The following is a 55865-nucleotide window of genomic DNA, read 5'->3' on the forward strand; positions in this document are numbered from 1 at the left end:
CTCACTTCGGAAACGCCTAATGTATTTAGAGCCAAGATCTGGGACCTGGCCACCCGGGAATGCAAGATGTCGCCAACGATCGCGACTTTCAGACCTTCAAACCGTTTTTTATGTTGGCGTATCGTGAACATGTCCAGCATGGCTTGAGTGGGATGGGCGTGTTGTCCGTCACCGGCGTTGATGACGCTGATATGCGGTGCGGTATGTTCAGCGATGAAATGCGCCGCCCCGCTTAAAGCGTGGCGTACGACGAACATGTCGACGTGCATGGCCTCCAAGTTGCATATGGTATCCAGCAGGCTTTCGCCCTTGGAAGTCGCCGACGTGGAAATATTGATATTCAAAACATCGGCGGATAAACGTGTCGCGGCCAGCTCGAATGTCGTTCGAGTGCGGGTACTGTTTTCAAAAAACAAATTGACGATAGTTTTGCCGCGCAGCAGCGGGACCTTTTTGACTTGCTGTTCCGACATGCCGGCAAAAGATTCAGCGGTGTCAAGAATATCGGTTAACAACGACTTATTAAGACCTTCAATCGTCAGAAAGTGCTTGAGGTTGCCGTTTTCGGTCAGTTGTATATGCCGACTCATGATTAAGCACTGCAAACTAGCGTTTTAATGTCGATTCCCAATGGTTCCGGGCCGGTCAGTTTAACGCGCTGGCCTTCCGGCAAATCGATATGAGCGCCGCGGCAGTCCGGCTGCAACGGAATCTGCCTGCCGTTTCTCTCGATTAAGACCGCTAACAAGACCTGATTGGGCCTGCCGTAGTCGAATATTTCATTCAAAGCGGCGCGTATCGTACGCCCGGTATAGAACACGTCGTCGATTAGAATGATGTCGCGCCCCTCAAGATGGCGCGGCAACTGACTCGATTTCACATTGGGATGCATACCGATTTGGGAAAAATCGTCTCGGTAAAACGTGATATCCAACAAGCCTAGCGGTTCTTTGACGCCCAAACGCCGGTGCATATGCTGAGCTATCCATGCTCCGCCGCTGTGTATCCCGATCAATATCGGGTCGTTGAGCTTACGATCTTTGATTTGTTTACGGATTTCGGCTTCGAGCGTATCAAGCAGTTCGGCTATATTTAATTTGGATAACGGCATGGCATTTAAGTTTGATTGAACCAGCTTTGTAATATCAATTGCGCGGCGAGTTGGTCTTGGACTTCCCATAGTTTACCAGCATTCACTTTGAGCTCGTCATAGAGTAATTGCTTGGCCGCAAAGGTCGTTAGCGTTTCGTCGATTTGATGCACCGGCAGGCAATAACGGCCGTTAAGCTGGCGACAAAATTTCTGCATGCGCGGGGTAATCATATTGTCGCTTCCATCCTGCCGTTTGGATATGCCGACGACTAAGCCTTTCGGCTGCCATTCCGTTATCAATTTGCTGATTTCATTCCAATCGGGGACCTGGTTTAGCGAGCGTATAGTCGTCAACGGACTAGCGATACCGGTTTCGGCATGGCCTACCGCCACGCCGATTTTCTTGTTGCCGAAATCGAAACCGAGAAAGGCGTCGCTGCTTACCCGCCGGGCCAGCGGGTCATGCTTAACCATGGCCGGCCGCGGTAGTAAGGCGGTTGATATCGATGCCGAGCTGGCCGGCGGCGGCATTCCACCTCTGATTGATAGGGGTTTCGAACAAAATGGCTTCGCCGCAGGGCGTGTTAAGCCAAGCATTTTCGACAATTTCCTTTTCCAATTGCCCTTTTCCCCAACCGGCATAGCCCAACGCGATCAAGAAATTCTGCGGTCCTTTGCCGGTGGCGATGGCCTCGAGCACATCGCGCGAGCTGGTCAGAATGATTTTGTCGGAAGTGGCGATGCTGGAATCCCATTGTTGCGGGCATGGGCTATGAATGACGAAACCGCGTTCTTGCTGTACCGGCCCGCCGGCGAATATCGGCGTGTTCGCGATCTGTTCCAGATCGGTCTTGATTTCCATTTGCTCGAAAATATCCTTTAACTTCATGTCGGTGGGTCTATTGATGACGATGCCTAAAGCACCTTCCTGGTTATGCTGGCATAAATAGGTCACCGTATGAAAAAAATGCGGATCCAGCAGACCCGGCATCGCAATCAAAAACTGGTTGTTGAGATAAATACTGTCTGTCATAAACAATGCTAAGTAGGCTAGCGGGTGGTCATGCCGGTCTCATCTGAAAATTTCCAAACGCGGGTTATCACTAGAACATTCACTTCTTTCAATAGTTCCGCCGGTAAGGCTGCGAATGGCGCACTCATTTTAACGATACGTTTAGCGGCCTCATCTAAGGCAGGGTTACCGGAGGAGCGCGCAATCCGTATGGTATAAACACTGCCATCGGCATTGATGCCGACATCCATGGTCAGCGTTTGGGGGGTTTTGCGATTCCGCGCCGCCGCAGGATAATTAAGATTCCCGGTCCGTTCAATTTTGTCCTCCCAGTCTTTAACGTATTGCGCTGCCAGATACTTATGCGTACTGACCGAATTGACGAATTTGATTTTGCTGTCCTGTGTGCTTTCGCGACTGTTGCGGATTTTTTCGCCGAGTTGCGCGATTTGCTGTTGCAAGGCTTCAGCCGTCAATGTCGGTTGTTCTTCGCTTGGTTCTTTTGTTGATTCGTCTATCGTTTCGGCGGGAGTGGCGGTCTTCACCGGCGCTCTTTCTTGTGTGGCAACCTTCTGCGGGGTCGGCCTTTTAGTTTCCGGCCGAGGTGGTTTTTGCGTTTCGGACTTTACCGGGGGAGCAGCTTCGCTTTGCGGTGAAGGCAACAACTGGGTTAACGGTTCGGGTTTTTGATTGCTGTCCCCTGCGCCGAGCTGGTGATCGGATGCTAAATATTTTGCTTGTTTCGGCGCTTTTTTTAACGGCGCATGTGAAATCGTAATCTCGATTGACTTATTGATTTTTTGCGGACGCGGAGCTTTGAAGTTAATACCCAACAATATGCCGGCGTGCAATACCGTGGCGACGAATAGCGCCAAAAGCATGGTGTCGTTGTTGGATAACGGGGATGACGTCAAATACGCGTCTTGCATGGTCAATTTCGTTGCTTGGACTGGAGATGGTTTTCGATGTGATCCATTAATTGTGCGCTAATATTGATGCCGAATTGCTTGTCGAGTTCCTGTACACAGGTAGGGCTGGTGACGTTGACTTCGGTCAGATAGTCACCAATGACATCCAAGCCGACGAAGACCAAGCCTTTTTCGCGCAAAGTCGGTCCGACTTGTTCGGCAATCCAAAGGTCGCGTTCACTCAATTCACGGCCTTCGCCGCGTCCGCCGGCCGCTAAATTACCGCGTGTTTCGCCGCTGGCCGGAATTCGGGCCAGGCAGTAGGGCACGGCTTCACCGTTGACCATCAGTATGCGCTTATCACCGTTTTTGACGTCCGCCAGATATCTTTGCGCCATGATATAACGCGAAGCATGTGCCGTCATGGTTTCCAGAATGACACTGAGGTTAGGGTCGTTTTCTCGCACGTGAAAAATCGATGCGCCGCCCATGCCGTCAAGCGGTTTCAGGATGATTTCGCCATGCTGTTCCAAGAAGTCGCGAATCTTTTGCGGATCGCGTGCAACCAAGGTGTCGGTACAGCACTGCGGAAACCAAGCCGTATACATTTTTTCGTTGGCATCCCGTAACGACTGGGGTTTGTTGACTACATACACGCCTTGACGCTCCGCCTGTTCGAGCATATAGGTGGCGTAAATGTATTCCTGGTTGAAAGGCGGGTCCTTGCGCATCAATATCACGTCCAGATCGGCCAAATGGATTTCCTGCTCTCCCAGAAAGCGATGCCATTGCTGTTGATTGCGTTCGACCTGTAAAACCCGGGTACGGGCATAGGTTTGGCCGTTTTGTAGAAATAAGTCGCCGAGCTCCATGTAATGCAATTCCCAATCGCGGGCTTGTGCTTCCAGCAGCATGGCAAAACTTGTATCCTTTTTGATATTGATTTGGCCGATGGGATCCATGACCATGCCGAATTTGAGCGTCATTAATATCCTGCTTTATAAAGAATCGGGCGGTAAAAGCCGAATTCTATCAAATTTAATTTTAGGGTGGTGGTTTACCGGAAAAAGTTTTTTTGGTATAAAGCTCGGCTATTTTGAATTAAAAACTCGCATTGAGGTAGTCATGTCCAGAGTATGTCAAGTAACAGGTAAACGCCCCGTAACCGGGCACAATGTTTCGCACGCAATGAACCGAACCAAAAGACGTTTTACGCCCAACCTGCATTACCACAGATTTTGGGTGGAAAGCGAAAATCGTTGGGTTCGCCTGAGAGTGTCGTCGAAAGGCATGCGTATCATCGATAAAGTAGGCATCGACGCCGTATTAACCGACATTCGTAGCCGCGGCGAACAAGTTTAAGGAGATTCATCATGCGTGACAAAATCAAATTGGTTTCTAGCGAAGGCACCGGCCATTTCTATACCACCACTAAAAACAAGAAAACGATGCCCGAAAAGATGGAGATCAAAAAATATGATCCCGTCGTTCGTAAGCACGTTATTTACAAGGAAGCCAAAATCAAATAAGTAGTGCTCGACTACTTTTTTGCGCGAACGGTTAGGGCTAGCCGCGCCGACACTTAGGCTAGCCTCCGCCTTTCATTTTCAATATACCTAGTTCGGCCTTCACAGTGTCCAATTGACGGGACAAAGAATTGCATTTCAGTTCTAAGGTCGTTTTTTCGGCTTCGAGGATTTTGCATCTTGCTTTGAGTTGTTCCACGAGCTGGTTTATATCGTCGACGACTTCAACCTGTTCCTGCTGAAAGTCGTTTTCTTCCGGTAAAGTTTTAGATGTCAGCCTGGTGGATGACTCCTGTAGGTTGGCGGTTTCGGTACCATCATCAATTGTAAAGATCGCCGGCTCGGCCTTCGTTTCGGCTTGTTCGATTCCGGCCATCCCGCCCTTGAGAACCGAGGCGTTGAATTTAAAGCGATGCAGAACAAACGCGGCGGATTCGCTGGTCCGACCGTCCTTGCAGACCACAATAATCGGGCGATGCCGATCGAGCGACTTCATCTGCATGCGCAGCGAAAAAAAGGGGATATTGGTGCTACGGGGCAATTTGTGATTTTTGAATTCGTCCGGCCCTCTAACATCAATCAATTGGGCGCCATTTCTAAGCTGTTCATCCAATTTATCGAACTCGACATATTTCAGCGTCGGCTTCTTTATCAAATTGATAAATTGATCTTTGCTCAGCCGCAGTAAGGTGATGTCCGTCTCCGCGGTGACGGAAACATTTCTTGGTTCGCCGGATATTAAAGAATCTTCACCAAAACTATCCAGGTCGCCGAGTTGAGCCAGTTTTATCTCTTTGGCATTGGGGGACGGTTTACGGCTGATCAAAGCCTTGCCTTTCTTGATGACGTAATAATAATCTCCCGGGTCGCCTTGCCGAATAATAGTTTCACCCGCATGAAAGCTGATTTCTTCCAGACTGATCAGTATGCGTTGCAAGTTCGCTGGGGGCAGCATTCTAAAAATTGGCGACTTTAATAAAGTCGTCATCCAATCTTCATCGCCTCCCGAATCTTCGACCATCATAGTACTATCATTTTCTTCATACGCCGTTTCCCGGTCTATTTGCATCATATTAGCATTTAGACGTAAAAACTGAATTCTGCTCTTGGCGATTGCATCTATTTTTCGCGGAATTTGGTGAGCGATCGCAAATCGGGCGGATTCGCTTCCCGCAGTAATGGTTTCAACGGTAAACGCTTCTGTTTGCAAATTGACCGAACCGTCTATCAAATAATACAAATCACTGTCGTTGTCTCCGCGTCTGAATAAGACTTGGCCTGCTTCGGCGGACTCAACGTTTATCTGCGCACATAATTCGGCAAAGCGGTTGGACGGCAGGGTAGCTAACGGAATCATTTGTCGGATGATGCGGGCTTCCTCAGAATCGATATCGACGGTCATGTGCTGCGTTGCAAGATAGAGACTAAATTACTTCGGCGGATAGCGCGTATCATAGTCGATTATGCGCTACTATGTTTTCAATGAAACGTTTTTCGGGCATTTTTGTCCATACCGGCAACTAAACCGTTGGATAGGCTAATTATGATCAAAAAGACGAAAGTACTGATGATTTTTGTTTTAGGGTTGACTTGCTTGAACGCAAATGCGGTTTTGCCGACGCAGGTTGACGGTGAAAATTTACCTTCGCTGGCGCCAATGTTGGAGCGTAGCATGCCCGCGGTTGTAAACATATCCACCTCTACGAATGTGCGGATGCAAGACAATCCCTTGTTGAACGACCCGGTGTTTCGTTATTTTTTTGGTATTCCCAACCAGCCACGGCAACAACAGCGCAATAGCTTGGGCTCCGGCGTCATCATCGACGCCGAAGAAGGCTTCGTGCTGACCAACAATCATGTGATAGACAAAGCCGATAAAATTACCGTCACGCTGAGCGACGGCCGCCAGCTCAATGCGAAGCTGATCGGAACCGATCCCGAAGCCGACGTCGCGGTAATTCAAGTCCCGGCCGACAACCTGACCGCACTGACGATTGCGGATTCGAGTCAGCTCAAAGTGGGTGATTTTGTTGTCGCGATCGGCAACCCGTTCGGCTTGGGGCAAACCGTGACTTCAGGTATCGTCAGCGCCCTGGGACGTTCAGGTTTGGGTATAGAAGGTTATGAGGACTTTATTCAAACCGATGCCTCGATCAATCCCGGTAACTCCGGTGGCGCATTGGTTAATCTGCGCGGAGAATTCGTCGGTATGAACACCGCCATCCTGGCGCCTAGCGGCGGTAACGTGGGTATTGGTTTCGCGATACCGTCGAATATGGCCATTATCATTAAGGATTCTTTGGTAAAACACGGCGAAGTTCGCAGGGGCATGCTAGGCGTGACTACCCAGGATCTGACTCAGGATTTAGCCAAGGCCTTTAATTTGCGAAGCCAGCATGGGGCCGTGGTCGCTCGAGTCGAAGCCGGGTCTCCGGCGGAAAAAGCCGGTATCGAACCGGGCGATATCGTTGTCGCCGTGAACGGCCAGGAAATAAGAAACGGTAGCAGTCAAATCCGAACCGTTATCGGTTTAATGCAAATCGGCGACACCGTCGACATCGACTTGATGCGGGACGGCGAGCGCATCAGCGTGAAAGCCGTCATCGGCAAGCCGAAACGTCCGGAAATCGCCGGCGATAAAATCCATCCGACACTGAAAGGCGTCATCCTCAGCGTGCCGACCAAAGGCCAGATCGAAGGCATTGTTTTAGACAAAATCGACACTCGATCCTATGCCTGGAAAGCCGGTTTGCGTCCGGGCGACATCATCGTCAGTGCTAACCGTTACCGGGTTAGAAATATCGAAGAATTAAAGCAAGTGGCCAATCCGCGTTCGCCGTTGTTGATTAATTTGCAGCGCGGCGGCGAAGCCTTTTTCGTGGTGTTGCAGTAGGTCGAATCGATGCTGGCCCGCCTCAGGCCAGCATCGATTTCAATTGGGCTAAACTGGCTTTGCCGCGTTGTTTTATTTCTTCCGGCGCCAATTGTTTTTTGTTGGCCCATTCCAAATCTTCTTCCGGCAGCTCGTTTAGGAAGCGGCTGGGTTCCGATTCGCTGATTTCGCCGTAGCGTTTGCGATGCGTGCAGTAGCTGAAGGTCAAGGTTTTTTGGGCGCGGGTGATGCCGACATAAGCCAGACGCCGCTCTTCGTCGATATTGTCGGTTTCGATGCTGTTTTGATGAGGCAACAGATTTTCTTCCATGCCGATCAAAAACACATGCGGAAACTCCAGGCCTTTGGCGGCATGCAAGGTCATTAGCGAAACCTGGTCACCGGCTTCCTCTTCCTGATGGCGCTCCAAAATATCCAGCAGCATGACTTTCGTAATCACTTCGGACAAGGATTTCCGCGCCTCTTGCTCGCCGCCCGCGATGCGCTGCAGCCATTCGATCAGTTCCAGAACGTTGTTCATCCGACGTTCAGCCGCGGCCGGCGTCTTGCTGTTTTCCTGCAACCATTGCTGGTAATTGATTTGTTCCAGCATTTGGTGAACGGCGTTGAAATCGTTGTCGCCTTCGATTTTTTGCCCGGTTTGGATGATCCAGTCGCAAAATGCGCGGAGACGGTGCAAGGATTTTTCCGGGAGGCGTTGCTCCAAGCCGAATTCCGAACAGGCATCGAATAGACTGATATGCCGGTTATTGGCATAGGCGCCCAGCTTTTCCAGCGTGGTCGGCCCTATTTCCCGCCTGGGCGTGTTGATGATGCGTAAAAATGCCGCATCGTCGCCCGGATTAACCATTAGGCGCAAATAAGCCAGAATGTCCTTGATTTCAGCGTAGGCAAAAAACGAGGTGCTGCCGCTGATGAAATACGGTACGTTGTTTTCCCGCAATTCCTTTTCGAACAAGCGAGATTGATGATTGCCCCGGTACAGGATTGCATAATCGGAATAGCGGCCGCCATGCTTGAATCGGTGATGCACGATTTCCGCGACGGTTTGTTTAGCTTCGGCCTGGTCGGACTTGTGACTCAGCACGCGCAGCGGATCGCCATATCCCAGTTCGCTCCACAGTTTCTTTTCGAAAGTGTGGGGATTGTTGGCAATTAATTGGTTGGCGACTTTCAAGATGCGCCCGGCCGAACGGTAATTTTGCTCCAGCTTGATGACCTGAAGCCGGCCGTAGTCCTTTTGCAACTGGCTCAAATTCTCCGGATGCGCGCCGCGCCATGCGTAGATGGACTGATCGTCGTCGCCCACTACGGTGAAACGACCTAGATTGCCCGCTAACAGGCGGACTAGCTGGTATTGGGTAATATTGGTGTCCTGGTATTCGTCCACCAACAGGTAGCGGATTTTGTTCTGCCATTTTTCCAGGACTTGCGCATGTTGTTGAAACAGTAGTACCGGCAGCAAAATCAGGTCGTCGAAGTCGACCGCGTTATAGGCTTTGAGGCTGCGCGCATAGGCATCGTAAAGTTTGGCCGGCACCAAATTGGTGGCATCGGCGTGGGCGGCCGCCTGTTCCGGCGTGATAAAGGCATTTTTCCATTGGCCGATTTGCCAATTGTACCGATCGACTTGGTCTATGTCGTATTCTGTTACGCCCTGATTGATCAAGTTGCGCAACAAGGTCAATCTATCCTGTTCGTCGAACAGGGTAATAGACGCTTTATAACCAAGCGCTTTGTGTTCCGCGCGTAAGATATCGAGCCCAAGCGAATGAAAAGTTGATACTCTAAGTCCGCGGCTTTGCTTATCGTCCAGTAAACGGCTCACCCGGCTCCGCATTTCCCGCGCGGCCTTGTTGGTAAAGGTAATCGCGGCGATATGGCGAGCGGGAATGCCTTGTTGCGTCAGGTAGGCGATTTTCTCGGTAATCACCCGCGTCTTGCCGCTCCCGGCGCCCGCGAGTACCAACAAAGGACGATCGATAATCTTGACTGCGGCTTGCTGTTGGGAATTGAGTTTAGGCGACATTGAATGGCGATTTTGCGGATTATTGAGTTTAGTCGGTGAGCCGCCTATTTTAATTGATCGCGCGAACAAGTGCTTGATCGTCCGAGAGCGTTTATTGTTGCCGAGTTAGCGTCTTAGTGATCCGTTATTTGAACCGGAGCTTTTAGCCGACATGACAATTATTGTTTCCCGATTCGAACGATTTGCCAGCATAGCAGCATTGGTGTTGCTGATTCTTGTCTGCTATCAGGTGATCAAGCCGTTTTTGTTCGATATTCTGTGGGCCGCCATACTGTGCTTCGTCACCTGGCCGCTGTACCTGAGCTTGCGCCGTTGGGGGCTTTCGAGCAATCAGGCGGCTTTCGGTATGATAGTGCCGATAGGCGTTTTCTCGTTAAGTCCTCTTATTACGGCCGCCTTGACCATTCCCGACGATGTCGACCGTATTCTGCAATGGTTGACCGATACTGGGCGAGTCTGGCCGGAAGCGCCGATTTGGTTGAAAAGTTTGCCGCTGGTTGGCGATAGTATCGCTTCTAGCTGGCAAAGCATCGGTGAAGATTCCACTCGGCTCATCGATTTCGCCCGGAAATATGCCTTAACGGCCAGCAAATGGATAGTCCGGCAAGGTTTGAGTCTGGCCGGTGAACTGATGCACATGGGCTTGAGCATTCTAGTGTTGTTTTTTCTATACCGGGACGGAGAGCAAATCACAAAACACATCGTCATGGCGACACAACGTTTGGCCGGCGAACAGACCGAGCGTATTCTGCATATTGTCCGTTCCAGTATACGCGCCGTGGTATACGGCATACTCGGGACGGCATTGGCTCAAGCGATTGCGTCCATCGTGGGTTTTTTGATCGCCGGCGTACCTTATGCTTTTGTGCTGGGCGTCGTCGCGTTTTTTCTAATGATTATTCCGGCAATGGGCACCGTCGTATGGTTGCCGGTTTCCACGTGGTTGCTGATGAGCGGCGAAACCGGCAAAGCGATTTTCATTGCACTCTGGTTTTTGCTGTTTGTTGGCACCATAGACAATTGGTTGCGGCCGATCTTGATTAGCCGCGAAGTCGAATTGCCGTTTGTGTTGATTCTGTTTGGAATATTCGGGGGCTTGCTGGCTTTCGGCTTTATAGGCGTCTTTATCGGGCCGACTTTGTTGGCGACCAGTTATGCATTGATGTTGGATTGGCTAATACGCAAGGAACAAGAGGCAATCAAAGCCGATTGAGACGTTCAGACAAGCAATTCCGCGATGGCAATCAACGATAACCATAAAACCAAGGTCTGAAAAACCAAACGAAGGGCGAGGAGGATGTGCCTATCTTCGGGTTGTTTGTTGCCGCCGAAGCAAATTTTATTTTTCAGAATGCCGTGATAGATGGCCGCCCCCCCTAAACGAATATCCAACGCGCCGGCTCCGGATGCCATGACGGGGCCCGCGTTAGGACTTTCCATTTGCGGGGCTTGATGGCGCCACGCATACACGGCTTGTTGTGTGTCGCCGAGCACGGCATAGCTTACGGCGGTTAGTCTGGCGGGAAGCCAATTCATGGTGTCATCGAGGCGCGCCGCCGCCCAACCGAAGTGTAAATAGCGATGATTTTTATAAGCCCACATTGCATCCAAGGTGTTGGCCAAGCGGTAAAGCAATGCGCCAAATGAGCCCAGTGCAACAAACCAAAACAACGGCGCAAACACGGCATCGGCTCCGTTTTCCAAGACCGATTCGATGCTCGCACGGCGAACCTCCGCTCTAGTCATATTGTCCGTTTGGCGGCTGACCATTAAGCCGACCCGCCGGCGCGAAGCGGCCAAATCGTCTTGCTGCAAAGCCTGATAAACCGCGAAAGCGTGTTGTTGCAGGCTGCGGGCACCAACACAGAAATACAAAATCCCGATGCTCGTCAAGGTCTGTAATATTGGCGGCAGCCAATAGACGATAACGGCTAAGCAGCACGGTAACAGCGCGCATAATACAGCCAATGAACCAAAGGCTTTTTGTCGGATCGGCGAGTGCTCGGGATTAAGATAGGTTTTTTCTAAACGGCGAACCCAGTGGCCGAACGCGACCAAGGGATGATAGGCATTGCGAGGCTCGCCGACGCAGTAATCGACTGCGAATGCTATTAGCAAGGTTAAAATCAAATTCATGGGGATGCGGAGGGCTGCGCCGGCCCTCCGCAGAAGGCGGTTTAGATGCTCGGTTGAGAGGATTTGTCGGCCAACAAGGCTTTGGCCGCATTGACGGCGGCATAAATGACGATCACGTAAAGCACCGCGCCGGTCAGATACGGCGGATAATACTGCGCAAAACGCTCGATGTATTGATCCCATTGAGTTGCTTCATAGCGGCCCGACAACCAGTAGAAACTGCCATTGGAAATTAAAAATGCGGCGGACGTGGCGGCGACTAACACACCGAATTGCCGCAACAAGCCATCAATCGTCGATTCGCCGTTACGTCGGCACCATTTTCCGCCCAGCCACATTGCGGCGTAGGTCGGAATCAAGAAAACATAAGCCTGAGTGACGCAGAAATCGCTGACGCCGAATTGGGTGATCGCCAAATAATCGATGATGCCGGCTTCCACCAATAGCGCGGCGAACAGGTAGCGCCCGCCCAGCCATAAACCCGCCAGAAAAAATACCGCCAACGAGGCGTCGGGCAATGCGAACGGCGTGCCGAAATGGTGGAAGCGGGTGCTGGCCATCAGCGCCATTAAGGCGACAGCGCCGGGTTTGACGGCCAAACTTGCTTTAGTAATCATCAGAAAACCTCCGTTGAGTTAGTTATTGTAATGGATGGAAAAAAAGAAATTCCGGCCGGGATTATTGTAAGTATCGGCGGTTTGGTACTGTTTATCCAGTAGATTATTCAATTTGGCGCTTAGCATCCAGTTTTTGTCGATGTGATAAGCAGTCCGTATGTCGACTGTAACGAAACCTGCGAGCTTTATGGTGTTTGCCGGGTTGTCGTATCGATTGCCCTCCGCTAAGACTTGAGCGCTAAGATCGAAATCGCCCAGGGTTTTCGACACAGCGTAAGACAGTTTTTTCTCGGTGCGGCGCGCTAAACGCAGATTGGTGTTTGCATCTCTGGGATCCAATAAGCCCATATATAGATTTTGCTGTACGCCGAAAACTTGGGTCGAAAGCTCAAATTCCAGTCCTTCGATTCGGGCTTTGTCGATATTTTCGACCGGGTATATCGCAATCAGATTATCGATATCGGTGTGGTAAGCACGGAGTTGCCAATCTGCCCAATCATGACTGCCGGCGATGCCGGTCTCGAAGCTAGCGGATGTTTCCGCCGTTAAATTCGGGTTGCCGTAATTAGGGAAATACAACTGATTGAAAGTAGGAGCCTTAAAGGCATTGCCAAAACTGGCAAAAGCGCTGAGGCCGTAATTCCAGTTATAGCGCCAACCGAAATTGCCGGTGACATAATCGCCGAAAGCTTGGTTCTCGTCCCAACGCACGGAGGCAGTGACGAAATGCTTGTCGAATAGGCGGCTATGCAGTTCGCCGAAAACGCCGACATCGTAACGCGAGGTTTCGGCGTAGGCTACGTTACTTTGCACTTCATCGACTCGATAATCGGTACCCAGCGTTAACTGATGATCCGGTGCGACCGAAATTTGATTCAACCATGTCGCGTTCCAGCGGGTGGTGTCGAATTGGCTGAAATAGTTGCCGTCCCGGTCGAAATTGTCGTTGTTATCCTGAGTTTGACCGAAGCGCAAGGTGGAACGCCAGTTCTTCAGAATATCGAAAGCCGCGCTGGTTCCTATCGTCTGGTTGACGAAGTCGGTCTTATTAGGAATGCCGTCGAATTCGGTTTTGCCCTGGGCACGCATGAAGAAGGCTTCGATTTCGGCATTGTTTTCGAAACGGTGGCCGGCACGCGCGTTGATGCCGGTATTGTAATAACCGTCCCGGTCGGGTTCATTGACGCCGAAAAGGCCTGTTGTGGGCTGTCTTGCGTCAAAGCCTTGGCTGTTCAGATGCGATACGCCCAAACTGTACCAATTATTTTTCCAGTTGCCGGAGACTGTTCCTGAAACATTGAAGGTATCGTAGGAACCGGCGCCTGTATCCAGAGTTGCTTTGGGTACGTCTTGCTGGGCTGCTTTGCGGGTAAAAATCTGGATGACCCCGCCGATCGCTTCGGAACCATACAAGCTCGATTGCGGACCGCGTATGATTTCGATCCGTTCTATTTGCTCAATGGGAATAAACTGATACGGGAATGTGCCTGTAGTGGCGGAGCCGGCTTTAATGCCGTCGATCAAAACCAAAACGTGATCGGAATTGGTGCCGCGCATAAAGATGCTGGTATTTTTACCGTAGCCGCCCTGTTCGACTAGATCAAGCCCCGGCGCCGTTTTTAACAATTCCGGTAAGGTTCTGGCCTGGCGTTTTTCTATATCCTCGCGAGTGAAAACCGTCATGGCCGTGGCGAGTTCTTCGCTCGCGGTTCCGGCTCGGGTCGCCGTAACGACCATTTCGGGCAGGTTGGTTGAATCGCCACCGGTCGCAGACGACACGGCAGTACTCGTACTCGCCAGAATTAACGAGCTAACTATCGATTTTTGCATATATTCCTCTGCGCCCACCGCGCAACGGGGTAACTGATTGACAGAGGAAAAACGGCGGACGAAAAAGGCAGACTGAGACTGACCATTTCGCAAACAGCCCTCCGCTGTCTCGAATGATCTTTCGGGCCAGTCTCCGGGCTCATAAGTGGCTTAGCCTGAGTTGCGGCCTTCCCATGCGATGCACAGTGGCGTTAAATGCAGCTCTTTTACTTATCTACCGTTGCGGGGGCAGCGTCGGCATAGGGACATCAGGTTTGATGTTCCGCACCGACTTCCTGTTTAAGCCGAGTCGTCGTTCGGACTCGGGCACCTGAAAGAGGGAACGAAATTCTATATAGTTACAGCAAATCTGACAAGCCGAAATCGATATTTTGTATGGGGCGTATTGGGCCAAACATTGCAAAAGCCGGGTTCCATGCTATAAGTGGCTTACCAATAAAAATGTTTTATATCGATAATAACGAGAGCTCTTATGGAAATTCAATCTAAGCAGTTAGGTCCGCAGCAGGTCGGTTCCGATACGATCATCACTTTCCCACGCGGAATTCCCGGGTTTGAGGATCAAGTCCGCTTTAGGCTGGTGCAGCAAGATGACAATAAAATCGTGTATTGGCTGCAATCGGTTGATAACCAAGATTTAGTGTTTTCGGTCGCGCATCCCGCTCATTTCAATATCAACTACAGCTTTGTGTTGACCGATGACGAAGAACAGTTGTTGCAGCTTGATAATATCGACGATTTAGTGATTCTGATCATGCTCCATAAAGACAGTGAATCCGATCCCGGCAAACCGACCATTAAAGGATCAATCAAATCGCCGCTTTTAATCAACAGCGAAAAGCGTATTGGTTTTCAGAAATTGCTGGTAAACATTGAGCAAAGCATAACCTTGACCGAACAGGCCAGTGAAATCGATGTAGCGGAAGCTTGATTGGGAAACGTAACCGCCGTGTCCTGCGGCGGTTGATTAAAACTCAGGCGGCTTGAACGGGGACGGAGTGGCTGGAATGGGTGATCTTATTATTACCGTCGAAATAAACCAAGGTTGGTTTGTAGGTTTTCAATTCCTTTTCGTCTAAGCTGGCGTAAGCGGCGACGATAATCAAATCGCCCGGGCATGCCAAACGAGCCGCTGCTCCGTTGATCGAAAACACCCCGGATCCCTCTTCCGCCCGAATCGCGTATGTAGTAAAACGTTGGCCGTTGTTGATGTTGTAAATATGGATTTGCTCGTATTCCCGTATCCCTGAAAAATCGAGGATCTTGCCGTCAATGGCGCACGAACCCTCGTAATCGAGCTCGGAATGCGTTACACGCGCGCGGTGTAACTTGGCTTTAAGCATGTTTAAGTGCATAGCAAACATCTTCAAATAACAGGGGATATTAAATTATGCCCGAAATGGCACCGGCTATCAAATGGAGGCGATGTTTCAATCGGTTTAAAAACTATCCTAATTGCGTGGTTTCTCGAGAAAAATAAATATTATCTATCAATCGAGTTGTGCCGAGTTTTGCCGCTATTAGAATCACCAATTTAGTATCGTCGGGTGTTGCCGGTAACAAGTCGGTACTGCGGCAGACTTCAAAATAATCGAGTGTAAAACCCGCTTCCTGCAGCATTTCGGTTTTTTGCCGAATCAACGCGCGTACGTCGATGTCGCCTGCAACCATCGCATCTCGGACTGCTGAAATGGATTGATACAGCAAAGGCGCTTGTTGTCTTTCGGCCTCCGAAAGATAGCTATTACGGGAACTCATCGCCAAGCCGTCGGCTTCTCGGACGGTTGGAACGCTCTGAACTTCAACCGGGATGTTCAAATCGGCCACCATTTGCCGAATGACGCAAAGCTGCTGAAAGTCTTTGTCGCCCAGAAATAACAAATCCGGCTGCACTATATTCAGTAGTTTGCAGACGATCAAAGCGACGCCATCGAAGTGTCCCGGGCGGCTGGCGCCGCAGTGCATAGCCGATAAACCGTCAACCGACACTCGCGTTTTCAGAGGCTGCGCGTAGATTTCTTCTACCGCGGGCAGAAACAACAGATCGGTGCCGCAAGCGAGCAGTTTTTCCTGGTCTTGCTGTTCGGTACGAGGATAGCTGGCGAAGTCTTCGTTGGGTCCGAACTGTGTTGGGTTGACGAAAATACTGACAACCAATTTATCGGCTTGCTGCCGCGCCGTTTCAACCAATTTGATGTGCCCGCCATGCAAATTGCCCATGGTCGGAACAAAAGCGATGCTCTGGTGATCTTGTCGCCATTGCTTTATCGCGGCTCTTAATGCTCTGATGGTTTTTATGGTTTGCATATCTAATAGGAATGCTCGGCCGCCGGAAAGGTTTCGGCTTTTACAGCTTGATGATAACACTTGATTGCATTTTCAATGCTGCCCGCTTCCGCCATAAAATTTTTGGAAAAGCGCGGGCGATTGCCGATACTGATGTTTAACATGTCATATAACACCAAAACTTGTCCGTCGCATTCGGCACCGGCGCCTATGCCGATCACGGGAATGTTCAGTTTATCTGTTATTTCGGCCCCAAGCGAAGCGGGTATGCACTCCAGGATTAACAGTCCCGCGCCGGCTTGTTCGACGGCGATGGCGTCTTTCAGTATTTTCTGTGCATCAGCTTGCTCTCGGCCTTGCACTCTATAACCGCCGAGCCGGTTTACCGATTGAGGCAATAAACCCAGATGACCGCATACCGGAATGCCTTGATCAATCAAAAACTCGATGACGTCGATTTTAGCGCCTTCTAATTTGATCATCTGAGCGCCGCCGTTTTGCATCAAACAAGCAGCGCTTTTTAATGCCTGTTGCGGCGTTGCGTAGCTGGCAAAAGGCAGATCCGAGATCACGAAAGCCCGCTTTCTAGTGCGAGTAACGCAGCGAGTATGGTATGTCATATCTTCAACGCTTACCGGTATCGTGCTGCTGTTTCCTTGAATCACCATCCCTAACGAATCACCAACCAAGATAACGTCTATGCCGGCCTGGTCCAGTAACGCTGCAAAACTGGCGTCATAGGCCGTTAAGCAGCTAATTTTTTCGCCCGATTGTTTCATCGCCGTCAAGTCGCCGATCGAAAGCGTTTCGGGTGCATTTGCGTAGGGCGTCATGCTTCTATCTTATACAGGCCGTTGGCCGGGCAAGCCGCGAGCAAACTAGCCAGGCTACCGTTGCCGGGCACCGTTAGGTTGGTTGGCGCGACGTCCGCCAACGGATACAGTACAAACGCCCGGTTGGGCAATTCGGGATGTGGAATTTTCAGCTCCGACAGATCGATCACGTTATCGTGATATAGCAGTATATCGACATCAAGCGTCCGGGCGCCCCATCGAACCAAACGTTCCCGGCCGTGAGTGTTTTCCAATGTTTGACATTTTTTCAACAGATCCATCGGCGTCAGACGGGTTCGGATTCGGATCACCGCATTGATATAGTCGGGCTGGTTTTGCGGGCCTACCGGCCGACTGCGATAGAGCGGAGACATAGCAATTTGCTCAACATGCTCAAGAGCCCGGAGTTCTTGTGCCGCCGATAAAATGTGATTCATTGGATTGTCCAGATTACTGCCCAGGCCGATGTAGGCTTCAACCCAATTTGACAAAACGCTCATTGCTGCGGGTGCTGGTTGGATTTGGGACGAGAATGATAGCGGCGGGTTTTTCCGCGCGATTTCGCCGATTTGCCTTTGGGTGGAGCGGTCATTTTCCTGCGAGTTTCTTCGTCGGCATCTTGAAATCGGGTCCACCAATCGACTAATTTCTGATCCGCCCCGCCCGTTTCCGCCCTTAATTGCAAAAAATCATAAGCCGCACGGAATTTGGGTTGTTCCAGTAGCCGATAAGGTCGTGCGCCAACCGTTCTGCCGAACTTGTTCTGTAAGAACCAGACATCCCTCATGGATTGAGTGATATGGCGCGGCATCGCGGTTATTTTGATTTGTTTGCTTAATATCTCGTTAGCGGCAGTTTGGTAAGCGACCGTTTCGTTTTCGCCGCGTCGAATCAGCTTATTTGCCGTCAGCTGTAGGGGCTCCCACATTAAAGCCGCTAACAGGAAATAGGGCGTCAGACTTTTCCCGTCCGCGTATCGCTGGTCCGAGTTTTCTAATGCTCGAATCAAAAACAAACGGGGGAAGTCGTGATCTTGGGTTTCCAGGCATTTCTCGGTAGCGGGGAACAGAATCGCGAATAAGCCGTAATGTCTGAGCATCTCAAAGGTTTGTAAGCCGTACCCGACCAAAAATAGTTTGAGTACCTCGTCGTAAAGGCGAGCGGCGGGAATACTTTGTAATAATTCGGCGTGCGTGTAAATCGGGTTTTCAGTATCCGGATGTAAGGAGAAGCCTAGCTTTACCGCAAAGCGGATAGCCCGTAGCATTCTGACCGGATCTTCGCGATAACGTATTTCCGGATCGCCAATCAGGCGCAAAATTGCGTTGGCATGGTCCTGCATGCCGCCGGTGTAATCGACTACCGAAAAGTCTCTGATATTGTAATAAAGCGCGTTTACAGTGAAATCGCGGCGCCAGACATCTTCTTCCAGCGTACCGAACACATTGTCGCGCAACAAACGCCCGTCCTCGTGAATGAGCTGCTGGTCCGATGAATCCGGCTCGGATCCACGGAAGGTTGCCACCTCGATAATTTCTCTTCCAAAAAATACATGAGCCAGTCGGAAGCGCCGTCCGATGATGCGGCAATTACGAAAAACCTGTTTTACTTGCTCCGGACTCGCATTGGTTGCGACGTCAAAATCTTTCGGCTCCCGTCCTAGTAGCAGGTCTCTTACGCAGCCTCCGACCAGATAGGCTTCATAGTCGGCTTTTTTTAGTCTTTGTAATACTTTCAGCGCGTTTTCGCTGATTTGAGAACGTGATATGCAATGTTCGCCCCTAGCATAGGTTCTAGGCTGCAGGATGCACGCAGTACTCGAATCGCTAATAGATGTTTCGTTAGCCGTAAATATTTTTTTGAAGAAATTAAAAATGGCAGTGATCCTAATGTTTTTGAGTTTTTATGCTTGTCATTGTCGTTCATGCCGCACAAGCCCAATCTATCGACTTGCCTATCATAACATTCGAAAAGATTACTGCTCAATCTCGCGCCGTCTTTTACAATGGAAGCTAATATAGTAGAATCAAGCGGTTGTTTGTGTCATGTTCAGGTGGCACTAATACTTGAAAGGGTTCATCTATTTATCTGATGCGATCGGCAATTAATCAGGAGCGAGGGGAAATGTTTAAAAAAATTTTGATGGGCTTTGTTGATCAGCCTTTGTTTACCAGTTTGTTTGTGGCTGATTTTGCGCTTTTGCTGTTTCATAGACCGCCGTTTTTATTTTCGTTACTCATGGTTGGCGCATTGGTCGTGATGAGCATGTATATGGGGCAAAAACTCGAGCTGTTTCGCAAGTAATTGCGTATTTCCGAGAGCAAAAATAAGCAAAAGCCCGGTGCCGAAAATTGTTCGGCACCGGGCTTTTTTCGTAGGATGGCAGCTGTAATTTATGATGCCTTGTTGCTTTTTGCGGTGTTGTTTTTTGCCACCGTCATTGCGCTACCGTTCAATTCGGGCCAAGCTTTCTCATCCGGTCAATATTATTTTTCCTGGTATTTATTCGGGGTAAGTTATTTTTTTTATACCTGGTTTTGGACTCACGGCGGCCAGACTTTGGGCTTGCGCGCATGGAAAATGATGCTGGTAAATACGGAAGGTACCGGCGTTAATTGGCGACAAGCCACATTACGTTATTTTGCCGCGTTATTGTCGTGGGCTTGCTTCGGTTTTGGTTTCTTCTGGTCGCTATTCGATAAAAACCGGCTGTGCTGGCATGATCGCTTATCGAAAACCTATCTGTGCCGGAGCGCAGCAGAAAAAAATGGCCGTCCAAAATGAATATGCTATATTCCCGGCTTGATTTTATCTTTTCGCTTAATTGGGAGAATTAAATGAAAACAATAACAATAGTACTATCCCTGTACGCGACACTAGCCGCTTTTTCGGCCCATGCCGAGACCATCAAGCTGGAAGACAATTCCAAAATCCTGGGTAAATGGCAGGTTACTGCCGAGGCTGCGGCCTTGGATAAAGAAAAAAAAGAACTGAATGCGACTTGGGAGTTTCGAAAAGATGGCACATTAGAAACCATCGCGGAAGATACTCGCGGCAGAACCAAGTCGATGGACATAACGATCAAATATAGCGTGGAGGACGGTGTGATCAAAAAGCAGGCAGCGCCCGGCCGCGAGAAATACGAGAATTGTGCCGTGGTAAAAATGGAAGGCAAAGATATGATTTTGAAATGCAAATATTTGTATTTCTTTATGACCCGGAAATAATTCGCGGACCATGACAGGCGGTAATTTATCCGCCTGTTGAACCTTTCGTTTATCGTTTTTTATCTGCCGGGTAAGCGAATGGTTTCGCTAGAGGCTCGCCGACGAAAATTCCTTGTCCGGGCTGAACGACACTCTTCCAATATGCTTCGATCAACGAGTTTCCCCTCAAGTAGTAATACATCGCGATACCGGGATTAGGAAATTTGGCTGGAAAATTACATGGCTCGACCACCGCACCGTAGCTGCCTGTGGCGCCGGCTTTTATCCACTCCATGATATTCATTTGCCCGCTTCCCGACATAACACCACCAGCTGAAGTCAGGTGGTCGGCGATTGCACCCGGTAGAAAACGGTTTTCCGCTATGTGCGGCACATGCACCATCCCGGTAAAGTAGAACATCACGTCGTCGCGCCCGGCTATGTAATCCTGCTCCAGATAACTGACGTTCCAAAACGGCTTAAATTTTTCGGCGGTGTTTTTAAAGGCTAATGCCCGCGAGCTGCGCGGCCGATCCGAGGTTTTTAATAAATACGCGGTACCTGCCGGACGCGAAAAATCGGAGGACACCCCTCTATCGATCAGCACTTTTGCTTCGGCAAAATCATTGCCCGCTACGACCATGGTCGGGCGCCAACCATATTTGTCGTAGGGGTGCTCCGCTTCCGATGCGAAATAAGGGCTAGGCCGCGTGGTGTTGCAGCCGTCCGAGCAAAAGGCCTTGTCGAAACCGATTGCGAACGCCGTGGTGATCGACATGCATTCAACCCGAAACGGCTGTAGCCAGGTCAAAGCGTACGCCTGTATATGCTTAGGCGTATTTTTATCGACCTGCTGTTTAAGCCGCTTGAATTCGCTTTCGGTCAAGATTGCCCGACGACCGGGCAAGCGAATATGAATGACTTGATCAAGAGGGATATTGCGTTTTTTCCGGTAATAATCGCCAATCTGCTTGCTTACGGCGTCATTGTCGTTGACGATGATCGCCAGATCGCGCGGGGTCAACGCGGCGATAGGCCTGTATAGCGGCGACACTTGAGCCGAGGAAGGTACCGTAGTGCATAAACCTATGGCTAAAACGGACCAGCGACAAAAATTGGCAAGTTTATTTACAACTGACATATTTTGAAAATTGCATAATACTTTTCAAGATAGCGCTAAATCGGGTGTAAAAGCCAGGCTAGTGCCAGTGTAACTTAATGGGGTCGATTCAAAAGTTTGTCGACATATGATGCCCGGTTCGTGCGACAACCGACTGAATGCTTAGTTAGCTGGCTTGAAACGCTACCGGGTAAATTCCGGTCGGATATGCTTCAGAAGCAGCGGCCTCCCGGTATTATAGGGCAACATTCAGCCATCCCCTGTTAATGCGGCGAAGAGGATGGCCGCCAACCGTATTTATTCCGCTGATCTGGCTGCCCGTTTGCGTTCGTTTTCGGTCAGCAGTTTTTTACGCAAGCGTATAGATTGAGGAGTGACTTCGACCAGTTCATCGTCATCAATGAATTCGAGGGCTTGTTCCAAACTCATTTTGATCGGCGGTGTCAGCAGAATATTTTCATCGGAACCCGCTGCGCGAATGTTGGTTAACTGTTTGGCCTTGGTCGGGTTGACCACCAAATCGTTGTCGCGCGAATGGATGCCGACGATCATGCCTTCATACACTTCGGTGCCGTGTTCGATGAATAAGCGGCCGCGCTCCTGCAGATTGAACAGCGCATAGCCCAGGGACTTGCCTTGGACCATTGAAACCAGAACGCCGTTGACACGGCCGCCGACGCTACCCTTCTTCATGGGGCCATAATGGTCGAATACATGATAAAACAGTCCTGAGCCCGAGGTTGCTGTCAAAAATTCGGTTTGGAAGCCGATCAGGCCGCGAGAAGGGACCATATACTCCAAACGCGTGCGGCCTTTGCCGTCCGGTACCATGTTCAGCAGATCGCCCTTGCGCTCGCCCAATTTTTCCATGATCGCGCCTTGATGCTCGTCTTCCAATTCGATGGTGACCATTTCGTAGGGTTCGTGCATTTCGCCGTCGACTTCTTTTAGTATGACTTCCGGACGAGATACGCCGAGTTCAAAACCTTCTCGGCGCATGTTTTCGATCAGAATCGACAAATGCAGTTCGCCCCGGCCGGATACCTTGAATTTGTCCGGATCGGAAGTGTCTTCCACGCGTAAGGCCACGTTATGTTGTAATTCCTTATGCAAACGGTCCCGAATCTGCCGTGAGGTAACGAATTTGCCCTCCTTGCCGGCGAACGGTGAGCTGTTGACCTGGAAGGTCATGCTGACCGTGGGTTCATCCACCTTGAGAGGCGTTAGGGCCTCAACGGCATCCTGTTGGCATAGCGTGTCCGAGATTTCCAATTTGTCGATGCCGGTAAAGGCGATAATATCGCCGGCGCGTGCTTGCGGTACTTCCACTCTTTCCAATCCGTGGAAGCCGAAAATTTGCAACATCCGGCAACTACGGGTGACGCCTTCGCGGCTGATAAGCGTTAAGGCTTGATTACTTTTAACGCTGCCGCGCTGGATGCGGCCGATGCCGATCACGCCGACGTAAGAGTTATAGTCCAGACTGGTAACCTGCATCTGGAACGGACCATCCAGATCGACTTGCGGTGAGCTGACTTTTTCGACTATGGTTTCGAATAGCGGCGTCATATCTCCACTGTCGATGTTGCTATCCAAGCCCGCGTAGCCTTTTAAAGCGGAGGCGTAAACGATAGGAAAGTCCAATTGCTCATCGGTGGCGCCGAGGCGATCGAATAGATCGAAAGTTTGATCGATAACCCAGTCGGGACGGGCGCCGGGGCGGTCGATTTTGTTGATGACCACGATGGGCTTCAGTCCTAACGCAAACGCTTTTTGGGTGACGAAGCGCGTTTGCGGCATCGGGCCATCGACGGCGTCCACCAGTAGCAAGACCGAATCGACCATAGACAATACACGCTCGACTTCACCTCCGAAATCGGCATGGCCCGGTGTGTCGACGATATTGATTCGATAGCCGTTCCATTCTATGGCAGTGTTTTTGGCCAGAATCGTGATGCCCCGTTCCTTTTCCAACGCGTTGGAATCCATGACCCGTTCATCGATTTTTTCGTGGGCGCCGAAAGTGCCGGATTGTTGCAATAGTTGATCGACCAAGGTGGTTTTGCCGTGGTCAACATGGGCGATGATTGCGATGTTTCTGAGTTTTTCTATCACAGGATAAATAAAAAGCTAAATTGAAAACGGATAATTTCGTGCTGTTCCGAAGAAGACTGGCTCTAGGATAATTGGCGTATGTAATCGGCGATTAGCTTTGCTCCCACGGCAATCCATGAAAACGCCAGCCTCCCGATGTGCCGCGATGCTTTTGACTGTCCAACGGTCCCTCGAAGCCTTCCAAGATGTTGATCAAACGTCGATAACCAGCCGCTTCCAGCGCTTTTGCCGCGTCAACCGAGCGCACTCCGCTGCGACATAGTAAGAGCACGGGAACATTTTTGTCCGGTGCGTGCCGTTCCACCTGCCGTACGAACGCATCATTCAATTGCATATCCGGAAACTCTTTCCAGGCCACATGGATTGCCTCGGGCGGATGGCCGACAAAGCTGTGTTCGATGGCGGTTCTCACATCGATTAATACGGCTGATGGGTCGTCTTGCAACAATGCCCATGCATGCTTGGGGTCGAGATTTTCTATCATTAAGTTAATCCGGTTTGATTTTTTGTCCGATGTAGCAAGCTTCGTTTCGATTTCCTTGTCGCAAGTCGCCGATTAGAGCGTATTCTTGATAATAGACAAGGTTTAACGGCGAAAATAATGCCAACAACTCGTTGCGCTCCAATAAATAGTCTGGATTGCTGGGGCCCTGTCGATCAAGTTTGTTGCGGGTAAATGTTTGATAAAACAGCAGCCCTTCGCGCTTTAAGGCGCTCATTATCGCATTACACAGAGATCGGTCAAGAAACCGGCTGATTACAATCACGTCGTAGTGATCAACGGGTAGGCTAGCCGGTGTAATCGAGCACTGCCGAGTGCTAATTGCCAAGCGCAGATGGTCGGCGCGCTGCTGGAGTTTACTCAGAGCGATCGCCGAAATATCCCAGGCATCAACCGATAATCCATACGTAGCCAATAATAAGGCATTGCCGCCTAAGCCACAGGCTAAATCCAGCGAAATACCGGCCTCGGGCAGCAGATGGGCATTCTTCCGCAGCACCTCGGCAGGCGCGACGAAGCCGTCTTGACCCGAATAAATCGCATCCCATTTATTCCGCGTAGCCGTCATGGCGGATCGATGCCGATCCGATGCGGTAGCCAACCTTGAATAAACTCTAAAAATGAACGGACTTTGGCCGACAGATATTTGCGATGCGGATACACGGCATATATCTCCAACGGGCGAATCGCGTATTGTTCCATGACCACTTGCAGCCGACCGAGCTCGATATCGCGGCCGACGATATACCGCGGCAACATTATCAGGCCTAAGCCATTGATGGCGGCGTTGCGGATCGGATCGGCCATGTTGGCTTGCATGCGTCCGGTTACCGTAATAGCGCGTTCACCCAATATACCTTTGAATCGCCATTTATTACGGGGAGGAATCGCCCAATTGATCAAACAACTGTGATCGTCCAGGTCTTCCGGGTCTTGCGGAGCGCCGTGAATCTTTAGATATTCCGGAGATGCGCAGACTACCAACGAAGACCGGCCTAACTTTCGAGCCACCAGACTCGTATCATTCAACTGTCCGAGATAAATAGCCATGTCGACGCCTTCATCGATCAAATCGACTTGGCCGCCTTTCAAAACCATTTCAACCGATAGGTCGGGATACGTTTTCAAATATTCGGTTAATCCGGGAGCGATGTGGGTAGCGCCAATGACGGGAGGGGCACAGATTTTCAACACGCCGCGCGGTTCGGTTTGAAGTTTGGTGACCGCGGCTTCCATTTCCTCGACATCGAGCAAGACCTGCTGGCAGCGCTCGAGATATTCCTCGCCGGCTTCAGTTAGGCTTAAGCTTCGGGTTGTACGATTAAATAAACGGGTATTCAATTCGCTTTCAAGTTGCATGATATGTTTGGTAGCCATTGCTCTGGAGATATCCAGATCCTTAGCTGCGCCGGCAAAACTACCAACTTTGGCGACGCGGACGAACACGTTCATGCTAGTTAATTTGTCCATAGGCGTTCCCTTGAATGAAGTCGAATCAGAGTGTTTGATTAGCCAATTATTTCTTTTATGTGTACAATTTATTTTATAAACACCCAATTGTAAACATTTTTTTATACTGTATAGTGTGCAGCAACTGACGGGCAGCGCGTAATTGTGTTGTCAAAATTGACTTTTTATAGATAGGTATTTGAAACTGAATGAATGACTTAAGCAAAGATGTCCTGATTGGCTCCCTGTATATGTTAGGTATTTGGAGCTTCGTTTCAGGTTTGTTTGTGATTTCAACCGTGTTGTTTGCATCCGCCGCCATGTTCGGCAACATGATTGCGAAAGCGCATCTTAACGGCTAAACCTTTTTAAGAATTTGTAACTACCTCCTGGTGTTGTAATTTCAAGCGGATCCTCCTCATAGCACTCTGCTTGGTTTTTTACCTCCCTTTGCGCAAGCACTGGGAGGTTTTTTTTGCCCGGCGTTTTGACAAACACTGCAACGTGGTATGATTTTTTCGTATTCCTACTTCAAAGTAAACGTTAATGAGCGATGTATTACAACAGTTGGCCGACGTATTGGAACAGCGCAAACAACAATCGCCCGACCAATCCTACGTGGCCGGGTTATATGCAAAGGGCCTAGACCATATTCTGAAAAAGATCGGTGAGGAGGCTACCGAAACCGTGCTGGCCGCGAAAGACGGCGACAAAGATAAAATCATCTACGAAACCGCCGACTTGTGGTTTCATTCTATGGTGATGTTGTCCTACCAGGGTTTAGGGCCGCAGCATGTTATTAACGAATTGCAGCGTCGCTTCGGCTTATCCGGTTTGCAGGAAAAGGCGCAACGTAATTCTTCCTAAACAGATATGGAGGTAAAGATGGGCGTTAGCATGACTCAACTATTAATCGTATTGGTGATTGTCATTTTGGTATTCGGCACTAAACGGCTAAAGAATGTCGGTGGCGATCTCGGCGATGCTATCAGGAGTTTCCGTAATGCGATGAAGGAAGGTGGTGAAGAAAAAGCCCTCACCGATAAACAGGGAGAAACCCTCGAAGGCGAAGTTACCGAAAAAGATAAAGATCAGGCATAAACATCCATGTTTGATGTTGGTTTCTCGGAGTTAGTCATGGTGGGTCTGATTGCTTTGTTGGTGATCGGTCCGGAGCGCCTACCGAAAGCAGCGCGGATTGCCGGTTTTTGGATGGGCAAGGCGCGCAGCACCATCGCCAGTGTTAAGGCTGAAATTAAGCAAGAGTTACACGCGGAAGAAATGCGGCAATTACTGATGCAACAGCAACAATCTGTAGCGGATGACGTTAAGCAAGTAGCTAAAGAAGCGCAAGAAGCGTCTGACGATATCAAGGCGAATCTATCGGCGGACAGCCAAAATCCGCGACCTAATGACAAATCAGTTTGATTCAGAGGCTGAACAGCCTTTCATCAGCCATTTGATTGAGCTGCGCGACCGTTTATTGCGCGTCGTTCTGTGCGTATTGGTGATTTTCATCGGCACTGCCAGTTATGCTAACGAAATCTATCATTATTTGAGCGATCCTTTGCTAAGGCATATGCCGGCAAATAGCACGATGATCGCCATAGACGTGGCCTCCCCGTTTTTTACGCCGATCAAATTGGCTTTGGTGGTCGCGATATTTATTTCCGTCCCTTATATTTTGTTTCAGTTCTGGGGCTTTGTCGCGCCCGGATTGTATCGGCATGAAAAGTTGATGATATTGCCGCTGTTATTGGCTAGTACGGTGTTGTTTTACGCCGGTGTAGCCTTTGCATATTACGTGGTATTTCCCTTGGTTTTCGGATATTTGACCGCGGCAGCACCCGCTGGCGTGGCCGTGATGACCGATATAGCGACCTATTTGGATTTCGTGCTGACCATGTTTTTCGCGTTCGGTATTTCGTTCGAGGTGCCGATTTTTACTATAGTCTTGGTTTGGGCCGGTATCACTACGCCAAGTAGTCTTGCCGATAAGCGTCCCTATGTTATTGTCGGCGTCTTCGTAATCGCGATGTTTTTGACGCCACCGGACGCCCTGTCGCAGACTTTATTGGCGTTGCCGATGTGGATGCTATTCGAATCGGGTCTGTTATTTTCCCGGTTATTTGTCGGGAAGAGGACCGAAGATTAATGATGGAAGCGATCATCGAGCGCTATCAACATGTTCGCAGCCAAATTCGTCACGCTTGCAGTATTGCCGGCAGAGCAAACGACAGCGTGCAATTGTTGGCGGTTAGCAAAACCAAGCCGGCCTCCGAGATCGCCGTATTATATAGGTTGGGCCAGCGTCATTTCGCCGAGAGTTATTTGCAGGAAGCCATTGTGAAACAAAACGAATTGGCCGCATTTAACATTACATGGCATTTTATCGGGCCGATTCAGTCCAATAAGACCAAGCCGATTGCGAACCGTTTTGCCTGGGTACACAGTGTCGACCGTATCAAAATCGCCCGGCGGCTAAGCGAGCAACGAGCAGCAGATCTGCCTCCATTGAATATTTGCCTCCAAGTGAACGTAAGTGAGGAAGCCAGCAAGTCGGGTGTCGGCATGGAAGAACTGCCGGAATTGGCCGAAGCGGTACTGAGCTTGCCTCGACTGCGCTTGCGGGGCGTGATGGCTATCCCGCAGCCGGAACAAAACTATTCCAAACAGCGCCTGCCTTACCGACAGTTGTATCAGGCCGTGCAAGGGCTCAATCTGCCGGAACTGGATAGTTTTTCCTTCGGCATGAGCGGCGACTTGAAAGCGGCGATCATGGAAGGCGCAACCCTGGTTCGAATCGGCACCGCATTGTTTGGCGAACGCGGCTAGGAATCAGGCGGAATCCGCTAGTTTGGTAGCCATTAAGCGCGTTTTAATAGATAATAAACCTCATTTTTTCCACACTTTTTGCACCGAAAATGAAACACAAACTCGAATACCTGTTGCAACACGCTGTTGAAGCCCTGAAAAAGCAAGGTATTCTTGATCGTGAATTAGCCGTGCAAATCAACTTGGAACGCGCTCGCGACGCGCAACATGGCGATTTCGCGACCAACTTGGCAATGTCGCTGGCCAAAGTCGCCAAGACCGCGCCGCGGCAACTGGCGGAAAAAATCGCCGCCGAAATCCCGGAGGATAATCTGGTCAGTAAGGTTGAGATTGCCGGTCCCGGTTTTATCAATTTCTTTATCAACCCGGACAACCAATTCCAGATCGTCAAGCAAATCCACGATGCCGGTCCGGAATTCGGTTTGAGCACGATCGGTGCCGGTCAACGCATTCAGGTCGAATTCGTATCGGCTAATCCAACCGGACCTTTGCACGTGGGGCATGGCCGAGGTGCGGCATACGGTTCGGCAGTTGCGGATTTGTTGGAAGCCGTGGGTTTCGAAGTCGAACGCGAATATTATGTCAACGATGCCGGACGGCAGATGGACATTTTAGCGACCAGTGTCTGGTTACGTTATTTGGAAGAATGCGGTGAAGTATTGCCCTTCCCCAGCAACGCTTACCGTGGCGAATACGTGCGCGAGATCGCCTTTAACCTGCACAAAAACGCGGGTAAAGAGTATCACCGCTCGGCCGAACTGGTTTTAGCGAATGTTCCGCCCGACGAACATCAAGGCGGCGATAAGGAAAAGCATATCGACGCACTGATTGAAAGAACCAAAGCGTTATTGGGACCTTCGCACTATAACGAGGTATTCGCCGCCGGACTGGACCAAATTCTGGCGGACATTAAGGACGATCTTCAAGAGTTTGGTGTCGATTATCAAAATTGGTTTTCCGAACGCTTGTTGATGGACGATGGCTCGATAAGACAAGCGTTGCAACGCTTAGAGCAGGCCGGTTATTTGTATCAGCGCGATGGTGCGACTTGGTTTGCCTCCAGCCGATTGGGCGATGAAAAAGACCGGGTGGTGGTGCGCGACAATGGGCAAACCACTTATTTCGCGTCCGATATCGCCTATCATATGAATAAGCTGGACCGCGGCTTCGATCAAATCGTAAATATCTGGGGAGCGGACCACCACGGCTATATTCCGAGGGTAAAAGCGGCCATGCAAGCCTTGGGTGCCGACGAGGCTAAATTAAAAGTCTTATTGGTCCAGTTTGCAGTGTTGTACCGGGGAGACGAAAAAGTGCAAATGTCTACCCGTTCCGGCGAGTTTGTAACGTTGAGGCAATTACGCAACGAAGTCGGCAAAGATGCTTGCCGATTCTTTTATGTGATGCGCAAGTCCGAGCAACATATGGATTTCGACCTGAAACTGGCGACATCCCGCACCAATGAAAATCCGGTCTACTACGTGCAATACGCGCATGCCCGGGTTTGCAGCGTATTGCGCCAGTTGGACGAGAAAGGCCGGGCGCGCGATATCAACTTGGGCATGAAGCATTCGAATTTGCTGACGGAGTCGCATGAACTCGAGTTATTGACTTCGCTATCCAAATATCCCGAAATTGTTGAACGTGCGGCAGTCAATCACGAGCCGCATCAGCTGATTCATTATTTGCGCGATTTGGCCAACCAGTTTCACTGTTATTACAACGCCCATCAATTTTTGGTGGATGAAGAAGCGTTGTGCAATGCTCGCCTTAATCTGATCTGCGCGGTCAGACAGGTACTGGCCAATGCGCTAAATTTGTTGAAAATTCATGCTCCAGAATCGATGTAATGGCCAGAGACTATAAACATCGCGCCCAAAACAGCCGATACGGCGGAAAACGAAGCGTAGACCGGAAAGCGCAAACCGTGTGGTGGCGCTGGCTTTTAGTTATTGCACTGATCGTCGCTTTCGTGGTTTTCCTAAATATGGTGCGTAGTATGGTGGCCGAACTGGTTACCGGTAAACCGGGCGCCGAGGTGACAAGTCAGCCGGATCAAACCGTTAAGCAGGCGCTACCGATCGAGAGCCAAATGTCGGTCCAATCTACGCCGGATCATAAAATCGGACCGCAGTCCGAGTCCGAGCCGGAGCAGTTAAAAGAACCGCGATACGATTTTTATACGATTCTGCCGCAGGCCGAGACGGTAATACCGGACTATGAAATTCAAAGCAGAGTGCGCGAGGAATTCGTAGGAAAAACCAAAGTGGCAAAATATGTCATGCAGGCCGGATCCTTTCGCGAAGAAGCCGAAGCCGAGCGGCATAAAGCTAAGCTGGCATTATTGGGCATAGAATCCTGGATCGAAAAGGCCAAGGTGGGCAATGTGATATGGCACCGGGTCAAAATAGGCCCTTATGACAACCCGTCCAGCGTTTCCACCATCAAAGAGTTGCTGCAAAAGAACGGTATCGGCGTGATAGTCACGGAGCAAGGCAAGTGATCTTGCCGATCGCTTAATCGCTTCAGATAAGCCGGATAGGTTTGATCCATTTATATAATATGGAATACAAAGTTGCCGGTAGAATCGGTTTGCTGATGTAATCGACCATACCCGCATTAAGGCATTGATTCTTGTCCTCTTCGCGGGCATTTGCGGTCATTGCGATCACCGGCAAGTCTTTACACGCTTCAATTTCTTTTAATCGCCGCGTGGCTAAATAGCCATCCATCACCGGCATCTGCACGTCCATCAATACGCAATCATAGCGGTTTGAACGTAATTTATTCAGAGCAATCAGACCGTTTTCAGCCACATCGATTTGCATTTGCAGTTTTTCTAATAATTCCACCACTACAATCCGGTTGATTTCATTATCTTCCACCAGTAAAACGCGAGCGCCTTGAAGCGCTTGTAACTGTCGATTCGTCTGCGGAGGAGGAGATGAGTTCGGCTGCTCGGATTTGGAACGAGGCAGTTCGGTGACGCCGAGAGTGATGGTAAAGATGAAACTCGTGCCGACATTTTCGGTACTGATCAGGCGGATGTTGCCTCCCATTTGTTCGATTAGCTGTTTCGAGATGACTAATCCGAGTCCGGTGCCGCCATAATTGCGCGTGATGCTGCTATCGCCTTGCGAGAATGCCTGAAATAGCCGTTTTTGTTGTTCGGCGCTGATGCCGATGCCGGTATCGAAAATGCAGAACTCCAGGCAAATGTGCTGCGCTCCGCGACTGAGCTCTTTCAAACTGATGCGGACTTCACCTTGTTCGGTAAATTTGATCGCATTGCCGATCAAATTAATCAAAACCTGCCTTAGGCGATGCGGATCGCCTATCACCGCATGGGATTGGTCGGAATGCGGGTGGATCAGTTTAAGGCCTTTGCGGGCGGATAATTGCGACATCGTCGCATAGACTTGTTCCAGCATTTCTTCCAATACAAACGGAATATTTTCCAATTGCATTTTGCCGGCTTCCATCTTGGAAAAGTCCAAGATGTCGTCAATGATCGTCATTAGCGAACGCGAAGAAGTTTCCAGTCTCTGTAAGTATTCACGCTGCTTAGCGGTTAACTGGCTATTCAGGCAGAGCTCCACCAAACCGATGATTGCATTCATCGGCGTGCGGATCTCGTGACTCATATTGGCCAAAAATTCACTCTTAGCCTGATTCGCCTTCTCTGCCTCCTGTTTCGCAACTTCTAATTCTTGAGTTCTTAGAAGAACCTTATTTTCAAGAAAAGCTTCGTTTTGCTGAATCTGTACCAACATGCTGTTAAAGGCATCGGACAAGTCGCGGATTTCATCGTTACCGGAGTAGTTAGAGCGTATGCTGTAATCCTGGTTTTTCTCGATTTGACGCGCCGTATCGGCCAATTGCAATATGGGCCGCAGCAAGGAGCGTTGTACCCGCAATACGAATAGAGCGGCCGTGCTTAAAGCGATTAAAACGATGGCGGAGTCGGACGCGGTATCGCTTATCAAGGTCAGATAGGGTTTATATAAATCTACCGTGAGCGTTATGTTTCCGACAAAATTACGGTTGTCGTGAAAAATCGGCCGGTTGACCTTGTAGGTACGCGGAAGAAACGGCGGCCAATGCTTGGGCATATCGGCATTGGCGTTTGAATAAGCCGCGAAAATTTCACCTGATGTATCGTGGATGATCGCGTTGACGATTTCTGAGTCGTGTTCCAAAGCGCTCAGGATTTCTTGCGCAGTCCGTTTGTCTTCAAATAGCAGGGCGACACAGCTATTTTGTCCGATCATATCTGCCGTGAGCGTCAGTTTTTTATCCAGTTTGTTTCGCAGTTCCTTGTACTCGCGTATCGAAAGGGTAAACGTCGCCATTAACAGCGTAATAACTGCCATGAGGCCAAGCGTTTTGGATAACTTTTCCGTGATGGAAACCCGATGTCTTTTCATCTGCTTCATTCTAATATTTCCGCCATGCGTAGCAGTTTCGAGCTTAACTTTAATCCCGCTTCTTTTACTGAAGTTAAATTCACAACGAGCTTTAGCTTGTTGTCGCGTAAGGTGAATTGAATCATGCCGCCGTTCCGGGCAAAGTCGTCGGTATCGCTTACCAATAGCACATGGTGACTCTTGGCTTCCGTTAAAAGCGACTTACTTAGGGTGTCGGCTTCGCTAAGAAATAGGATTTGGCACTGTTGGATCAATGGATGATCGCCTAACAGAACCTGTATGGTTTGATCGTGAGCTTTGACGCCATTCAATGCCGGTAGATAAGTTTCAATCGGACCATGCCCTTGTAAACAAATCGTGATAGATGTGGATTCGGGCCATTCCGTTAACTCCGCAAAATGCAGCAGGTAGGCCGTTTTCAACTGATATTCGCGGTTGACGCCTTCGTTACCGGTAGCACAAGAGCTTGCAGACCAGCCGCAGGCTATGCCGAATACGAGAATTTTTAGCGCCTTAGAGAACACAGTGATGCGCTCAAAAATGCCAGGTGATTTGCGCTAAGTAAGCGCGCTGAATTTGACTGGCAACCGGAATATATAAAGCATCGCTAAATTCCGGATGTTGATTGTCCAGCAAATTTTGCCCGCTAACGGAAAATTCCAAGTCTTTATGGGGATGCCACCCTAAACGCAGATCCAAGGTAAAATAGTCCTGGATCGTACGCTGGTCGATATAAAGCCGATCGACATAACGAACCCAAGCATCAAATTCGATCTCATTAGTCAGATTTAATAAAGAACGAAACGAAAGGATATGCTTAGGGTTGAAATTTTGCTCGGTTAACGGATCGCGAAACCAAGGTTCGCTTTGGTCGTAGTCGACGTCGAAATGATTGGCCGTGTAGGATGCCTGCAGACGCCAATCGTGGTTGATTCGGTAGTTGGCGGCTAGTTCAAGGCCATAGCTGTTTACCTGTCTGTAATTGCCTACGGTGGCTTCTTTGACGACACCGAAGTTAGGGTCATCGTACGATCCGGTAAATTTCGTGCCCTGCATCCTATCGTAGATGTTGTAAAACAGCGCGGTATCGATGTCCAATCCGCTCGTTATCAGCCAACGCCAGCCCAATTCGAAGGACAACAGATTTTCCGTTTTCATGTCCGGATTGGCGACCGCCTCAACGAACTCATAAGGGTCGCTTGTTCCGGGAATGGGCTTGAATAAACGGATGCTGTGTTGGGCCCTATTGGGCAGCACCACGGCTCTCGATGCCGCCGCCCATAGGCTGTGTTGTTTATTCGGTATCCATAGCAAACGAAGATTCGGTTCGGTCTCCCAACCGGTGTAAGTAAAATGCTCCACGCGGTTTCCGACTATCAATTTGAGTTCGTCGTTTATGTCGTAGGTATCCTGTAAAAACACACCGATATTGTGTTGGGTGAATTCGGAGGGGTCAAAACTCAATGTCAGCGTATTGTCGAAGTAATCATGTATCATTTGGTAATTCAGGCCCCACATGAGGTGGTGGCCTTCGTATGCCGGAACAGCATGCTCGAAATCCAATACATAATGCGACCGGTTGATATTATTCACCGACAAATTCCAGTTGGATTGGGTAAACGACATGCCTAAATTTGTATGGTGGCCGCTGTCGCTTTGATGCTGCCAGCTGCCTTGTAGGCTGCCCATCATGCCGTCCCTGCCAAAATCATCCTGTTGCCATAACGGCGGGGTTGGCGAAGATACACCGAAGAAATACCCGTGTTGGCGGAAGCGCGATACATTCGCTTCGATCATCAAATCGTCGCGTTCGGTCAGTTGGGTGTCGAGACGGAAATTGGCGTTTTGAGCATTTCCGTTGTCATGCGTGCCTCGATTGCCTGATAAGTCCACGCTCTCATCGCGATAAATGGTATTCATCGAGCCGCGCATATAGGTCGATTCGGACAACTTCACGCCGTAACGCATACCGCCGAAACCCTTGTCTTCGCTGCCGCCGCCGCCGAATAAAAGTCCTCCGACGGTGTCGCGCGCCGAACGAGTCACGATATTGATCGTGCCGTTAACCGCATTGGCCCCCCATAAACTGCCGCTGGGGCCGCGTAGCACTTCGATTCGCTCTATGTCTTGCAGCATGGGATTTTGTTGCCCCCAATAGACGCCGCTTACCAGGGGGTCGTATATGCTGCGGCCATCAATCATGACCTGTAATTTGTTCGCATATAGATCATTAAATCCGCGCGCACTGACGGCCCAGTTCCAGGCATTGATTTTGGCGACGTCCATCCCTGGCACCATTCTTAGTACTTCGGGTAAACTGACAACCCCGGACCGGCGTATGTCTTCGGAAGTAATGACAAATGCCGCAGCCGGACTGTTTTTAACCGATTGTTCTTGCCGGGCAAGACCGGAAACGTTAAGTTCGTTCAGTTCTTCCCAACTTAACGGCAATAATTCTTTAGTCGACCGGATGGCTTCCTCAGAACGTTCTGCGGCGGCGGTTGGTTTGTATGCTGGAAACAGTAGAAAAATAAATGACGCTATCAGATATCGGCTTGTCAAGTTCAGCATTTTTCGAGTCTAGGAAAAAAGTTAATCGTACTGATTATAAGTGACTGAATTCGTTTCGTTATAAATGTTGACGCATTTGGAGAACTCAATGTAACTTTTTATCGGCATTTGATTACAAGCGCGTCGTTCGATAACACAAATTAGTAAGGCCATTCATGGGCGTGACCCGAATTACCAATTGACATGTCTGATTTTAGCCAACCATCATCCAAGCACCCGATTCCGCGGGCCGTGGTTATCGGCGGCGGACCGGCCGGATTGATGGCCGCCGAAGCCTTGAGCCATGGAGGATTGCGGGTCGATATTTACGATGCCATGCCATCGTTCGGGCGCAAGTTTCTACAAGCGGGTGTCGGCGGTTTGAATATCACCCATAGCGAAGATTTCCAGACTTTCTGTACCCGCTATGGCCGTCGGCGGAAGCAACTGCAAGCCATGTTGGAACGTTTACCGCCGAGCGCGCTACGTAAATGGGTGCATGAATTGGGTATCGAGACTTTTGTCGGTAGTTCCGGACGCGTGTTTCCTAAGCAAATGAAAGCGGCGCCGTTGTTGCGGGCATGGCTACATCGCCTGCGCAGTACCGGCGTACACCTGCACGCGCGACATCGCTGGCTTGGCTGGGATGCTGGCGGTGCATTGAGACTGGCCAATCCGGTCGGCGAAATCTCGATTAAGCCGGACGTTACGGTATTGGCGCTCGGTGGCGCAAGCTGGCCGCAATTGGGTTCCGATGGCGCTTGGGTGGCGCTGTTACGATCGGCAGGCGTACAGATCGCGGCCTTACAAAGCGCGAATTGTGGGTTCGAGGTCGCATGGAGCGCCTATCTGCGCGAAAAATACGCGGGGGCGCCACTCAAATCAGTCGCGCTGACATTCAGCGATGTTAATGGCCAAACCGAGCGGCGACAGGGCGAATTGATCATTAGCGCGAACGGCCTGGAAGGTAGTCTGATCTATGCATTTTCGCAGCGCCTACGCGAGCATTTGCATCGCTACGGTAGTGCCACTTTACATTTGGATCTGGCGCCCGGGCGGGACGAAGTTCGTGTGTTTTCGGTGCTCAACCAGCCGCACGGGTCGCGGTCTATGTCCAGTTATTTGAAAAGTCGTGTCGGTCTTAATAGCACCAAGGTTGCTTTATTGCGCGAGGTGCTTAATAAAGACCAATTTGCCGATGCGGCTCTGCTGGCCAAGACGATCAAGGCGCTGCCGATAACGGTCGGTGCAACTCGGCCGCTGGCGGAAGCGATCAGCACGGCCGGCGGCTTATCTTTCAGCAACCTCGATCAAAATCTTATGCTGACGATGCGCCCCGGTGTTTTCATAGCGGGAGAAATGCTTGATTGGGAGGCGCCTACCGGAGGCTATTTGCTTACCGCCTGCTTTGCGACGGGCTTATGGGCGGGCTTAGGCGCGTTGAATTGGCTGAACCGGCAATGACCGGAAGCCGGGTAATGCTTGAAACCTTCCGCAAACGCCGGTTTTTCAGAATTTCAAGTTGGCAGTCCGCCATCAATATTCGGTCAGCGTTTCCAGTTTTTTCCAAATATCGGATTGTTCCAACCGGGATGCATCGGCATTATTGATCACCCGTAAAACGCAATCTTGTTCGTCGTCGCGCAGCGGTTCACAGGCGCTTTTAAGTTTTTCATAAACATCGACATCGGCTTCCGACGCATCGCTTCCCGTAGCGTAGCGGCGGCGGATGCGCCGGCGCAGGATAGGTTCGTCGCAGACAACGTTTAATATCACGAAAGCTAGCCCCGTTTCTTCAGCTAGGGCTTGAAACAGTTTACGTTCCCGCCGCTTTAAAAATGCGGCATCGACGACGACATTGAAACCGTTTCGCAAAATCAGCCGGCTCAGATCGAGTAAGCGACTGTAGGTTTGTGCGGTCGCTTCGGCCGTATAGATGCCGCTATTGAGTTCGGACTGGCTGCGCTGTTGCGCCTGCAAACCGAACAGACGTTTGCGTTCTATATCGGAACGTATACGTATCGCCTGGAACTTTTCTATGACGATTTGCGCTACCGTGGTTTTGCCGCTGCCCGGTAAACCGCACGTGATCATCAGGACCGGTTTTTTGGGCGCGTAAAAGCTTTCGGCCAGGCTAAGGTAGCTATCGCAACGCTCTAAAGCGGTCTCGCCTAACTGGGCTGCGCGAATCGCCGCCACCTTCGCCATGACCAAGGCACGGTAGCTTAAATAAAATCGCAAAACGTCAAGTCCCTCATAATCGCCGTGTGCTTCCAGATAAGCGTTTAGAAACGCAAAAGCCAAATCCGGGCGTTTCCGGTGCAGCAAGTCCATCAACAAAAACGCGATGTCGTTAATGACGTCTATCCAACGCAAATCCGGGTTGAACTCGATACCGTCGAATGGCGTTGGCTTGGAATTCAGCAAGACGATATTGCCTAAATGCAAATCGCCGTGGCATTCTTTGATCCTGCCATTTTCCAGCCGCTGCGTAAAAAACTGCCGGCAACGCCGGTATTCTTGCTCGCTGTATGCGTTTAAATCGGTCAGGCGGCTTGCATAGCCTTCATCCAGCAATTGGGATAATTGCTGAAAATTTTGTCTGGCGGGTTTGACTACGGTCTCGGCGGCGCCATAGCCGGCACCGGGGGCGGCGGGCGGCAATCGGTCGTGAAATTCGGCCATGGTTTTCGCCAAGCTTAATATATGTTGAACCGTCAAGCCGCCATGCGTTAACAAATGGTCTAGCAACATTTCCCCCGAGAAACGGCGCATTTTTACCGCATATTCAAACGCCGGCTCGGTGCCTAATATCGGTTGTTCGACGCTGCCGCCGATACCGATCACGTCCAGGTATAAATCGGGCGCCAAACGGCGGTTTAGCCGCAATTCTTCATGGCAAAAGAACAGCCGCATTGATAATTCGGTGAAATCCAAAAATCCAAAATTCACCGGCTTTTTGATTTTATAGACGTAGTCTCCCGCCAACAACACCCAGGAAATATGAGTTTCCAGCAATTTCACCGATTCGGCCGGGTGAGGATAGCGGCAAGGGTTGCGCAATGCGTCTATCAGTCTGCAATCAATTTCGGCTTTTATCATGAGCTTAGTCGGAAGCTGTCGGAAGTCTACGGAATTAGTCAGGGCTGTTTTCTCAGTCCGTATTGGGCTTTCAGCCAGATGCCGAACCAAGTCAAGGCCCAGCCGCGGGTCATGATGTCTACGCTGAGGCAAAAAGAGATGAACCACATCGAGCTTCCCAGCCATTCCTGCCAAAGCAGCAGCCCCATGATGACCGATATCAGGCCGCCGAAGGTCGCGACGCTAAAATGCGAAAAATGTACCCGGTGGGCTGCCAGAATTCGAAAGATACCCTTGATCAGCAAATAGGCCGATACCAATAGCAGCAATTTGTCGGCGGATTTATTCAGCTCGGTCAGGATGATCAAGCCGAAAACGGTGTCGAAGCTGCCTATTTGCAAATTGGCGTAAAACTCTTTGGTGTGCCGCCATAAATAGGCATCCAAATAGGCCATGATGCCGGTACCCAAAATCACCAACGATACGACAGGCAACCACGAGCTGCTTTGATACATGATGCGAACGTCGGGAACCAGTATCGATAGCGCCGTCAAGATTACGCCGGCGACCGACAACACCAAGCCTCGGACAAGCAGGGTATTGCGCTGTGATAAGAAATGATCGAAATCGGCTTCTAATTCGGTAATAAGCATGATCCTTCTCCTGTGACAGTACGTTATGCCGCTTAGGCTCTTCGATTCGACAGGCGAACTTGCATTTTGCAATGTACCAGACCGGTGAAATCTCAGCTTAAATAAGGTATTGTTTTTTAATGAAATAGTCAAAAATCATGCGAAGGCGAAAAACAGCTTGAAAATATAGACGACCGGTCGCATAATATGCCTATGCAAAATTTAACGCCGAAACAAATCAAGAGAGATAGGTTGCTGGATCAAGGCGTGAATCTGTTATTGGGAAAAGGCTATCACGCCAGCGGCTTGAAAGAGATTCTGGATACCGTCCGGATTCCCAAAGGTTCGTTTTATGCCTATTTCAAAAGCAAGGAACAATTTGCGGCCGAGGCGATCGATCATTACATCGAGCCCTTTATTCGGCGGCTAAGCGCTCACCTGCAAAATCCCGAATTGGATGGGCTTGCCGCCTTGAAGCGCTATTACGGAGAACTGATAGCGGAAGTCGAACAAACGGGTTTTAAAGGCGGTTGTCTATTGGGCAACCTGATGGGCGAAATCGGCGACACCAGTCCGCTATGCCGGGCTGCCTTGTTGAGCGCAGTCGAACGCTATAGCGAATTGCAAAGATCGGCGCTGGAGCGCGGTCAACGTGAAGGAAAGGTGCGAACGGACAAATCCGCTAAGATCATGGCCGATTTGATGCTGAACGGTTGGCAAGGCGCGCTATTACGAATGAAGGTCGAACAGTCGGTCGAACCTTTGCTGGCGGTTTGTCATGAGTTATTAGACGATTATTTCAAGGCTTAGCTTGGCCTCGATTCGGAAAATCGAATTGGCGCGAGCTAGAAACGGTGCTGCCGGACAGGCAGTTTTTAAGGTCGAAAACATAAACGACCGGTCATTTGTAAGGAGGCCTTTATGCCGAAATTCATTATAGAACGCGACATTCCGGGTGCGGGTAAGCTAACGCCGGCCGAACTGCAAGGCATCGCGCAGAAATCGTGCTGCATTCTGCACGATATGGGACCGCGTATTCAGTGGCTGCACAGTTATGTCACAAACGACAAAATTTATTGCATATACATCGCCGATAACAAGCAATCGATACGCGAACATGCGGAACAAGGAGGCTTTCCGGCCAATCGGATTGAACAGATCACCGGCATCATCGATCCAACAACGGGTGATTGACGAATAGCGATTGCAATTGTTGAGCACCACATAAACTGACTCTCGGGGGAGAAAACCATGACATTCAAACTAAGTACTTTTGCCGCCGCGCTGATGCTCGGTACCGCCAGCTTATCGGCGGGCGCGGACGAGACCTGCGCCTCGCCATACATGGCCAAAATCACGGGCCAGGAGGATTTCGTCTACGTCTGGACTTTGGGTTCGGAAGGCGTCGGCGATGAGCAAGACAAACTGGTCACGATAGACGTCAATCCCCAATCGGCAAAATACGGGAAAGTAGTCGCCAGCCTTTCGGTCGGCGGTCGCAATGAAGCTCACCATTCCGACTTTACCGACGACAGAAAATTTCTGTGGGCCGGCGGTCTGGACACCAACAAGATTTTCATCTTCGACGTGGCGACCGATCCGGCCAAGCCTAAGCTGGTCAAAACGATCACCGATTTTGTTGCCAAAAGCGGCGGCGTGGTCGGTCCGCACAGCTTGTATGCCCTACCCGGCCGCATGATCATCACCGGATTGTCGAACAACAAGGACCACGGCGGCCGCACCGCGATTGTCGAATACAACAATGCCGGTGATTACATCGCCACTTACTGGCTTCCTACCGACGATAACCTACAAGGCGCCATCAAATCCGGCAAATATGCCGACGGTTATAATTACGACATTAGGGCTCTGCCGCGTAAAAACCTGTTATTAACTTCGTCGTTTACCGGCTGGTCCAATTACATGATGGACTTCGGCAAGATGCTGGCGGACCCGGAAGCGATGAAGCACTTCGGCAATACCGTGGTCCAATGGAACCTGCACACCCGCCAACCGAAGAAAATCTTCGATGTACCGGGGGCGCCGTTGGAAATCCGCTGCGCTTGGGGCCAATCCCACGATTATTGCTTTACCAGTACCGCATTGACTTCGAAAATCTGGCTGATTTATCTGGACGATAAGGGCGAATGGCAGGCTAAAGAGGTGGCCGATATCGGTGATCCGAGTAAAGTGCCGCTTCCGGTGGATATCTCGATTTCCAGCGACGACAAGACTCTTTGGGTTAATACCTTCATGGACGGCAAAACACGCCGCTTCGATATCAGCGATCCGTTCCATCCAAAACAAGTGTTGGAGCAAAAAATCGGCGCTCAAGTCAATATGGTGTCGTCCAGTTGGGACGGCAAACGCTTGTATTACACCTCGTCTTTGTTGGCTAACTGGGACAAAAAAGGCCCGGAAAATGAACAGTTCTTCAAGGCTTATAGCTGGGACGGTCAAAAGTTAACCGAGCAATTCTCTATCGACTTCACCAAAGAGAAGTTGGGCAGAGCGCATCAAATGCGTTTCGGCGCCTATTCCTTGTATAACAAAGGGTCTTAGCCCTCAGTCCAAGTCCGCCAGGCAACTGTATCGATTTACCGATGCCTGGCGGTATCGACCTTGTGCCGACAGATCGGGTCGGAACTCCGGTATCATTGCGGCCAAAAAACGGATTGATGACACGCATGAATAAAAAGACACGATTGGAGATTTTCGACCGACTTGCGGCCGCGATACCCGAACCCACCACGGAACTTAATTACAGTACGCCGTTTGAATTACTGATTGCGGTGGTGCTGTCCGCCCAAGCGACCGACAAAGGCGTTAATAAAGCGACCGAAAAACTGTTCCAGGTTGCTAATACGCCAAAGGCTATCTTGGCTTTAGGTGAAGAAGGATTGAAGGAGTACATCAAGACCATAGGCTTGTTTAACAGCAAGGCCGCCAACATTATCAAATTGTGCACCGCATTGATTAAGCACCATCGAGGCGAAGTGCCGCGAACGCGTGAAGCGTTAGAATCCTTGGCGGGCGTGGGGCGCAAGACCGCTAATGTCATTTTAAACACGGCTTTCGGTTATCCGACTATCGCCGTTGATACCCATATTTTTAGAGTGTCTAATCGTACGGGCCTGGCGCCGGGCAAGAATGTATTGGAAGTCGAGAGAAAACTGGAAAAAGCCGTACCGGCCGAACATAAAAAAGATGCGCACCATTTATTGATCTTGCATGGCCGTTATGTATGCCTGGCTCGTAAACCCCGATGTTACGGTTGTTGCATTGTGGATTTATGCGAATTCAAAGAAAAAACCCTAACACCGTAACCATAATACGGTAGACTGAGAATTCCCATTAAGCTATGGTGTCTTAAGCTAATTTTGCCTTAGCTAAACTAATAAAAAAATCATTCGAGAGGATAGAACATGAAAAAATTTAACAAAACACCTTTAACTTTGGCCATGAGTACTACCGCGATGATTTCCGGTTTTGCAGCTAACGTCAATGCCGAAAGCAATCCGTTTGCGATGAGTGAATTGTCTACAGGTTACATGGTCGCCGAAGTATCCAATAAAACCGGCCACGGTGCGTGTGGCGGTAACGTAGCCGATGCCAACGGCCGAAAAATTACCGGCGCCAAGAAAGCGGCGCCCGCCGTTAAAAAAGAAGCACCGAAAACCAAAAAAGCCGAAGGTTCCTGTGGTGAAGGCATGTGCGGCGGCATGATGGAGGGCGGTAAAATGAAAAAAGGCATGGAAGCAATGTGCGGCGAAATGATGAAAGGTAAGGAAGGCAAGTGCGGCATGATGGGCAGTATGGAAGGCATGGAACATGGCGATAAGTCGGAAAAATCCGAAGAGGGCAGCTGCGGCGCGATGATGAAAGGCGGCGACAAAAAGGGCGAAGAAGGTTCTTGTGGCGCGATGATGAAAAGCGGTGACAGCTCTTGCGGTGCGATGATGAAAGGTGCCGAGCCCAAAGGCGAAGCCGAAGAAGAAAAAAGCGAAACAGAGTAATTGCTTTTTTAATCGCGATGAATAGCCTGGATTCCTCACAAAAGGAATTGGCGGGTTTAGGATTGCGGCGTTCGTTTTTGCCCGAGATCGCCGGCAATCCTCCCGACCAGGTCGATTTTTACGAAGTGGCGCCGGAAAATTGGATGACCATAGGCGGTAGGTCAGGTAAACAGTTCCGTGCCATGACCGAACGCTGCGAGTTCGTCTGTCACGGTTTGTCTTTATCGATCGGCAGCAGCGATGATCTGGATGAAAAGTTCGTCTACGACTTAAAGAAGTTCATGGCCGAACACGGTATCAAGTTTTACAGTGAGCATTTGAGCTATTGTAGCCACGAAGGTCATTTGTACGACCTGATGCCGATGCCGTTTACCGAAGAGGCGGTCAAACACGTGGCTGCCCGTGTCCGCCGGGTACAGGACATCTTGGAACATCGGATTGCGATGGAAAACATTTCCTATTACGCGACGCCGTGCCCGGAAATGTCCGAAATCGATTTCTTCAACGCGGTCGTCCGAGAGGCGGATTGCAACGTACTGATCGATATTAACAATATCTACGTCAACAGCGTCAACCACGGTTACGACGCCGAAGAATTCCTGCGAAAGATGCCGGGCGAGCGCATTGCTTACGCTCATATCGCCGGCCACTATGTCGAGGCCGAGGACTTTTTGGTCGATACCCATGGCGCACTGGTGATCGATCCGGTTTGGAGGCTGTTGGACAAGGCCTATGAAATTTTCGGCGTGTTTCCAACCTTGCTGGAACGCGATTTCAACCTTCCGCCGCTAGCCGAATTGCTGAAGGAAGTCGACACCATACGGACCGTACAACGCCGGGCAGTTCGCCATTTAAATCAACAGGCCGGCTAATGCCTACGGATTTCAGCGTCATTCAGGCACAATTTGCCGCCTTCATCCGCGATCCGGACAACATGCCGGTGCCCGCCAATGTCGATCCCAAACGCATGGCCGTCTACCGCGAATTGTTTTTCAACAATATCAACAGCATGTTGAGCAGCAACTTTCCGGTACTTCGTAAATTGTATAGCGATGCCGAGTGGTTTGCGCTGGCGCAGGATTTTTATCTGAATCATCGCTGTACTACGCCGCATTTTTCGGAAATCGCCGAGGAATTTTTGGACTATTTGCAAAACGAGCGGAACGAAGCCGGCGATTTTCCGTTTTTAGTTGAGCTAGCCCATTACGAATGGGTGGAAATGGCCTTGTCGATTGCCCGGGAAGAGCCGGTATTCGGCGATGCGGCTTTTGCCGGCGACATTCTAAGACGCGCGATAGCACTGTCGCCGCTGGCTTTGCCGTTGGCCTATCGTTATCCGGTCGAACGCATCAGCCCGGATTTTTTACCGCAGGAACCCTGCGAACAACCCAGTTATTTGGTGGTTTATAGGGATAGGGAGGACGATGTGCATTTTATGCGAACGACCGCCCTGACCTACCGTTTGCTGCAACACATCGAGCAGCAACCCGGTATCAGCGGCGCGGATAGCCTGCAAACATTGGCAAACGGCTGGGCTCAACAAATCGATTCGGAAAGGCTACATACATTCGGATTACAAGCCCTACGGGAGTTGGCCGCTAAAGACATCCTTATTCCGGCCGGTGCCGTTTGAAACGGTGCACCCAAACCAGGCCGTCTTCGTTCCATTCCATGTTGGCGTGCATTTTTAATATCATGTCTTTATACATCATCAGATTGGGATAACCTTCGGCCCGCGCATCTTCATCGGTCATATCGCCTATCCGTTGCCTATCGACGCCGGTTACGACGAATTCGACACCTTCCAGTATAAAAGTCTCTCCTGGATAGGCATATAGTCCGTCGCGGCGCTGTTGGGTTTTTTGTCCGCTCAACGCGGCCGCAACCAATTTCGGGTGGCGGACCAAGCGCTCAATGTCACAGGTTTTGTTCGGGTATTCGTTCATTTTCGATTTCGTTTAGGTTAGCCAAGTGCCGCATTATCGCTCATAATGCACTGGCTTTTACAAACTGGAGGCTAGCAATGCGTTATTTACACACTATGGTTCGTGTTAACAACTTGGAAGAATCTCTGGACTTTTACTGTAATAAACTAGGTTTGTTGGAAGTTAAGCGCATGGATAGCGAAGCCGGGCGTTTCACGCTGGTTTATCTAGCCGCGCCGGGAGATGAGCAACAGGCCGGCGAAAACCATGCGCCGCTATTGGAACTGACCCATAACTGGGATCCCGAACAGTACACAGGCGGACGCAACTTCGGCCATTTGGCATTTGAAGTGGACGATATTTATCGTGTTTGTGAAAAACTGATGGAACAGGGCGTTACTATCAATCGGCCGCCTCGCGATGGCTGGATGGCATTTATTCGCTCACCGGATCAGATTTCAATCGAATTGCTGCAAAAAGGCGAGGCCTTGCCGGTACAAGAGCCTTGGGCGTCTATGTCAAATACCGGTAGCTGGTGAGTACGGGAACAACGGGCGTTTAATTCCTGAAGCGGGGCCGGAGGAGCCGTAAAACAATTCTTGCTGCAAACGGCTCTCTTAAGGAAATCGGTTCTTTTTGTGTTTCGTGCGACTAATCCGTTGTCTAAGGCTATCGCGAAATCTTTACTTTCGTTGATTCAAATCCTCAGGAATAATCGTTGCCCCCACTGAGTCTTTATATTCATTTCCCCTGGTGTATCCAAAAATGCCCCTATTGCGATTTTAATTCGCATGCGGTAACAACCGGCATTCCTGAAATACGCTATGTCGATGCGTTGTTGGCGGATTTGGCCGGCGACCTTGCCTTGTTGCCCGATGCCCGACCAATCCGCAGCATATTCATGGGCGGTGGTACCCCTAGTTTGTTTTCGCCCGATAGTTTATTTTTGTTGCTTGAAGGGGTTAGACAAGGCGTGGAATTGACGCCGGACTGCGAGATCACGTTGGAAGCCAATCCCGGGACTTTTGAAAGCGCTAAGTTCAAGGCTTTCCGCCAACTGGGCATCAATCGTTTGTCTATCGGCATACAAAGCTTTAACGACAGGCATTTGAAAAAACTGGGTCGCGTGCATAATTCGCAAGAAGCGCTCAAGGCGGCGGAGATTGCCCATCAAGCCGGCTTCGACAATCTGAATCTGGATTTGATGTTCGGTCTGCCGGAACAAACAAATGCTGAGGCTGAGGCCGACATTCAAACAGCGATATCGTTAAATCCAACGCATATTTCGTTTTATCAGCTCACATTGGAACCGAACACCTATTTTCATAGGTTTCCGCCCAAATTGCCGGAAGACGAAGCTATCTATGCGATGCAAAAAGCTTGTCAGGCAGTATTGGCCGATCAGGGTTATGCGCAGTACGAAGTTTCGGCGTACGCAAGAAATGGCTTTCAGTGCCGGCATAATCGTAATTATTGGCAGTTTGGCGACTATTTGGGTATAGGGGCCGGTGCGCACGGCAAAATCAGCTCAGCCATGCCCAACAGCATTTTCCGTACGGCTAAGACCAAGCATCCGGAGCAATATTTGGCACGGTGCTCGTTATCGATCTTAGAAACCATTGCGGCGCAACAGCTGCCACTGGAATTCATGATGAATTATCTGCGATTGAAAGACGGTTTTCATTTGACCGACTTTCCGGCACGAACCGGACTAACACCCGATCATTTGGAGCCGGCCTTGACCCGGTGCATCGATCAAGGCTTATTGATTAAACAGTATCAACAAATACGCTGTTCGGATAAGGGTTGGGATTTTCTCGATGAAACCCTGGAAAAATTCGTCCCGTGATCGGCCTCGGGTTATAATTTTTTCCCCAGACCGCTCGGAAAACTCAGATGCTTGACTATCAAAAACAGTTCATTACCTTAGCCCTTGACTGCGGCGTTCTTAAATTTGGGGAATTTACCTTAAAATCCGGCCGTATCAGTCCGTATTTTTTCAATACCGGTTTATTCAATACCGGCGCTCAATTGGACAAGCTCGGTCAATTCTACGCTCAAGCGCTGATCAATGCCGATGTAGGCGTGGACGTGTTATATGGTCCTGCTTACAAGGGCATCCCGTTAGTTAGTACCACGTCGATCGCCTATTCCCGCTTGAAAAACGACATTCCCTTTGCGTTCAACCGTAAGGAGGCCAAGGATCACGGCGAAGGCGGCGTGTTGGTAGGCGCTCCGCTGCGCGGTAAGGTTTGGATATTGGACGACGTGATTACGGCGGGGACTTCAGTGCGCGAGTCCGTCGATATCATCCGCAACGCGGGTGCGAAAGTGGGCGGCGTGCTTATCGCATTGGACAGGCAGGAAAAAGGCGGTAACGACTTGTCCGCCGTACAAGAGGTTTCAAGTAAATTCGATATCCCGGTTGTCTCGATTATTTCATTAGCCGAAATTATCGAATTTATTGAACGAGACCACGATTATGCCGATAAATTGCCGGTGATTCGTTCGTATCGCGAACAGTACGGCATTTAGCATTGGTTCGATCATCTACCGCTTCTTGGTATTTAGTCTACAATTATCCCTTGATTATTCGCCCTCTTAATAATTGAGTACAGTCAGCAAAAAGGCGTGCCATGAGAAATCTGGAATTTAAAGACCAATTACACGAGTATTCGAATTGGCGTGAAAACTTGATCCAAGCGATCGAGATGTATCAGGAATGGCGGACTCGATATAAGTTCAATGACCCACAAAGTACCGATACCCTGTTGAATATTTTGCAAGGACTAAATGCTGATCGTGTGACCCTCGCCTTCGTTGCCGAGTTTTCTAGAGGGAAAACCGAGTTAATCAATGCTTTGTTTTTCGCGGAAACGGGCGTTCGGCTATTGCCGTCTTCCCCCGGCCGCACGACCATGTCGCCGACCGAGCTATTCTGGGATGAAGATGGCGGTAGTTATATTCGTTTGTTGAATATCGAGAGTCGGCTGGAAGATATTTCCTTAATGGACTACAAGCGTAATCCGGAGCGGTGGACACAAATTAACCTCAATATCAATTCGCCGACGCAGATGCAGGAGGCGTTCAGGGAGTTGGTCGCAATCAAAAAAGTGACCAAAGAATTGGCCGATAAATTGGGCTTATGGAATGAACGCGAAGCGGCCGAACAGGGCATCATCAATCCGGAGTTTGTAGAAGTGCCTTGTTGGCGGCACGCCTTGATTAGTTTTCCGCACCCCTTGCTCAAAGAAGGCTTGTGCATCCTCGATACCCCCGGCCTGAACGCATTAGGTACCGAGCCTGAGTTGACCTTGAGTATGTTGCCTAGCGCCCAAGCCATTGTGTTTGTGCTGGCTGCGGACACAGGGGTGACCAAAAGCGATCTTGAAATGTGGAAAAGTCATGTTTGTAGCTCGAGAGGACAGCGGCGTCAGGGACTTGCAGTGGTGATGAACAAGATCGATTCAATGTGGGACGATCTGGCTGGCGAAGCAGGTTATGATACGGCCATCCAGAAACAGATTGAAACCTCGGCTTCGATACTGAATCTCAACAAAGAGGTTATTTTTCCCGTATCGGCGAAGCAAGCGCTGTTGGCAAAAGTCAAAGGCGACCAAGTGCTGTTGGAAAAAAGCCGCCTACATAAACTGGAAAATTATCTGTCTGAGGATATCTTGAATCAGCGCAAGGATATTCTGAAAGGTGTGGTCGAAAAAGACATTGGCTTCTTGGTTAGCGAATCAATTAAATTGATGAGTACCAAAGTTGCCAATGCGACCAAACAGCTCGAAGAGTTCAAGCATATGGACTTTGAAAATCAGGAAATGACAGGCAAACTGATGGCGGAAACCCGAGACCGCCAAAATGCCTATATGGCGAATATCGAAAATTTTCAGGCCAGCCGCAAGGTGTTTGCGGTACAGGCCAAAATGTTGATCGAGTCTTTTTCCAAGGACAGGATAGACGAAATCATTCAACGGACCAAGCACGACATGAGCAAGAGTTTGACAACTTATGGCATGAAGCAGAACATGCGGAAGTTGTTCGACGAATTACGCGATTTGTTGCAAGATTCGGTCGATATCACGGAAGAAACCCGGCGATTGATTAAAGCGATACACAAGAAGTTTCAGGATGAGTACGGCTTTAAAGAAATCGAGCCGAAGCTTTTTTCGATCAAGCAATACCAATTCGAATTGGAACAGATTTTCGAAGAAGGTGAAGCCTTCCGCAATAGCGCTAGAACCACTATGACCGAGCAGAGTATTGTGATCAGCAAGCTCTACGGCACCCTAATCGCTAAAGCCCGGAATATTTTGCATCAAGCTTACAAAGATGCGGCCACTTGGAGCAACAGCGTGCTAACGCCGTTGATGCATCAGATCAAAGACCACAAAAAACAAATCGAAAGCCGTTTGATTATGTTGAGAAAGATCAATGAATCCAAAGGCTCCGTCAATGAAAGTATCGCTCAACTGGAAGCGGAATTAGCACCATTAAAGCAGCAGCGTCAAGAGTTGCTTGCCATTCTCAAGGCAATGCATATCGACGTGACCGGCGACGCCGACTAGCGCGTTAAGGAAAAGCCCCTCTCCTCGCGGGAGAGGGGCGGTTCGTGTGTCTCTGTAGATGGAGATGAAGTGCGGTCGATATGAAATTTAACTGAAGTTGCGGCCATAGAAGATCTCGGCCATTTCTTCCTGTAATTGTTCTTGAATTTCCAGCTTTTCTTCCTCTGTAAAATTGCTTTCCTTTTCAAACAAATAATTTTCCAGTTCCGTTTCTTTCAGCATCATTTTGGTGTGAAAGATATTTTCCTGATAGACGTTCACATCGATCATCTGATACAGCTCTTTAGTGCTTTCCGCTATGTAATTCTGAATCGAATTGATCTTGTGATCGATGAAATGCTTTTGTCCGGAAATATCGCGGGTAAAACCCCTTACCCGATAATCCATGATGACGATGTCAGATTCGAAGCTGTGGATCAAATAATTCAAGGCCTTAAGGGGAGAAATTTGACCACAGGTCGATACATCGATATCGGCGCGAAACGTACAGAGATCGGTATCAGGATGACTTTCAGGATAGGTGTGCACCGTGATATGGCTTTTATCCAAATGAGCCAGAATCGTATCGGGTAATGGGCCGGGCGACTCCGAATTCATCCCCGCCGGAATAACGGCGCCTTCGGCAATCAGCATGGTTACGCTGGCGCCTTGCGGGTCATAATCCTGATGAGCGATATTCAAAATTTCTGCGCCAATGATATTGGAAACGTCTTTTAATATCTGCGTGAGTCGTTTGGCATTGTAAGCTTCGTCGATATATTCGATATAGGCTTTTTCCTGATCTTTAGGTGCATAGCAAACATCGTAAATATTGAAACTCAACGACTTTGTTAGGTTGTTGAAACCGTGCAACTGTATCTTACTCAATCGATCAATCCTCTATAATTTCAAAATCATGGCTAATGTCTACGCCCGCTTTGCCGAGCATGATGGATGCGGAACAATATTTTTCGGCGGAAAGCTTAACCGCGCGTTCCACTGCGGTAAGCGGTAAATTTTTACCGCTAACTTTAAAATGTAGATGAATTTTGCTGAATACTGCCGGAACCGCGTCGACTCGCTCGGCGGTGAGTTCCGCTGTGCAACCGGTGACGTCGTGGCGTCCTTTTTGTAATATGTCGACGACATCAAAAGATGAACAGCCGCCGACGCCAAGTAAAATCATTTCCATGGGTCTGGCGCCGATATTTCTTCCGCCATGATCCGGAGGGCCGTCCATGACTACGGCATGTCCACTGCCGGATTCGCCGACAAACAGCCTGCCGTCGACCCATTTTATTGTTGCTTGCATGTCCAACCTCATCAATATAAAAATGGCGGGGATTTTACAATGATCGCGCCACCCTGATTGTTTTTTTTGCAAAATTTGTTTCTTTTGGTTACCGTAACATTTCTGCAAGGACAAAATTATTACGGCAATGAAACTGGTCAATAAAAATAACAAAATTTCTCAGCAAGCATTGGACGCGTTTTTGCATTTCTGTCACGTACGTGCCTATCCGGCAAAATTGACTATTGTTCGGCCGGGCGATGCGGCCGATAGATTGATGTTTGTCGTAGATGGGTCCGTCAGCGTCAGCGTTGAGGACGACGACGGACATGAGTTGATCCTGGCCTATCTGAACAAACACGACTTTGTCGGTGAAATCGGCGTGTTCAAGAATACGGACGTGCGTAGTGCTTTTGTCAAAACCCGGACGAAATCACACCTCGCGGAAATTGGCTATGAACGGTTCAAGACGCTGCTGAATGCGGAATTACGCGATCATGCGGTTGAGATTTTAACGGTGCTGGGCGAGCAATTATCGCGGCGCTTATTGATTACTAGCCGCAAATACAGGGATTTGGCCTTTATGGATGTTGAAGGGCGTATTGCGCGCACTTTGCTTGATCTGGCCAAAGAGCCCGATGCAATCACCCATCCCGACGGTATGCAATTACATATAACCAGGCAGGAAATCGGACGTATTGTCGGATGCTCCAGAGAAATGGCCGGACGCGTGCTGAAAGAACTCGAAGAAAAGGGTTTGATTACCGCGCATGGTAAGACCATCGTGGTATTCGGTACTCGTTAAATCCTTAACATTCCGGCGTCGGATTTTTTAAATTTCAAAATGGGAAGCGTCCATCGGCATTCAATCGTTAGACCTTAGTCTAAACCGCTAATGACGTCGACGCCTCCGATACCTATCCGGCGACAAATTCCGAAAAGCGTTTGGGCATTGGGTTTTGTCAGCCTGTTGATGGACGTGTCTTCGGAAATGATACACAGCTTGCTTCCGTTGTTCATGGTTAACAATTTGGGAGCCACCAGTACGATTGTAGGCCTAGTCGAAGGGGTGGCCGAATCGACGGCGTTAATCGTCAAGATTTTTTCCGGTGTCATTAGCGATTATTTCGGAAAACGCAAAGGTTTGGCTTTGTTGGGTTACGGCTTAGGTGCGTTGACCAAACCGCTGTTCGCCTTAGCTTCCAGCAACGTCATGGTGTTGAGCGCGCGCTTGTTGGATCGTGTCGGAAAAGGCATACGCGGAGCGCCTCGCGATGCGTTGATAGCCGACATTACCCCAACGCAAATTCGTGGTGCGGCATTCGGTTTACGTCAATCGTTGGATACCGTCGGCGCTTCGGTTGGGCCGTTGCTGGCTGTTGGTTTAATGCTTCTTTGGGACAACAATTTTCGAGCGGTTTTCGGGGTTGCCGTGATTCCCGGTCTTTTGGCGGTGATCGTATTGTTTTTCGGCGTAACGGAGTCTCCGCAAACGACTAGTCAACGCCGCAGTAATCCAATCAAACGCCGAAACTTGCAACGTCTGACCTCGCGCTATTGGCTAGTTGCGTTCATCGGTGCCTTGTTCAGTTTGGCGCGTTTTAGCGAAGCGTTTCTAGTGTTAAGAGCTCAGCAAAGCGGGATTCCCTTGGCTTGGGTGCCCATGGTAATGGTAGCCATGAACGTGGTTTATGCCGGCAGCGCCTATCCTTTTGGCAGCTTGTCCGACAGATGCAGCCATAGCCGCTTGCTGGGTTGGGGCTTGGCGGTTTTGGTCGTGGCGGACCTGGTATTGGCGCATGCCACGCACTGGACCATGGCAATTGCCGGGGTCATTTTGTGGGGCGTACACATGGGGATGACCCAAGGCTTATTGGCAAAAATGGTAGCGGACACCACCCCGGCCGACCTTCGCGGAACCGCTTACGGGTTTTTTAATTTGATTAGCGGTATCGCCATGTTGATCGCAAGCATTTTGGCCGGCTTGCTGTGGGATACCTTTGGTGCGGCAACGACTTTTTATGCCGGAGCGATATTCTGTCTGCTGACTCTGGCTATGTTAACGATAGCGAAAACCAGGGTTTATGCCTTCTAGCCACGCGCCTTGCTGCGGTTCAAACACGCGGCCGTCCGTACCGACGAACCGGAACGGTACCGAGACCAATCGCATGTCTTGATTGACTTGAACGGCGAAATGTAAATGCGGTCCGGTTGTAAAGCCGGTATTGCCTGAATAAGCGATCAGCTCCCCCGCTTGAACCCGCAGGCCTGAATGGGCCTGGGCTCTTTCCAATTCCAGATGCGCGTACACCGCCATGGAACCGTCGTCATGCAGAATCCGGATGCTGTTGGCTTTATTGGCATAGGCTTTTTCCGTTCCGCTTTTGAAATAATCGTCGTCGACTTCCAAAACTATGCCGCCGCGCGCCGCATGTACGGGAGTGCCTACCGGCATCATGATATCGACCGCGTAACGATTTTGCTCGTCTTGATGGCTGAATTTCCCCCCGAATGCTTGAGTAAGCTGAAAGCGGCTACCTGGAGCGATCGGCGGTAGATAAGGTTGTGAGCCGTGATAGCCGCTTAACGGTTGTCCGATCATATATTGGTATTGAAGGGTAAAGCGCCAAGATTGATTATTTGCAGCCCCTCGAATATTAAATAGATCGGCGGATTTGCCTTCGCCAACCACAAAACGTTGCGGTAAAGGCGGATCGGCTATGGCATTTTCATGCTTTTCCCAATCCACTTCAATTTCTATCGGGCCCGGATATTGGTTGACGGCATAAAAAAACAGCTGCTGTTGATCGCCATGTTTTTCCAGTCTGACGCGTTGTTTAGGCGCCGGCTTTAATTGCCTGACTTCAACTTCTTGGTCGGATACCGGCGCCTTGTCGCTGAAATGCCAGCGACCTTGCCCGTCTTGATACTTATAAAGCTTTTTGGCGGACGCGTTGCTCGATGCCAATGCCAACAGGAGCAAAATCGGCCAACGCGCCGCCATGGATAACGCTTTATTTTCGGGTAGTGCCGAAGGTATAGGACCTTACGATACCTTGATTATCGAACCGAATCAGCAAATCCTGGGTGTCGGCCGGACCGAATAAATAATATTTGTAAATGCCGTAGGTCCAAGTGCTCTTCCCGTCTTCCGAGCCCTGACGCCACGGCGTGCCGAAAATGGTTTCAATGTCTTGTTTGGTGCTTTGGCCGATCTTGATTTCCGGCACCCGCGACCCGGCAAATTCCTGGCCGACACTAAAGCACCCCGTTAATTGCGTAGAAACGAGGCTACTAAGGAGCAGTAATGAGCTGAGCTTGGTCGCCCGTGCGCCAAGTTTAAGAAACAGTGTTTTCATGAAAATAAACCTCAATTGGTCGGATGATTGTTATAAAGTGCCCGATAACATTGCCTGAGCCGCGTAAAGTCACAAAGCCAAATAAATTTTAGCCGAAATCCGATGCCGAATTCATTTAGTGGCGGTGTATTTGCCGCACTTAGTTTTGACAACCGTTTCGTACGGGAATTGCCTGCCGATCCTGACACCGACAATTACCGGCGACAGGTTTACCAGGCTTGTTACTCCTTGGTCCGGCCGAAAGCCGCCAAAGCGCCGCGACTGCTGGCTTATTCCAGGGAAATGGCCGAGCTACTCGGCTTAAGCGAAGAAGCGTGTCTTTCCGACGAGTTTTGCCAAGTGTTTGTCGGAAATCGTTTGACGCGCGGCATGGAACCCTATGCGACTTGTTACGGCGGTCATCAATTTGGATACTGGGCCGGGCAGTTGGGGGATGGCCGGGCAATCAATTTGGGGGAAGTCGTCAATAGCCAAGGCCAGCGCTGGGCCTTGCAACTGAAAGGCGCCGGCCCTACGCCCTATTCCCGCAGCGCGGACGGATTGGCCGTATTGCGTTCGTCAATACGTGAGTTTCTATGCAGTGAAGCCATGCATCATTTAGGCGTTCCGACCACCAGGGCATTGAGCGTGATTCTGACCGGCGAACAAGTGGTGCGCGACATGTTTTATGACGGCAACCCGCAGTTGGAGCCCGGTGCGGTGGTATGCCGAACCTCGCCTTCATTTACCCGATTCGGCAGTTTCCAGATTTTCGCGGCGCGTGACGATCTGGAAAACATGAAAAAGCTGGTGGATTACACGATTAGAACCGATTTTCCGCATTTGGGCGAACCCTGCAAGGCCGTCTACCTGCAATGGTTCGAGGAAGTCTGCCGCAGTACCGCGCGAATGATCGTGCATTGGCAGCGGGTCGGTTTCGTCCATGGCGTCATGAACACCGACAATATGTCGATTTTGGGCCTGACCATCGATTACGGCCCCTACGGTTGGTTGGAGAATTACGATCCGGATTGGACCCCGAATACGACCGATGCGCAAGGACGCCGCTACCGTTACGGCAACCAGCCCAAGATGGCTTACTGGAACTTGGTGCAACTGGCCAACGCCATCTATCCATTGATTCAGAAGGCTTCGGCTTTGGAAGAGGCGCTGACCGTCTATAGTTCGACCTTCGAACAAGGCTGGCAGCGTACCATGGCCGACAAACTGGGCTTGTCGGCCTTCGATCAAGTTTCTGACTCGGTCTTGATTCAATATCTGGAGAAATTGCTGACGGCGGCCGAAACCGATATGACCTTGTTTTATCGCGGTCTGGCCGATCTGGGTGTTGACGACGACATTCAGTCTTTTCAGACATTTATGCAAGCTTGCAGCTATGCGCCTTTGAGCGAAACCGTTCAAGAAATGGGCGCCAATTGGTTCGAATCCTATCAAAATCGTTTGAAACGCGACCATAAGCCCGAGGCCGAACGGCGGCAGACTATGAACGCCGTCAATCCGCTTTACGTACTCCGCAATTACCTGGCCCAGCAGGCCATCGATTTAGCGGAACGGGACGACTTCAGCATGGTATGGGAATTGTTGGATACCCTGCGCACGCCCTACATCGCACAGGCGGGCCGCGAGCGTTTCGCCGAAAAAC

General features: G+C 50.0%; 62 protein-coding genes and 1 riboswitch (2 of these 63 running past the window's edge). Of the genes, 31 read left to right on the forward strand and 31 right to left on the reverse strand.

The genetic code is table 11. The features are described 5' to 3' along the window. The 6 genes in view from ACW73I_RS02690 to gshB are tightly spaced (at most 17 nt apart) and all read right to left on the reverse strand, a layout consistent with a single transcriptional unit that may run on beyond the window. A protein-coding gene (locus ACW73I_RS02690; RefSeq protein ID WP_458027666.1) for an aspartate carbamoyltransferase catalytic subunit crosses the window boundary here: on the reverse strand, window positions 1–590 show its 5' portion. It extends 376 nt beyond the left edge of the window; 590 of the gene's 966 nt are visible here — the first part of the coding sequence; it begins with the start codon at window positions 588–590; its stop codon lies off the left edge, out of view. Window positions 591–592: 2 nt separating this feature from the next. Next, window positions 593–1111: a bifunctional pyr operon transcriptional regulator/uracil phosphoribosyltransferase PyrR gene (pyrR, locus tag ACW73I_RS02695; protein ID WP_458027667.1), complete on the reverse strand. Its 519-nt coding sequence runs from the start codon at window positions 1109–1111 to the stop codon at window positions 593–595. 5 nt (window positions 1112–1116) lie between these two features. After that, window positions 1117–1566 (reverse strand): Holliday junction resolvase RuvX, encoded by a 450-nt coding sequence (ruvX, locus tag ACW73I_RS02700; protein ID WP_458027668.1) that lies wholly within the window; start codon window positions 1564–1566, stop codon window positions 1117–1119. After that, the gene (locus ACW73I_RS02705) at window positions 1559–2125 is read right to left on the reverse strand and encodes a YqgE/AlgH family protein (RefSeq protein WP_458027669.1); all 567 of its coding nucleotides are present in this window, start codon (window positions 2123–2125) and stop codon (window positions 1559–1561) included. The genes ruvX and ACW73I_RS02705 overlap by 8 nt, the downstream gene beginning before the upstream one ends. 17 nt (window positions 2126–2142) lie before the next feature. Next, the gene (locus tag ACW73I_RS02710) at window positions 2143–3033 is read right to left on the reverse strand and encodes a TonB family protein (RefSeq protein WP_458027670.1); all 891 of its coding nucleotides are present in this window, start codon (window positions 3031–3033) and stop codon (window positions 2143–2145) included. A 2-nt stretch (window positions 3034–3035) separates the two neighbouring features. Continuing rightward, a complete protein-coding gene (gene gshB, locus ACW73I_RS02715) occupies window positions 3036–3998 on the reverse strand; it encodes a glutathione synthase (RefSeq protein ID WP_458027671.1) in 963 nt (320 codons plus the stop codon). Window positions 3999–4137: 139 nt separating this feature from the next. Between gshB and rpmB the strand changes: the two genes are divergently transcribed. Both rpmB and rpmG read left to right on the forward strand, forming a co-directional pair. Next, entirely contained in the window at window positions 4138–4374 is a 237-nt protein-coding gene (rpmB, locus tag ACW73I_RS02720; RefSeq protein ID WP_458027672.1) for a 50S ribosomal protein L28, read from the forward strand. Window positions 4375–4385: 11 nt separating this feature from the next. Next, a complete protein-coding gene (gene rpmG, locus ACW73I_RS02725; RefSeq protein WP_458027673.1) occupies window positions 4386–4541 on the forward strand; it encodes a 50S ribosomal protein L33 in 156 nt (51 codons plus the stop codon). A 58-nt stretch (window positions 4542–4599) separates the two neighbouring features. Here the strand turns inward: rpmG and ACW73I_RS02730 are convergent, their stop codons facing one another. Then, on the reverse strand, window positions 4600–5940 hold the full coding sequence (locus ACW73I_RS02730; RefSeq protein ID WP_458027674.1) for a cyclic nucleotide-binding domain-containing protein: 1341 nt from the start codon (window positions 5938–5940) through the stop codon (window positions 4600–4602). Between the two features lie 141 nt (window positions 5941–6081). Here ACW73I_RS02730 and ACW73I_RS02735 point away from each other — a divergent pair, with 141 nt between their 5' ends. After that, window positions 6082–7431 (forward strand): DegQ family serine endoprotease, encoded by a 1350-nt coding sequence (locus ACW73I_RS02735; RefSeq protein WP_458027675.1) that lies wholly within the window; start codon window positions 6082–6084, stop codon window positions 7429–7431. 22 nt (window positions 7432–7453) lie between these two features. Here the strand turns inward: ACW73I_RS02735 and rep are convergent, their stop codons facing one another. Next, window positions 7454–9460: a DNA helicase Rep gene (gene rep, locus ACW73I_RS02740; RefSeq protein ID WP_458027676.1), complete on the reverse strand. Its 2007-nt coding sequence runs from the start codon at window positions 9458–9460 to the stop codon at window positions 7454–7456. Window positions 9461–9611: 151 nt separating this feature from the next. On the opposite strand from rep, the gene ACW73I_RS02745 reads away from it, so the two are divergent. After that, window positions 9612–10673, forward strand: a complete 1062-nt coding sequence (locus ACW73I_RS02745) for an AI-2E family transporter (RefSeq protein ID WP_458027677.1) — start codon at window positions 9612–9614, stop codon at window positions 10671–10673. A gap of 5 nt (window positions 10674–10678) precedes the next feature. Here the strand turns inward: ACW73I_RS02745 and cbiB are convergent, their stop codons facing one another. The 3 genes from cbiB to ACW73I_RS02760 are packed head-to-tail and all read right to left on the reverse strand — an operon-like array spanning window position 10679 to window position 14043. Then, complete coding sequence (cbiB, locus tag ACW73I_RS02750; protein WP_458027678.1) at window positions 10679–11596, reverse strand: adenosylcobinamide-phosphate synthase CbiB; 918 nt, start codon at window positions 11594–11596, stop codon at window positions 10679–10681. Between the two features lie 41 nt (window positions 11597–11637). Further along, complete coding sequence (locus ACW73I_RS02755; protein ID WP_458027679.1) at window positions 11638–12213, reverse strand: hypothetical protein; 576 nt, start codon at window positions 12211–12213, stop codon at window positions 11638–11640. 18 nt (window positions 12214–12231) lie between these two features. Further along, complete coding sequence (locus ACW73I_RS02760; RefSeq protein WP_458027680.1) at window positions 12232–14043, reverse strand: TonB-dependent receptor domain-containing protein; 1812 nt, start codon at window positions 14041–14043, stop codon at window positions 12232–12234. A 107-nt stretch (window positions 14044–14150) separates the two neighbouring features. Beyond that, window positions 14151–14372: riboswitch (cobalamin riboswitch) on the reverse strand. A 143-nt stretch (window positions 14373–14515) separates the two neighbouring features. On the opposite strand from ACW73I_RS02760, the gene fliW reads away from it, so the two are divergent. Then, window positions 14516–14974, forward strand: a complete 459-nt coding sequence (gene fliW / locus ACW73I_RS02765; protein WP_458027681.1) for a flagellar assembly protein FliW — start codon at window positions 14516–14518, stop codon at window positions 14972–14974. A 43-nt stretch (window positions 14975–15017) separates the two neighbouring features. Here fliW and panD read toward each other — a convergent pair whose 3' ends face one another. The 5 genes from panD to pcnB form a co-directional block, all read right to left on the reverse strand. Next, on the reverse strand, window positions 15018–15398 hold the full coding sequence (panD, locus tag ACW73I_RS02770; RefSeq protein ID WP_458027682.1) for an aspartate 1-decarboxylase: 381 nt from the start codon (window positions 15396–15398) through the stop codon (window positions 15018–15020). Between the two features lie 91 nt (window positions 15399–15489). Beyond that, on the reverse strand, window positions 15490–16350 hold the full coding sequence (panC, locus tag ACW73I_RS02775; protein WP_458027683.1) for a pantoate--beta-alanine ligase: 861 nt from the start codon (window positions 16348–16350) through the stop codon (window positions 15490–15492). 2 nt (window positions 16351–16352) lie between these two features. Continuing rightward, complete coding sequence (panB, locus tag ACW73I_RS02780) at window positions 16353–17162, reverse strand: 3-methyl-2-oxobutanoate hydroxymethyltransferase (protein WP_458027684.1); 810 nt, start codon at window positions 17160–17162, stop codon at window positions 16353–16355. Further along, a complete protein-coding gene (gene folK, locus ACW73I_RS02785) occupies window positions 17159–17662 on the reverse strand; it encodes a 2-amino-4-hydroxy-6-hydroxymethyldihydropteridine diphosphokinase (protein ID WP_458027685.1) in 504 nt (167 codons plus the stop codon). The genes panB and folK overlap by 4 nt, the downstream gene beginning before the upstream one ends. Then, window positions 17659–19017: a polynucleotide adenylyltransferase PcnB gene (pcnB, locus tag ACW73I_RS02790; RefSeq protein ID WP_458027772.1), complete on the reverse strand. Its 1359-nt coding sequence runs from the start codon at window positions 19015–19017 to the stop codon at window positions 17659–17661. Before pcnB ends, folK begins: the two co-directional genes overlap by 4 nt. 269 nt (window positions 19018–19286) lie before the next feature. Here pcnB and ACW73I_RS02795 point away from each other — a divergent pair, with 269 nt between their 5' ends. From ACW73I_RS02795 to ACW73I_RS02805, 3 genes are read left to right on the forward strand one after another with little or no spacing between them, the layout of a single operon-like run. Beyond that, window positions 19287–19466 carry a hypothetical protein gene (locus tag ACW73I_RS02795; RefSeq protein ID WP_458027686.1) on the forward strand — a complete coding sequence of 60 codons (180 nt, stop codon included), beginning with the start codon at window positions 19287–19289 and terminating at the stop codon, window positions 19464–19466. After that, entirely contained in the window at window positions 19467–19946 is a 480-nt protein-coding gene (locus ACW73I_RS02800; RefSeq protein WP_458027687.1) for an RDD family protein, read from the forward strand. It abuts the gene before it with no gap. 53 nt (window positions 19947–19999) lie between these two features. Beyond that, a complete protein-coding gene (locus tag ACW73I_RS02805) occupies window positions 20000–20389 on the forward strand; it encodes a hypothetical protein (protein WP_458027688.1) in 390 nt (129 codons plus the stop codon). A gap of 49 nt (window positions 20390–20438) precedes the next feature. Here the strand turns inward: ACW73I_RS02805 and ACW73I_RS02810 are convergent, their stop codons facing one another. The 5 genes from ACW73I_RS02810 to ACW73I_RS02830 form a co-directional block, all read right to left on the reverse strand. Beyond that, on the reverse strand, window positions 20439–21509 hold the full coding sequence (locus tag ACW73I_RS02810) for a TIGR03790 family protein (RefSeq protein ID WP_458027689.1): 1071 nt from the start codon (window positions 21507–21509) through the stop codon (window positions 20439–20441). A 276-nt stretch (window positions 21510–21785) separates the two neighbouring features. Then, the gene (gene typA, locus ACW73I_RS02815) at window positions 21786–23603 is read right to left on the reverse strand and encodes a translational GTPase TypA (protein ID WP_458027690.1); all 1818 of its coding nucleotides are present in this window, start codon (window positions 23601–23603) and stop codon (window positions 21786–21788) included. Between the two features lie 91 nt (window positions 23604–23694). Further along, window positions 23695–24087 (reverse strand): rhodanese-like domain-containing protein, encoded by a 393-nt coding sequence (locus ACW73I_RS02820; RefSeq protein ID WP_458027691.1) that lies wholly within the window; start codon window positions 24085–24087, stop codon window positions 23695–23697. A gap of 4 nt (window positions 24088–24091) precedes the next feature. Continuing rightward, window positions 24092–24673, reverse strand: a complete 582-nt coding sequence (locus ACW73I_RS02825) for a class I SAM-dependent methyltransferase (protein ID WP_458027692.1) — start codon at window positions 24671–24673, stop codon at window positions 24092–24094. Beyond that, window positions 24670–25575, reverse strand: coding sequence for a LysR family transcriptional regulator (locus ACW73I_RS02830; RefSeq protein WP_458027693.1), 906 nt, complete (start codon window positions 25573–25575; stop codon window positions 24670–24672). The genes ACW73I_RS02825 and ACW73I_RS02830 overlap by 4 nt, the downstream gene beginning before the upstream one ends. 188 nt (window positions 25576–25763) lie before the next feature. Here ACW73I_RS02830 and ACW73I_RS02835 point away from each other — a divergent pair, with 188 nt between their 5' ends. From ACW73I_RS02835 to ACW73I_RS02870, 8 genes are all read left to right on the forward strand, one after another. Further along, window positions 25764–25916 carry a hypothetical protein gene (locus ACW73I_RS02835; protein ID WP_458027694.1) on the forward strand — a complete coding sequence of 51 codons (153 nt, stop codon included), beginning with the start codon at window positions 25764–25766 and terminating at the stop codon, window positions 25914–25916. 184 nt (window positions 25917–26100) lie between these two features. Then, a complete protein-coding gene (locus ACW73I_RS02840; protein ID WP_458027695.1) occupies window positions 26101–26421 on the forward strand; it encodes a phosphoribosyl-ATP diphosphatase in 321 nt (106 codons plus the stop codon). Window positions 26422–26439: 18 nt separating this feature from the next. After that, window positions 26440–26655, forward strand: a complete 216-nt coding sequence (gene tatA / locus ACW73I_RS02845) for a twin-arginine translocase TatA/TatE family subunit (protein ID WP_458027696.1) — start codon at window positions 26440–26442, stop codon at window positions 26653–26655. Between the two features lie 6 nt (window positions 26656–26661). Further along, the gene (gene tatB / locus ACW73I_RS02850; RefSeq protein ID WP_458027697.1) at window positions 26662–26982 is read left to right on the forward strand and encodes a Sec-independent protein translocase protein TatB; all 321 of its coding nucleotides are present in this window, start codon (window positions 26662–26664) and stop codon (window positions 26980–26982) included. Next, window positions 26966–27709, forward strand: a complete 744-nt coding sequence (gene tatC / locus ACW73I_RS02855) for a twin-arginine translocase subunit TatC (protein WP_458027698.1) — start codon at window positions 26966–26968, stop codon at window positions 27707–27709. Before tatB ends, tatC begins: the two co-directional genes overlap by 17 nt. A 2-nt stretch (window positions 27710–27711) precedes the next feature. Further along, a complete protein-coding gene (locus tag ACW73I_RS02860; protein ID WP_458027773.1) occupies window positions 27712–28389 on the forward strand; it encodes a YggS family pyridoxal phosphate-dependent enzyme in 678 nt (225 codons plus the stop codon). 89 nt (window positions 28390–28478) lie between these two features. Then, window positions 28479–30239 carry an arginine--tRNA ligase gene (argS, locus tag ACW73I_RS02865; RefSeq protein ID WP_458027699.1) on the forward strand — a complete coding sequence of 587 codons (1761 nt, stop codon included), beginning with the start codon at window positions 28479–28481 and terminating at the stop codon, window positions 30237–30239. After that, window positions 30239–30892: an SPOR domain-containing protein gene (locus ACW73I_RS02870; protein ID WP_458027700.1), complete on the forward strand. Its 654-nt coding sequence runs from the start codon at window positions 30239–30241 to the stop codon at window positions 30890–30892. Before argS ends, ACW73I_RS02870 begins: the two co-directional genes overlap by 1 nt. Window positions 30893–30914: 22 nt before the next feature. Here the strand turns inward: ACW73I_RS02870 and ACW73I_RS02875 are convergent, their stop codons facing one another. The 3 genes from ACW73I_RS02875 to ACW73I_RS02885 are packed head-to-tail and all read right to left on the reverse strand — an operon-like array spanning window position 30915 to window position 35387. Beyond that, a complete protein-coding gene (locus ACW73I_RS02875; protein WP_458027701.1) occupies window positions 30915–32825 on the reverse strand; it encodes a response regulator in 1911 nt (636 codons plus the stop codon). Continuing rightward, window positions 32822–33340 (reverse strand): YfiR family protein, encoded by a 519-nt coding sequence (locus tag ACW73I_RS02880; RefSeq protein WP_458027702.1) that lies wholly within the window; start codon window positions 33338–33340, stop codon window positions 32822–32824. Before ACW73I_RS02880 ends, ACW73I_RS02875 begins: the two co-directional genes overlap by 4 nt. Before the next feature lie 10 nt (window positions 33341–33350). After that, window positions 33351–35387, reverse strand: a complete 2037-nt coding sequence (locus tag ACW73I_RS02885; protein WP_458027703.1) for a TonB-dependent receptor plug domain-containing protein — start codon at window positions 35385–35387, stop codon at window positions 33351–33353. 183 nt (window positions 35388–35570) lie between these two features. Here ACW73I_RS02885 and ACW73I_RS02890 point away from each other — a divergent pair, with 183 nt between their 5' ends. Continuing rightward, a complete protein-coding gene (locus tag ACW73I_RS02890; protein ID WP_458027704.1) occupies window positions 35571–36830 on the forward strand; it encodes a TIGR03862 family flavoprotein in 1260 nt (419 codons plus the stop codon). 72 nt (window positions 36831–36902) lie between these two features. Here ACW73I_RS02890 and ACW73I_RS02895 read toward each other — a convergent pair whose 3' ends face one another. Then, on the reverse strand, window positions 36903–38468 hold the full coding sequence (locus ACW73I_RS02895) for a bifunctional aminoglycoside phosphotransferase/ATP-binding protein (protein WP_458027705.1): 1566 nt from the start codon (window positions 38466–38468) through the stop codon (window positions 36903–36905). A gap of 38 nt (window positions 38469–38506) precedes the next feature. Further along, on the reverse strand, window positions 38507–39100 hold the full coding sequence (locus ACW73I_RS02900; RefSeq protein ID WP_458027706.1) for a hypothetical protein: 594 nt from the start codon (window positions 39098–39100) through the stop codon (window positions 38507–38509). Between the two features lie 192 nt (window positions 39101–39292). On the opposite strand from ACW73I_RS02900, the gene ACW73I_RS02905 reads away from it, so the two are divergent. The 7 genes from ACW73I_RS02905 to ACW73I_RS02935 all read left to right on the forward strand — a co-directional run bounded on the left by ACW73I_RS02905 (window position 39293) and on the right by ACW73I_RS02935 (window position 44728). Then, on the forward strand, window positions 39293–39889 hold the full coding sequence (locus ACW73I_RS02905; RefSeq protein ID WP_458027707.1) for a TetR family transcriptional regulator C-terminal domain-containing protein: 597 nt from the start codon (window positions 39293–39295) through the stop codon (window positions 39887–39889). Window positions 39890–40000: 111 nt separating this feature from the next. Continuing rightward, window positions 40001–40273 carry a DUF4242 domain-containing protein gene (locus ACW73I_RS02910; protein ID WP_458027708.1) on the forward strand — a complete coding sequence of 91 codons (273 nt, stop codon included), beginning with the start codon at window positions 40001–40003 and terminating at the stop codon, window positions 40271–40273. Between the two features lie 57 nt (window positions 40274–40330). Beyond that, window positions 40331–41641 (forward strand): methanethiol oxidase, encoded by a 1311-nt coding sequence (gene mtoX / locus ACW73I_RS02915; RefSeq protein ID WP_458027709.1) that lies wholly within the window; start codon window positions 40331–40333, stop codon window positions 41639–41641. Between the two features lie 125 nt (window positions 41642–41766). Beyond that, entirely contained in the window at window positions 41767–42405 is a 639-nt protein-coding gene (gene nth, locus ACW73I_RS02920) for an endonuclease III (protein ID WP_458027710.1), read from the forward strand. 99 nt (window positions 42406–42504) lie between these two features. After that, window positions 42505–43095 (forward strand): hypothetical protein, encoded by a 591-nt coding sequence (locus ACW73I_RS02925; RefSeq protein ID WP_458027711.1) that lies wholly within the window; start codon window positions 42505–42507, stop codon window positions 43093–43095. Window positions 43096–43112: 17 nt separating this feature from the next. Then, a complete protein-coding gene (locus tag ACW73I_RS02930; protein WP_458027712.1) occupies window positions 43113–43967 on the forward strand; it encodes an HvfB family MNIO-type RiPP peptide maturase in 855 nt (284 codons plus the stop codon). Next, a complete protein-coding gene (locus ACW73I_RS02935; RefSeq protein WP_458027713.1) occupies window positions 43967–44728 on the forward strand; it encodes an HvfC family RiPP maturation protein in 762 nt (253 codons plus the stop codon). Before ACW73I_RS02930 ends, ACW73I_RS02935 begins: the two co-directional genes overlap by 1 nt. On the opposite strand, the gene ACW73I_RS02940 is transcribed toward ACW73I_RS02935, so the two are convergent. Beyond that, complete coding sequence (locus ACW73I_RS02940) at window positions 44706–45041, reverse strand: ASCH domain-containing protein (RefSeq protein ID WP_458027714.1); 336 nt, start codon at window positions 45039–45041, stop codon at window positions 44706–44708. The genes ACW73I_RS02935 and ACW73I_RS02940 overlap by 23 nt on opposite strands. Window positions 45042–45118: 77 nt before the next feature. Here ACW73I_RS02940 and ACW73I_RS02945 point away from each other — a divergent pair, with 77 nt between their 5' ends. The 4 genes from ACW73I_RS02945 to ACW73I_RS02960 all read left to right on the forward strand — a co-directional run bounded on the left by ACW73I_RS02945 (window position 45119) and on the right by ACW73I_RS02960 (window position 49594). Further along, a complete protein-coding gene (locus ACW73I_RS02945; protein WP_458027715.1) occupies window positions 45119–45559 on the forward strand; it encodes a VOC family protein in 441 nt (146 codons plus the stop codon). 179 nt (window positions 45560–45738) lie between these two features. Then, complete coding sequence (gene hemW, locus ACW73I_RS02950; protein ID WP_458027716.1) at window positions 45739–46869, forward strand: radical SAM family heme chaperone HemW; 1131 nt, start codon at window positions 45739–45741, stop codon at window positions 46867–46869. A 47-nt stretch (window positions 46870–46916) separates the two neighbouring features. Beyond that, entirely contained in the window at window positions 46917–47555 is a 639-nt protein-coding gene (pyrE, locus tag ACW73I_RS02955; protein ID WP_458027717.1) for an orotate phosphoribosyltransferase, read from the forward strand. A gap of 101 nt (window positions 47556–47656) precedes the next feature. Then, the gene (locus tag ACW73I_RS02960; RefSeq protein WP_458027718.1) at window positions 47657–49594 is read left to right on the forward strand and encodes a dynamin family protein; all 1938 of its coding nucleotides are present in this window, start codon (window positions 47657–47659) and stop codon (window positions 49592–49594) included. An 87-nt stretch (window positions 49595–49681) separates the two neighbouring features. Here the strand turns inward: ACW73I_RS02960 and speD are convergent, their stop codons facing one another. Both speD and ACW73I_RS02970 read right to left on the reverse strand, forming a co-directional pair. Further along, complete coding sequence (gene speD / locus ACW73I_RS02965; RefSeq protein WP_458027719.1) at window positions 49682–50461, reverse strand: adenosylmethionine decarboxylase; 780 nt, start codon at window positions 50459–50461, stop codon at window positions 49682–49684. Between the two features lie 4 nt (window positions 50462–50465). After that, complete coding sequence (locus ACW73I_RS02970) at window positions 50466–50885, reverse strand: OsmC family protein (RefSeq protein ID WP_458027720.1); 420 nt, start codon at window positions 50883–50885, stop codon at window positions 50466–50468. A gap of 127 nt (window positions 50886–51012) precedes the next feature. Here ACW73I_RS02970 and crp point away from each other — a divergent pair, with 127 nt between their 5' ends. Both crp and ACW73I_RS02980 read left to right on the forward strand, forming a co-directional pair. After that, window positions 51013–51669, forward strand: a complete 657-nt coding sequence (crp, locus tag ACW73I_RS02975) for a cAMP-activated global transcriptional regulator CRP (RefSeq protein ID WP_458027721.1) — start codon at window positions 51013–51015, stop codon at window positions 51667–51669. Window positions 51670–51759: 90 nt separating this feature from the next. Then, window positions 51760–52959, forward strand: coding sequence for an MFS transporter (locus ACW73I_RS02980; RefSeq protein ID WP_458027722.1), 1200 nt, complete (start codon window positions 51760–51762; stop codon window positions 52957–52959). Here the strand turns inward: ACW73I_RS02980 and ACW73I_RS02985 are convergent. Together ACW73I_RS02985 and bamE are read right to left on the reverse strand one after the other, a co-directional pair. After that, window positions 52924–53868, reverse strand: coding sequence for a peptidoglycan DD-metalloendopeptidase family protein (locus ACW73I_RS02985; RefSeq protein WP_458027723.1), 945 nt, complete (start codon window positions 53866–53868; stop codon window positions 52924–52926). The genes ACW73I_RS02980 and ACW73I_RS02985 overlap by 36 nt on opposite strands. Before the next feature lie 10 nt (window positions 53869–53878). Continuing rightward, window positions 53879–54223 carry an outer membrane protein assembly factor BamE domain-containing protein gene (gene bamE / locus ACW73I_RS02990; protein ID WP_458027724.1) on the reverse strand — a complete coding sequence of 115 codons (345 nt, stop codon included), beginning with the start codon at window positions 54221–54223 and terminating at the stop codon, window positions 53879–53881. A gap of 102 nt (window positions 54224–54325) precedes the next feature. Here bamE and ACW73I_RS02995 point away from each other — a divergent pair, with 102 nt between their 5' ends. After that, a protein-coding gene (locus tag ACW73I_RS02995) for a protein adenylyltransferase SelO (protein WP_458027725.1) crosses the window boundary here: on the forward strand, window positions 54326–55865 show its 5' portion. It continues 56 nt past the right edge of the window; only the first 1540 of its 1596 coding nucleotides appear in the window; it begins with the start codon at window positions 54326–54328; the stop codon falls past the right edge of the window.

The organism is Methylomonas sp. MgM2 (assembly GCF_054172045.1).

Bases quoted from the DNA above. Each gene is read 5' to 3' on its own strand.
- pyrR (WP_458027667.1), bottom strand. From the start codon at position 1,111: ATGCCGTTATCCAAATTAAATATAGCCGAACTGCTTGATACGCTCGAA.
- ruvX (WP_458027668.1), bottom strand. From the start codon at position 1,566: ATGGTTAAGCATGACCCGCTGGCCCGGCGGGTAAGCAGCGACGCCTTT.
- ACW73I_RS02705 (WP_458027669.1), bottom strand. From the start codon at position 2,125: ATGACAGACAGTATTTATCTCAACAACCAGTTTTTGATTGCGATGCCG.
- ACW73I_RS02710 (WP_458027670.1), bottom strand. From the start codon at position 3,033: ATGCAAGACGCGTATTTGACGTCATCCCCGTTATCCAACAACGACACC.
- gshB (WP_458027671.1), bottom strand. From the start codon at position 3,998: ATGACGCTCAAATTCGGCATGGTCATGGATCCCATCGGCCAAATCAAT.
- rpmB (WP_458027672.1), top strand. From the start codon at position 4,138: ATGTCCAGAGTATGTCAAGTAACAGGTAAACGCCCCGTAACCGGGCAC.
- rpmG (WP_458027673.1), top strand. From the start codon at position 4,386: ATGCGTGACAAAATCAAATTGGTTTCTAGCGAAGGCACCGGCCATTTC.
- ACW73I_RS02730 (WP_458027674.1), bottom strand. From the start codon at position 5,940: ATGACCGTCGATATCGATTCTGAGGAAGCCCGCATCATCCGACAAATG.
- ACW73I_RS02735 (WP_458027675.1), top strand. From the start codon at position 6,082: ATGATCAAAAAGACGAAAGTACTGATGATTTTTGTTTTAGGGTTGACT.
- rep (WP_458027676.1), bottom strand. From the start codon at position 9,460: ATGTCGCCTAAACTCAATTCCCAACAGCAAGCCGCAGTCAAGATTATC.
- ACW73I_RS02745 (WP_458027677.1), top strand. From the start codon at position 9,612: ATGACAATTATTGTTTCCCGATTCGAACGATTTGCCAGCATAGCAGCA.
- cbiB (WP_458027678.1), bottom strand. From the start codon at position 11,596: ATGAATTTGATTTTAACCTTGCTAATAGCATTCGCAGTCGATTACTGC.
- ACW73I_RS02755 (WP_458027679.1), bottom strand. From the start codon at position 12,213: ATGATTACTAAAGCAAGTTTGGCCGTCAAACCCGGCGCTGTCGCCTTA.
- ACW73I_RS02760 (WP_458027680.1), bottom strand. From the start codon at position 14,043: ATGCAAAAATCGATAGTTAGCTCGTTAATTCTGGCGAGTACGAGTACT.
- fliW (WP_458027681.1), top strand. From the start codon at position 14,516: ATGGAAATTCAATCTAAGCAGTTAGGTCCGCAGCAGGTCGGTTCCGAT.
- panD (WP_458027682.1), bottom strand. From the start codon at position 15,398: ATGCACTTAAACATGCTTAAAGCCAAGTTACACCGCGCGCGTGTAACG.
- panC (WP_458027683.1), bottom strand. From the start codon at position 16,350: ATGCAAACCATAAAAACCATCAGAGCATTAAGAGCCGCGATAAAGCAA.
- panB (WP_458027684.1), bottom strand. From the start codon at position 17,162: ATGACGCCCTACGCAAATGCACCCGAAACGCTTTCGATCGGCGACTTG.
- folK (WP_458027685.1), bottom strand. From the start codon at position 17,662: ATGAGCGTTTTGTCAAATTGGGTTGAAGCCTACATCGGCCTGGGCAGT.
- ACW73I_RS02795 (WP_458027686.1), top strand. From the start codon at position 19,287: ATGTTTAAAAAAATTTTGATGGGCTTTGTTGATCAGCCTTTGTTTACC.
- ACW73I_RS02805 (WP_458027688.1), top strand. From the start codon at position 20,000: ATGAAAACAATAACAATAGTACTATCCCTGTACGCGACACTAGCCGCT.
- ACW73I_RS02810 (WP_458027689.1), bottom strand. From the start codon at position 21,509: ATGTCAGTTGTAAATAAACTTGCCAATTTTTGTCGCTGGTCCGTTTTA.
- ACW73I_RS02820 (WP_458027691.1), bottom strand. From the start codon at position 24,087: ATGATAGAAAATCTCGACCCCAAGCATGCATGGGCATTGTTGCAAGAC.
- ACW73I_RS02825 (WP_458027692.1), bottom strand. From the start codon at position 24,673: ATGACGGCTACGCGGAATAAATGGGATGCGATTTATTCGGGTCAAGAC.
- ACW73I_RS02830 (WP_458027693.1), bottom strand. From the start codon at position 25,575: ATGGACAAATTAACTAGCATGAACGTGTTCGTCCGCGTCGCCAAAGTT.
- ACW73I_RS02835 (WP_458027694.1), top strand. From the start codon at position 25,764: ATGAATGACTTAAGCAAAGATGTCCTGATTGGCTCCCTGTATATGTTA.
- ACW73I_RS02840 (WP_458027695.1), top strand. From the start codon at position 26,101: ATGAGCGATGTATTACAACAGTTGGCCGACGTATTGGAACAGCGCAAA.
- tatA (WP_458027696.1), top strand. From the start codon at position 26,440: ATGGGCGTTAGCATGACTCAACTATTAATCGTATTGGTGATTGTCATT.
- tatB (WP_458027697.1), top strand. From the start codon at position 26,662: ATGTTTGATGTTGGTTTCTCGGAGTTAGTCATGGTGGGTCTGATTGCT.
- tatC (WP_458027698.1), top strand. From the start codon at position 26,966: ATGACAAATCAGTTTGATTCAGAGGCTGAACAGCCTTTCATCAGCCAT.
- ACW73I_RS02860 (WP_458027773.1), top strand. From the start codon at position 27,712: ATGGAAGCGATCATCGAGCGCTATCAACATGTTCGCAGCCAAATTCGT.
- argS (WP_458027699.1), top strand. From the start codon at position 28,479: ATGAAACACAAACTCGAATACCTGTTGCAACACGCTGTTGAAGCCCTG.
- ACW73I_RS02870 (WP_458027700.1), top strand. From the start codon at position 30,239: ATGGCCAGAGACTATAAACATCGCGCCCAAAACAGCCGATACGGCGGA.
- ACW73I_RS02875 (WP_458027701.1), bottom strand. From the start codon at position 32,825: ATGAAGCAGATGAAAAGACATCGGGTTTCCATCACGGAAAAGTTATCC.
- ACW73I_RS02885 (WP_458027703.1), bottom strand. From the start codon at position 35,387: ATGCTGAACTTGACAAGCCGATATCTGATAGCGTCATTTATTTTTCTA.
- ACW73I_RS02890 (WP_458027704.1), top strand. From the start codon at position 35,571: ATGTCTGATTTTAGCCAACCATCATCCAAGCACCCGATTCCGCGGGCC.
- ACW73I_RS02895 (WP_458027705.1), bottom strand. From the start codon at position 38,468: ATGATAAAAGCCGAAATTGATTGCAGACTGATAGACGCATTGCGCAAC.
- ACW73I_RS02900 (WP_458027706.1), bottom strand. From the start codon at position 39,100: ATGCTTATTACCGAATTAGAAGCCGATTTCGATCATTTCTTATCACAG.
- ACW73I_RS02905 (WP_458027707.1), top strand. From the start codon at position 39,293: ATGCAAAATTTAACGCCGAAACAAATCAAGAGAGATAGGTTGCTGGAT.
- ACW73I_RS02910 (WP_458027708.1), top strand. From the start codon at position 40,001: ATGCCGAAATTCATTATAGAACGCGACATTCCGGGTGCGGGTAAGCTA.
- mtoX (WP_458027709.1), top strand. From the start codon at position 40,331: ATGACATTCAAACTAAGTACTTTTGCCGCCGCGCTGATGCTCGGTACC.
- nth (WP_458027710.1), top strand. From the start codon at position 41,767: ATGAATAAAAAGACACGATTGGAGATTTTCGACCGACTTGCGGCCGCG.
- ACW73I_RS02925 (WP_458027711.1), top strand. From the start codon at position 42,505: ATGAAAAAATTTAACAAAACACCTTTAACTTTGGCCATGAGTACTACC.
- ACW73I_RS02930 (WP_458027712.1), top strand. From the start codon at position 43,113: ATGAATAGCCTGGATTCCTCACAAAAGGAATTGGCGGGTTTAGGATTG.
- ACW73I_RS02935 (WP_458027713.1), top strand. From the start codon at position 43,967: ATGCCTACGGATTTCAGCGTCATTCAGGCACAATTTGCCGCCTTCATC.
- ACW73I_RS02940 (WP_458027714.1), bottom strand. From the start codon at position 45,041: ATGAACGAATACCCGAACAAAACCTGTGACATTGAGCGCTTGGTCCGC.
- ACW73I_RS02945 (WP_458027715.1), top strand. From the start codon at position 45,119: ATGCGTTATTTACACACTATGGTTCGTGTTAACAACTTGGAAGAATCT.
- pyrE (WP_458027717.1), top strand. From the start codon at position 46,917: ATGCTTGACTATCAAAAACAGTTCATTACCTTAGCCCTTGACTGCGGC.
- ACW73I_RS02960 (WP_458027718.1), top strand. From the start codon at position 47,657: ATGAGAAATCTGGAATTTAAAGACCAATTACACGAGTATTCGAATTGG.
- ACW73I_RS02970 (WP_458027720.1), bottom strand. From the start codon at position 50,885: ATGCAAGCAACAATAAAATGGGTCGACGGCAGGCTGTTTGTCGGCGAA.
- crp (WP_458027721.1), top strand. From the start codon at position 51,013: ATGAAACTGGTCAATAAAAATAACAAAATTTCTCAGCAAGCATTGGAC.
- ACW73I_RS02980 (WP_458027722.1), top strand. From the start codon at position 51,760: ATGACGTCGACGCCTCCGATACCTATCCGGCGACAAATTCCGAAAAGC.
- ACW73I_RS02985 (WP_458027723.1), bottom strand. From the start codon at position 53,868: ATGGCGGCGCGTTGGCCGATTTTGCTCCTGTTGGCATTGGCATCGAGC.
- bamE (WP_458027724.1), bottom strand. From the start codon at position 54,223: ATGAAAACACTGTTTCTTAAACTTGGCGCACGGGCGACCAAGCTCAGC.